Here is a 57671-nt window from a genome sequence, read left to right as displayed (position 1 = left end):
CGAATTCAAACATGAGGTGCGACAGTTTGAAAAGTCTTATGATAATCAACAAGCTGAGCAAATTTCTCTAATGGTGTAAGCCAATCTAACGCTTTTCTAGGACGAGTATTCAGTGACATGGCAACTTGATTTAAATAATGCTGATCTGCCTGATTTAAATCAATCCCTTTAGGTAAATATTGCCTAATTAAACCATTCATATTTTCGCATGTGCCTTTTTGCCAGGGTGAATGTGGGTCACAGAAATATACATCTATGCCTAAATCTTCTTCAAGTATTTTATGTTCTGCCATCTCGCGTCCACGGTCATAGGTCAACGTTTTACGCAGTTCTGCAGGTAAATATTTCAGAGCTTCAGTTAAAGCCTTGCGCACTGATTCTGCCTTTGCATCAGGTAATGTTGCCAAGATACAGAGCCGTGTATTTCGTTCAATAAGTGTTGCTATCGAACTTTTATTGTCTTTACCTTTAATTAAATCAGCTTCCCAATGACCCGGTATTTTTCTTTCTTGAACTTCGGCTGGGCGCTCATGAATAGTTTTAATATCCTGTAATATAGAATCTTTTTTAGGTTCACCGTTAGCTTTTCGCTTTTTATTTTCATGACGCAGACAGGATAATAAGTCTTTTTTCAACTCACCCTTTGGTAATGCGCGTATCGTTGAATAAATCGTTGTATGGCTTACATTCATTGTTTGATCCAAATCAGGAAATGTCTTTAAACGCTTTGCTATTTGCTGAGGAGACCATAAACAACGGATCGCTTCAACAATAAATTTCCAGAGGATTGAATCGATTTTGAGTTTTCTGTGACCACGTCTACGTCTAGCGAAGGTGTTATCAGAAGCATATCGAGCTTGATAAACGTCATTGATGCTATTTCTTTTAAGCTCACGATAGATCGTACTAGGATGTCTTTTAATGAGTTCAGCAAATTTTCTGGCTGAAAAGCCTTCTTTTCTTGACTCAAGCATTAATGCAGTACGATCTTCAAAGTTAAGATGATGGTATGACAATTTTATATACTCCATAAACCCTTTAAATTAATTAGGTGGTTTATGTCGCACTTCAAGTTTTACTCTGCCCAGTCTTAAACTTACAGAAGAACAGTATAAACAAGATAAAAATATATTTTATTTAAATTTCTTAAAAGCTAGGGCAAAAAATAATACTGAATCGCATGTTTACTTTAAAAATGCAAAAGACAAAACTATTTATTTATTCCTCTATATACGGGATATTTTAAGAAAGCAAATTCTAGAAAAAGCAACTAATCCCGAATTTAAGACAGATTATTTCTTTGTTTTTCTTTCAAGGTTAGGTGAATTACAAGTTGCTCACCATGAAAACATAGTCAAAAAAGTCAATGAGTTACTAAAAGATGTTGGTTGTGATGTGAGTTACGACACTGTACGAATGCGTAAGACAGTTAGCAATAAAGTCTATAAAATAGTATTAAACCAATTCTCTATTTATCGATCATTAATAAATCATAGTTTTGATGTATATGTTCGTCATTATGAAGAAATAAGTACAGCAGAATGTAATCAAAATCTTTCTAAAGGAACAAAATCATTAGAAATACATTTAAAAAGAGAAATTAATCTAGATATTCCTGAAATCAAGGATATTAGTCCAGAAAGCTCTGCCATCATAAATGACAATATAATCCAATTTACTCCAATAGGTAATTGCTCAGAAGTGCCATTAGATAATATTCAAAACTGTTCTGATTATCTAGCATGTATATTTTGCAAAAACTTTAGCGTAGTAAATAGTGAAGCACAAATTCATAAATTACTAGATTTTAAAAATATCTGTATATCTCAAATGATGGCAATTTCATCATCATACAATCCAGAGTCCGTAATACCTCTCGCCATTAACGAATTTAATAGCCGTATTGAATATATTCTGAACCTTTTAAAACAGAATGATCCGAAAATTTATAATTTAGCTATAATTAATTATAAGCCTAATCAATTCTTCTCATTATAGGGTTTGAAATGACTGATTTACACTTCGTTCTTGATGCTATCACTATTATTGATGGTGAAGGAAATATATCCTTTAAAAGGTATAGTGAAGGATTAATAAAAAAGATTAATTCTAAAGTTGTTTTAATCAATCCTCAGCGAAGAGACTGTCTGCATGAAATTCAATTTAAAGACCCTAGATTTGTTTTTGGTATTAGTGAAAAACCAATATCATTTGCATCTTTAAGTAAAGACTTTGAATATGAATTAAAAGCAATATGTTTAAGTATGGTATTTCTTGGAAAACAAAGAGATTTTAAAAAAATAAAGTGGTCTTCTATGAAGAGAGTTTTTTCTCATTTAAAATATCTAGCATCAATATTAATGAAAGAAAACTTAAAATCTTTTAGAGATTTAAATAAATTAAAATCACTAGAGCTACAACTAATTTTTAAAAAATTCAACCACTCTATTAAAAGTAAAAAAGAGCATTTAGCTGTGTTAATTTCAATTTTGAATAATTATAGATTAATAACTCCTCAAACTTATAGAGTATATGAAACGTATCAACCTAAAATTAGAGATAATCATAAAGAAGAGAATATAAAGACTAATAAATCTAATAGTTATCCTATAATTCCTGATCATGTTTTATTAAAAACATTTGAAGCAATTGAGAAATACAAAAAAGAATTTGAGGAAAAATATAAAATTTGGATAAGATACTTTACTGATGAACTTGAAAATATTAAAAAAGGTAATTATTTAGTCAAGAATGGTGAATATTTATCTAAAAGAGATCATGGGTCTATAAAAGGTTATAGTTTCATAAAATCCCTTAATAAATTTAGAAAAGTTGTTATCTTTAATACTCTTTTATTTACAGGCATGAGAAAAGATGAAGTTAAAGAACTGGAAAATACTTGCACCAGAGGTGGTCCCACTTGTTTGAACAACTAAAAGCGTATTTATAAGTGATATTCCGCTCTAGTTAAGCCACCTTGTTTTGTTGGGGTAGCTGATCATAGTAAAACTCATTTGGTGTCATTTTGTCTAGACTCGAATGAGGTCGTTTCAAATTATAAAACTCAAAATATGCACTTAATTGCTTTTTCGCATCTGTGACACTGCTATAAGCTTTGAGATACACCTCTTCATATTTAACGCTCCGCCATAATCGTTCAACCATCACATTATCTACCCATCGACCTTTACCATCCATACTGATTTGAATGCCATTTGATTTCAATACATCAATAAATGCATCACTGGTGAACTGACTGCCTTGGTCTGTATTCAATATTTCAGGTGATCCATATTTTTCAATCGCTTCATTTAAAACCGAAATACAAAAATCCACATCCATACTAATCGATACCCTATGCGCAAGTACCTTGCGGCTATGCCAATCAATCACAGCACATAAATAAACAAAGCCTTTTGCCATAGGAATATACGTTATATCCGTAGACCACACTTGATTACTGCGCAGAATAGCCAACCCTTTGAGCAGATATGGATATTTACGGTGAGCTTGATTAGCCTGGCTTAAATTTGGTTTGCAATATAACGCCTGAATACCCATTTTCTTCATTAAAGTACGTGTATGACGTCGTCCTATATGATGCCCTTGACGATTCAACAAATCACGCATCATACGACTGCCTGCAAAAGGATATTGCATATGTAATTCATCAATACATCGCATCAGCTTCAGATCTGATGAGCTAACAGGTTTTGGGCGATAATAATAACAACCACGGGAGACTTTCAGCAGCTTAGCTTGCTTAGATACTGAAATCTGAAGTGAGTCGTCGATTAACTTTTGTGGTTGAAGCGGCCCAGTTTCTTCAACACACCTTCTAAAAAATCAATTTCTAATGCCTGCTCACCGATTTTTGCATGTAACTTTTTAAGATCAATGGGGGGTTCTGATGGAGCTTTTGATTGATCGAAAGCTTGCGAGGAAGCTGAGATCAATTGATTTTTCCAGTCAATAATTTGGTTTTGATGAACATCAAATTCAGCACTCAATTCAGCAAGTGTTTTTTCTGCTTTAATCGCAGCAAGTGCTACCTTAGCTTTAAAATCATTTGAATGATTTCTTCTTGGTCTACGTGCCATAAAATACTCCATATATTGATGTTTATAACATCATTTGAGGAGCAGAATATCACTTATAGGAGTTGTTCAAATTTACGGATCCATCTCTCACCTTTGAAGATACAGGTACTTTCTATATAACATCTTCATTAAATAAAACTGTAGATCATAAATTAAAACTTTCATGGATAAGCTCTCAATCATGTAATGAAATGATCAATCTTTTAATTAAGCTCAATAACAAAGTCAAAGAAAGAGTACAAGCTATTCTCGATACGAAAGATTCTCGTTTTAATGAAGAATATATAACACATTTAAAAAGTAATTTAAAAGATGATAAGATATTCTGCTTTAATTATTCATTAAATACTTGTAGTTTTGATACTTTAGAATATATCAAATCAAAAGATCTAAATAGTAATTTTTCTGTTTTTAAAATTACTTTAGATAGGCATGATATTGATCAACTCGAATTCTTAGAGTGCAACTATAAATCTACCCAAGTAATGTCAAAAGAGTATATGGTTAAATATAATATTAATGATTACTTCAACTTCTCTCCTCACCAATTTCGCCATACATTTGCCTACTTTATGATTGTAAACAATCTATGCACAATTAGAGAAATTAAGCATCAATTTAAGCATTTGAGAAGTTCTATGACTTATATTTACTCTAGGAGGGCTATTTACACTGAATTAATTAATCAATCTATGACTCTTGATGAAACTATCAAAATAAAATCACTTATGGGATTTTCTGAATCTATTGCTAAACAACAAAGTATGGGAGGTGGTGTTAAATTTATTTTGAATGCTTTAAATTTGAAAGACTTTAAATATAACATTTCTATTGACCCTATTGAGTTTAAGCATATTGATCAAATCAACTCCTATCTCAATAAAAATAAAGATTTTATTAACTTTTTACCTCATGGCTTCTGTATGAATGGTTCTGATTGTTCTTTAAAATCAGTTGCTGATCCATTAAGCTGTATAAATTGTTATGGCTATATTACTACACAATCAAATCTGCCTTTTTGGAGAGGATTATTAGAAGACCTCAATACAAAGTTGGCTCAAATAAATCAACTCCCTGTTGATCTAAGAAATAAATATACTAATTTATCTTTAAATATTGAGGAAAAGCAGAGAAAAATATCTGAGATAATTGATACTCTGAATGGTAAGAAAATTGATATGACTGAAATTGAGGTAACTTAAATGAAAAAAGATTTAACTGATCTTATTGAAGGTCTACTAATTTATTTGGAACTTACTTCTATTCATGAATTAAGATCATTATCTATTAATGAAGATTTAATTAGAAAAGTAGCAAATTTCTTATCAGGAACAGATGAAAAAATTACTATAGGTAAAATTGCAGAATTATTAGATATAAATCGTGCATCTATTTATAATACTTATCCTAAAACGCTTGAGTATATAAAAGGTCTAATTATTCTTCAGAAAAATAAAAACAATAGACCTCTTGCGAAAGTCGTTATTGCAAGTTCATCCGATTTACCAGTGCAGCGATTAAGTTAATGCGTAAACCGAATCTTTTCCGTCTATTTCGATAGCGTTCACTTAATATTCTAAATGTTTTCAATTGACTATTAATATGTTCGATCACAACTCGTATTTTTCCAATCATTTTATTGTACTTTTTCTCAACATCAAATAAGGGTAAATTCTTCTTTTTCTTTATTGGCATCAATAATTTAAAGCCATCTTGCTCTAATCCGTAGTACCCTAAATCGGTCATAACATATTTACAATGTTTGAATTTTTTAACCGTTCTTCTTGCCAATTTAATGTCATGCTGACTGCCATTCGATATATCTAGCCCTATGATTTGTTTGCTGTTCGGATGATAGATCACTTGTGCTTTTAGCGTATGTTTCTTCTTTTTACCACTGTAGAACTTACTCTGATTTTTTTTTCGGACGTTCTATTGAACATTCTGTCGCATCAATAATGACCCAGTTAAACTGTTCGTCTGCTGTGGTAATGCTTCGTTTTGGCAGAGTAAACCGTCTTGATTTCATCAATGCATCTTCAACCTTTTTAATGGTTCGATTCACATTACTTTCAGCGATATGGTAATTTGCAGCCAACTCCAATTGAGTGCTGTAATTCCGTAAGTAATTGAGTGTTAATAATAATTGATCCTCTATAGCTAAAGTATGAGGACGCCCAGATTTCTTTTTAAGTGATTCTACTTCTTTTAAAACTTCGATCATTTCACTAAAAACTGGTCGAGGTACACCAACCAAGCGCTGGAATTCAGAATCTGAAAAACGATTTAATTTGTGATATCTCATGAAATTTAGATTGAGGTGGTTTTTACTTTCGCAAGAGGTCTAATCAAAGAAAAGCTATTAAAAGTAAAAACTCTGTCAAAAAACCTCTACCTAAAACTGATACGTTTAGAGAACTTAATCAAGAAAAGATAGAAAGATTTATGTCTATTATCATGAGTTTAGAGTATCAGAAACAAAGTCAGGCTAAGCAAATCAATCTACTTAAATCGACTATTGCAAGTTTAAACTCTGAGATCCTTGAGTATAAAAAAATGCTTGGTCACTATTAATTTTCCTACCCCCTCAAGCTTTTAAAGCAGATCAATCTTTGCTTTTATCTATTTTAAAAGAAAACATTTTTTTGGAACCTCAAATTAAATAATTTTTGGTATACATCATGAATAATTGCACATTATGTAATGAAACTATATATAAAACTAATCAGACAGAAGAACATATTATTCCACAAGCGATAGGAGGTCGACTTAAAATTAAAAATTTTATATGTCTTCGATGTAATAACAAATATGGACATATTTGGGATTGTATTTTAGCTGATCAACTAGCTTTCTTTTCTATCTACTTAAATATAAAAAGGGAAAAAAAATTCCATATTATTTAGTTAAAACCTTAGAAGGTAATGAGTATCTAAAAAAACCTAACGGGGATTTTCTTTTAACTCGTCCTATCGAACATGTTCATAAAAATTCTGATGGTAGTTTTAATATTAAAATTGAAGCCAAAGACTTAAAAACGGCTAAAAATATTTTAAAAAAAATATGTAAATACAATAATATAAGTAATGATTCTCAAACTCATATGCTTGAAAACCTAAAGCTTAATAGCTTACCAATGAATCAAGTTATTCAAGGTGAAATAAATTTTGGTGGTAAAGAAGCTGGTAGGTCTTTAGTAAAGACGGCATTAGCTATGGCTTTTTATATGGGGATTGATGTAAAGCAGTGTGATTTGGCTACTGGATATTTATTAGAGAATAAAGAACCTTGCTATGGATATTTTTATTCAACTAGAGCCTGTTGAACATTCATAATTTGAGCCAGATATAAGCACAAGCAAGAGCGACCGTATTTTCATAACTCTGCTTGAGCTTAACAAGTTCAGAGACCAGTTAGGTATAGAAGATCATGAATACAAGCGTATGGGTAACTTTAAACTAAGAGTATTAGACCTTGCTGTTAAAGAAATTAATGAAAAATCAGATATTAAAGTCAGTTATACGCAGGTGAAAAAAGGTAGGACAATTACAGGCTTTAAGTTTGTAGTTCATGAGAAACTGAAAACTAAAACAGAAAAAACAAGTAAGTTGCGTGATGTTGATACTGCTGATATGTTCACAGTTGAGGGTTTAAATGATAAACAGCTAGGACGTATCGTTCGCAATCCTGCTTTTATGGCAGAATACAATCATTTAGTAAGTCCGACTAGCCCAGCTGGAAAGTCGCAGCAAGGATGGGAGTTTGAGATGGTTAATCGCCTTAAAAAAGACGCTTCTCAATTTAAGAAACGTCCAATCAGGGATTATTTAGAGTATTAAGGCTAGCAGTTTATTATAAGTGGTTCTCTTATATTGGTCTGTTTTAGGTAGCCTATTAATAGGCCTAAGAGGCTTTTTAAGTGGTTCCTTTGGGGTATACCGTCTGTTAAAAAGTAATTGACTTCTCACTACCGGCTCAAAGAGTGGTATGCAACTTAATTCTATTAGATAAGGGTCTGATACTTGGGATGATTACCGTTCTAATTGAAGTCATTTGTCATAACGCCCGTTATGCGAACAATAGATATTATGAGTCTGATTGTTTAAGTAAGCATGTTAGCATTAAAGTAGAAGGAGTTAATTGATTATTGAATTGCTCCTTAAAAAAATTTACTGTAAGCAGATTTTTGAAGTTCAAATCATCAATCAAAAAATTACGCCTTCATTTAAACGCAATTGCAAGCTATCAGTAAAGGTGACTGAAAAAGGCGTCGCACCATTTAACTCAAGACTATTGAGCCTTTGTGCCATTGGGTGACTGTTCGTTGTATCAACACTTAGCTTAAGATCACCTTTAGTGGCAATTTTAGCGCCATTTAATGTACGTGTATCTGCGGTTGCCCGTATTAACGCATCATTTAACATTGAATATAAAACTAAGTCTGCCCAAGGTGCGGTAACTGATGCGCCGATCGTACCTGATAATGACAAGATTGATGTTTGAGGATTCTCTGGATGTTTGACAGAACTACTAAAATCCTTATTGTCTAAATTAAAATCAATATCGGTGACGAATTTCGGGTAGCCCCATAATTCTTTACCTGCACGACACGCAACTTCGGTGGTTACCGGTAAATCACAAACCCACATGCCGGTATTGCGTCGATCTGGTGGTAATGTCATTTCCACCAATGGATGAGTCGGTGTGTCTTGGTCTGCAGGATAGACAAGCATACTTGATGCAACTTCGTGATAAGGCTCGCCATCAGTTAATTCACGATAATCATAGAAAGCTAGACTAAATAACGCTTTATTGCCTATAAGCTTAGCAACCTTTAACTTTGGATTGTCCAATACACTGACTGCTTTGTCATAATCGACCATAAAAAAAGCAATCAGGCTTGACGCATCAAAGTACTTAATAGGCAGCTGAGCCTCACCTTGTGACATCTGTCTTGTGTGGGTGGCTTGTTGAAAAAATGGGTCAGCATGCCATTTATTATTCACGTTTTTATTCATTATCATAGGTTAAGTACCTTTGTTATGATCAGATTATTTTTAATCAGTTTTATTTGAACATGACAATAGAAAAGTATAAAGCGTTATTGTGTAAGGCAGTGCGTTCTACTCAATTAATTTAAAGTTTGGAAGTTATAACTAGAGCCTGTTGAACATTCATAATTTGAGCCAGATATAAGCACAAGCAAGAGCGACCGTATTTTCATAACTCTGCTTGAGCTTATCAAATCTGGTGGCAACCGCCCTATACTGTTTTAGCTTAGCGAAAGCATTTTCTACTAGATGCCTGGCTTTATACAAGTCCCAGTCCATATGGTCGTTAGAAGACTGAGTGTTTCGTTTTCGAGGGATGTTATTATGCGTCCCTGCTTGTTCAATATGGGCTCGTAGTGCATCAGAATCATAGCCTTTATCGGCACATAAAACCTCTGTATCGCTCAAATTAACCTTATCTATTAAATCAGGTGCGACTTTGACATCGTGGGTTGTGCCATCTGATAAAAGAAAGATAATCGGATTGCCATGAGCATCAACTGCTAAGTGAATCTTGGTCGCGCGGCCTGCCACACTTTTGCTAATGGATTGTAGGTTCTCGTTGCCTCCATTGCTGTGCTGATGCGCTTTAATATGAGTGCCATCGATAAAGACCCACTCAAGGTCTGCGTCTTTGATCAGTAACGTAAATAATGCAATCAGCTTATTACTGCGAAACCAGCGCTGGTAAGCTTTATAGATGGTATTAGGCTTGCCAAAATACTCGGGTAAGTCGCTCCAAGGACAGCCAACACGCATGCGATAAAGCACGCCTTCAACCGTTTGTCTAAGATTTCCTTTGTTATAGATATTAAGTTCTAGTAATATAGGTTTCAGTCTTGTCCAGTGTTCATCTTTGAGCATGGTGCGAGGCATAGCGAACGATATCTTTTTTGTGTGAGAACTTAAAGATTAACCGTTCGCTATTTTTTTTGCCATTAATTTATACCCAATGTTCAACACGCCCTAATAAAGATTTTATTAAGAACAGAAATAACGATATCCCTTTTTATTGTATTCACATAAAAGCAAGTTCTCAACTAAAACGTATCTTTGGATATATTGAATATTTTGGAGCATTTAGAGTTGTACTTTCTCTTGCTAGTAACTATGAAGGAGACTCAAAGGAACAAACTTATATCATTGACCCAATTAACAATCAATGCATTGATTTAGAAGTAGAAGTTGATACTAATGATGATGAAATTCAACAAATATATAATTATGAAATTTATGATTTAAAGGTATATGAAGAAGTGATAGGAAGCCTTTTAAGTAAAGTAGTAAAAAAATCTCAAGAAAATAATGTAATAAACAGAATGAATGAAGTAATCAAAAGATGGGATGAAAAGAAAACGTATGATCAAAATATGGCAGAAGCATTGACATATTTGAAACCTTTTTTTAATAACTCTTAGCCTAATTTTTCTAAAAAATGTTAAAAAATTTGTTAAATTGCACATTTTCAATATTATTCAATAAAAACAAATCATTAACATTAATACTAACAAAACGATATGACATTAAAGTCGTTTTAGGCGGCGGAGCTTTGGTGCTACCGGTACTACATGAAATCATTCCAGTGAATATGAATACCCTACGTCTGGAAGTCCGTCGTGCCGATGATCAGGCGCTGATTACCCGTGATCGCATGCGTGTCGATGTGATGGCTGAATTCTATGTGCGCGTAAAGCCAACTGCCGATTCGATTGCTACGGCAGCACAAACTCTTGGCCAAAAGACAATGTCACCAAATGAACTGAAAAATCTTGTGGAAGGTAAATTTGTCGACTCTTTACGTGCGGTTGCTGCTGAAATGGCGATGGAAGAGTTACATGAAAAGCGAGTCGACTTCGTACAAAAAGTACAGCAAGTGGTATCTGAAGATCTGCACAAAAATGGTCTGGAACTGGAAACTGTTTCTTTAACAGGCTTAGATCAAACTGGCTTTAAATACTTTAATCCGCAAAATGCTTTCGATGCTGAAGGTTTGACCAAACTCACTGAAACGATTGAAGATCGTCGCCGTAAGCGTAATCATATTGAACAGGATACAGATCTGGCCATTAAAGCCAAAAATCTGGAAGCCGAGCAAGCGCGTCTACAAATTATCCGTGAAGAAGAATATGCCAAACTGCAACAGGAACGTGAAATTTCGATTCGCCGCGCTGAACAGTTAGCTGAAATTGCAGCTCAGGAAGCTGCAAAAAAACGTGAAGCGGAAGAAGCCCGTATTGCTGCTGAACGTGAAGTAGAACTGAAACGCATTCTGGCAGCTCGTGATGTCGAAAATGAAAACATTCAGAAAGCTCAGCTTATTCAAAAAGCCCAAGTTGAACAGAAGAAAACGATTGAACTAGCTGAACAGGATCGTGCGATTGCAATTGCAGAAAAATCCCGTGCTGAATCTGAAGCCAAAGCTTTAGCTGATCAGGCACGTGCTCAAGCGGTTAAAGCGGAAGAAGAAGTCATCACTGTCCGTCAGATCCAGCAAGCTGAACGTCAAAAAGCGGTTGAACTGGTGGCAGCGAAAGAACAGGCTGAGAAAGATGCAATTGCCATTACCGTTGCAGCAGAGGCTGGCAAACAGGCAGCAGCCGACGATGCAGAAGCGGTTCGTATAGCCGCTGAAGCCGAAGCTGAAAAAGTTCGCCTAAAAGCTAAAGGTGAAGCGGATGCCAAAGTATTACTTGCTCAAGCAATGGAGAAACAGTATCAGGTCGATGCTGAAGGTACCCGTGCAGTGAATGAAGCAAATAATGTACTGTCATCTGAACAGGTGGAAATGCAAATCCGCCTAGCAATGCTGAAATACCTGCCTGAAATCATTCGTGAAAGTGTTAAGCCTATGGAAAACATTGATGACATCAAGATTTTGCAAGTCAATGGTTTACATGGCACACATGCGGGTTCTTGTCAGGCAGATGCCCATCATGAAGGCAGCAATGTTGCCCTCTCCGATCAGGTGGTGAATAGTGCTTTACGTTATCGTAGCCAGGCACCTTTAATTGATAGTCTGATGAATGAATTAGGCATTCAGGGCGGTGACATCAATGGGCTGACCCAAAGCCTGAAAGCTAAAGCTGGTGTAGATAGCTAAATACTCAATTTTCGAATTATCATTTAGTTAGACTTTAATTTTCTTTTACAGCAATTATAAAAAAGCCCTCAAGAGTGAGGGCTTTTTATCAGCTTAATAAATTAAGCTAAACCTTTTTCTTTCAAGACCTGAAGCATGGTTGAACCCAGCTCAGCAGGACTACGTGTATACGCCATTCCCGCGCGTTCAAAGGCTGCAAACTTCTCTTCAGCAGTTCCTTTACCGCCAGAAATGATGGCACCTGCGTGACCCATACGCTTACCTTTCGGCGCTGTGACACCGGCGATATAACCTACCACTGGCTTGGTCACATGTGACTGAATATACTCAGCTGCTTCTTCCTCAGCAGTACCGCCAATTTCACCAATCATGATAATGGCTTCAGTTTGTGGATCTTCCTGGAACAGTTTCAAGCAATCAATCTGGTTCATGCCTGGAATCGGATCACCACCGATCCCGATACATGTAGACTGTCCAAGACCTAATTTAGTGGTTTGTGCAACCGCTTCATAAGTCAAAGTACCTGAACGTGAGATAATGCCGATCTTACCTGGCTGGTGAATATGACCCGGCATAATCCCGATCTTACACTCGCCTGGCGTAATGATACCCGGACAGTTTGGACCAATCAGACGCGTGCCATTACCATTGGTTTCCAAATAACGTTTGGCTTTCAGCATATCCAGTGTTGGTACACCTTCAGTAATCACAACGATCAGCTCAATACCTGAGTCAACAGCTTCTACAATAGAATCAAGTACAAAAGGTGCAGGCACATAAATCACAGAAGCATCAGCTTGAGTTTCTTGCACCGCTTCACGCATAGTATTAAATACTGGCAGATCCAGATGTGATTGACCACCTTTACCCGGTGTTACTCCACCAACAACTTTAGTGCCGTAGGCAATAGCCTGTTCAGAGTGGAATGTACCGTTCTTGCCTGTAAAGCCTTGGACTAAAACTTTGGTGTCTTTATTAATTAATACGCTCATTGTGATACTCCTTAAGCTTTTACTGCAGCAACAATTTTTTCTGCAGCATCGGCCAAGCCATTTGCAGAAATCAATTTCAAACCAGATTCATCCAGTAACTTGGCACCAAGCTCTGCATTATTCCCTTCAAGACGAACAACTACAGGCACAGTGACATTTACTTCCTGAACCGCTGCAATAATTGCCTCAGCAATCATGTCACAACGTACAATTCCACCAAAAATATTAATCAAAACACCTTGTACAGAAGAATCTGCCAAGATAATTTTAAACGCTTCAATTACTCGCTCTTTGGTCGCACCACCGCCCACATCGAGGAAGTTAGCTGGTTGACCACCATAAAGCTTGATAATGTCCATGGTTGCCATCGCAAGACCGGCACCATTGACCATACAACCAATATTGCCCTCTAAAGCAACATAGTTCAGGTCAAATTCAGACGCTTTTAGCTCACGCTCATTTTCTTGTGATTTATCACGTAAAGCTGCGACTTCAGGCAGGCGGTACAGTGCATTCGAATCAATGCCGACTTTGGCATCGACACACAGAATATCTCCATTTTCACGAACAGAGAGCGGATTAATTTCAAACAGTGCAAAATCATTTTCGACAAAAGCTTGGTAAGCAGCTGTCATGACTTTGACAAATTGATTGATCTGGTTATCTTTTAACTTAAGTGCAAACGCCACTTCACGCGCCTGAAATGGCAATAATCCCACTAAAGGATCAACTTCCACTTTAATGATTTTTTCAGGCGTTTCTTCTGCCACTTTTTCAATTTCGACACCGCCTTCAGTCGATGCCATAAAGGTAATGCGGCGAGTTGAACGGTCTACCACAGCACCCAGATAAAGTTCACGCTCTACCGGATAAACATCTTCAGAGACCAGAATACTGTTGACTGGCTGACCATTGGCATCGGTTTGATAGGTCACTAAACGTGAACCAATAATCTGATTGGCATATTCAGCTGCTTCTTCAGCCGACTTTACCACTTTTACCCCACCCGCTTTGCCACGACCACCTGCGTGAACCTGCGCTTTTAATACTGCAAACTTCCCACCAAGCTGCTCAAAAGCATGTACTGTTTCTTCAGCATTAGTAGCAAGAATACCTTCTTGTACAGGCATCCCATATTTTTTTAATAACGCTTTTGCTTGATATTCATGTAAATTCATTGATTAACCTTTTACTACTTATTTGACTTTGTTATTACACGTATTCCCAATATTTCTTGGTTCACATCAATCAATATTGGTATTTTTGGATCTTAAATTTTACTTATCTTTATTTTTAGATGATTATTCATTCAAAAACAACCACCAAATGTAAAAAGAGCGGCCGAAGCCGCTCTTTGAAGAATTACTTACGCTTGCGTTGGATCGCGTGAATCGCACGACCATCAACTGCAAGAGCAGCTTCATGTACGACTTCAGAGAACGTTGGGTGACCAAACGTCATCAACTGTAGATCTTCAACTGAAGATACAAATTCAAGTGCAATCATACCTTGGTGAACGATATCAGACGCAGCAGGTCCAATCACGTGCATACCAAGTAGACGGTCAGTTTTTGCATCAGCAACAAACTTCACGAAACCAGCACCTTCACCAGCAGCCAAAGCACGACCATTTACAGCAAAACCGAATTGACCAGTTTTCACTTCATGACCTTTTTCTTTGGCTTGCTCTTCTGTTAAACCTACCCAAGCCGCTTCCGGATGAGTGTAGATGACAGAAATGATGGTGTCGTAGTTCACTTGAGCAGCATGACCGTGGATACGTTCAACAGCCATTACGCCTTCTTCCATTGCTTTATGTGCAAGCATTGGACCACGTACCAAGTCACCGATTGCGTATACGCCTTCAACAGAAGTTGCACACCAGTCGTTTACTTCAACCAGACCACGCTCAGTCAGTTTGATACCTGAATCTTCAGCCAATAGGCCTTCAGCATAAGCACGACGACCCACACAAACGATCAGCTTATCGAAAGTTTGTTCTTTGTCTTCGCCGCCTTGGCTGTATTTAACAGTCACTTCACGACCATTAACTTCAGTACCAGAAACTTTTGCACCGATACGGATATCAAGGCCTTGTTTAGTCAACAGTTTTTGGTAGTCTTTTGCTAATGCTTTGTCAGCCATTGGCAAGAATGCGTCCATTGCTTCAAATACAACAACTTCCGCACCTAGACGACGCCATACTGAACCAAGTTCAAGACCGATTACACCAGCACCGATCACACCAAGACGTTTAGGCACTTCTGGGAATTCAAGCGCACCAGTTGAGTCCACGATCAGGTCTTGATCTACAGGAGCAACAGGAATATTTACTGGTACAGAACCAGATGCAAGAATGACATATTTAGGCTCTAAAACCTGAGTTTCGCCTTCATGCGGTACGAACTCAACTTTTTTACCAGCAAGTAATTTACCAGTACCCTGTAACCATTCGATGCCATTACCTTTAAGTAACTGTGCAACGCCACCAGTCAATTGCTCAACGACTTTGTCTTTACGCGCCAGCATTTTAGACAAATCGAAAGCAACTTCACCCGTTGTAATACCGTGGTCATCTAAATGCTTAACAGTATCTTCATAACGGTGAGAAGAATCTAGAAGTGCTTTAGAAGGAATACAACCGACGTTTAAGCAAGTACCGCCTAAAGAAGGTTTACCTTTATGAATACGTTTTTCGATACATGCAACTTTAAAACCAAGCTGTGCAGCACGAATTGCAGCTTCGTAGCCACCTGGGCCACCACCAATTACAACTAAATCGAATTGTTGAGACATTATTCTCTCCAAAAATGGGCCTAGAGGATCACCCTAAACCCATGGATTTATTCTTTAGAATTAAAGATCAAGGATCAGACGAGCTGGTTCTTCTAACAATTCTTTGATTGTTACAAGGAAACCTACAGCTTCTTTACCATCAATGAGACGGTGGTCATAAGAAAGCGCTAGGTACATCATTGGCAAGATTTCAACCTGACCATTCACTGCCATAGGACGTTCCTGGATTTTATGCATACCCAAGATCGCAGTTTGTGGAGTGTTCAAGATTGGAGTTGAAAGTAATGAACCGAAAGTACCACCGTTGGTAATAGTGAAAGTACCACCAGTCATGTCTTCGATTGCAAGTTTACCTTCACGCGCTTTACCAGCGTATGCACGGATGCCGTTTTCAACTTCAGCATAGTTCATGCGGTCTGTATCACGAAGAACAGGAACCACTAGACCACGGTCAGAAGAAACCGCTACACCAATGTCATAGTAACCATGGTAAACAATGTCGTCGCCATCGATCGATGCATTCACTGCTGGATAGCGTTTCAGTGCTTCAGTCGCAGCTTTAACGAAGAATGACATGAAGCCTAGACGCGCACCATGACGTTTTTCAAACGCTTCTTTGTACTGGTTACGCATTTCCATGATTGGTTTCATGTTAACTTCGTTGAACGTAGTCAACATTGCAGTTTCTTGAGTTGCAGCAAGCAGACGTTCAGCAACACGTTTACGCAGACGAGTCATTGGAACGCGTTTTTCGATACGTTCACCAACCGCAACGCTTAACGGTGCAGCAGCAGGCGCTGCAGGTTTAGACTGATGGTTCGCAACATCTTCTTTAGTGATGCGACCGCCACGACCTGTACCAGATACGTCAGCAGCATTGATACCAGATTCGGTTAATGCTTTACGTACTGCTGGAGCTTGGTCTTGAACCTGTTGACGCTCAACGATCGGTGCATTACCCGCTTCAGTTTTTGCAGCAGCTTGCTCTACTGATGCTTCAGTTTCAGATTGAACTGCTTGAGTTTGAGTTGCGCCAGATACAGCACCTTCTTCAAACTGTGCAATCACTTCAGCAGAAAGCACTGTATCGCCTTCATTTTTAACGATTGATGCAATTGTACCGTCTGCAGGAGCAACAACTTCTAAAACAACTTTATCAGTTTCAATATCACAGATCACTTCATCACGTGATACTGCTTCACCTGGTTGTTTGTGCCAAGTTGCGATCGTACCGTCCGCAACTGACTCTGGAAATACCGGTGCTTTAATTTCGGTTGCCATTATTTAGAATCTCCTGGATTATTCAGCATCGATCGCTAGAGCGTCGTTAACGAGCTGAGCTTGTTGTTTTGCATGCAAGTATGGTGAACCACACGCCGGTGCAGCTGAAGCTTCACGGCCTGCGTAACTAATACGGATTTGTTTGCCCGCTTTCATCACATCGTCATATAAACGAGGCGCGATGAACAACCAAGCACCTTGGTTTTTCGGTTCTTCTTGTGCCCAAATCAGTTCTTTCACGTTTGGATACTGAGCAAGAACTTCTGCAAGACGTGCTTCTGGGTACGGATACAATTGTTCAATACGTACAATTGCAGTGTTGTTCAATTCTTTTTCACGACGTTTTTCAACCAGATCGTAGTAAACCTTACCACCACACAATACCAGACGGGTTACGTCTGCTTTGTTAATGTTATCTACTTCGTCGATCACAGTCTGGAATGTACCGTTAGCCAGTTCTTCCAGATTAGACACCGCTAATTTATGACGAAGCAATGATTTAGGTGACATGATGATCATTGGTTTACGGATCGGGCGGATTGCCTGACGACGTAACGCGTGGAAGATCTGTGCAGGTGTAGTTGGAGTCATCACTTGCATGTTATCTTCAGCACATAGTTGCAAGAAACGTTCCAGACGTGCAGATGAGTGCTCAGGGCCTTGGCCTTCGAAACCGTGTGGCAGAAGCATAGTCAGACCACATACACGTTCCCATTTGGTTTCACCAGATGAGATGAACTGGTCAATCACCACCTGCGCACAGTTTGCAAAGTCACCGAACTGAGCTTCCCAGATGATCAGACTCTTAGGAAGAGTCGTCGCATAACCATATTCAAATGCCAGTACTGCCATTTCAGACAATAAAGAGTCATAGATCGCAACGCGCGGTTGGTTCTCTTTGATGTGGCAAAGTGGAATATAAGTTGAGCCATCTACCTGGTTATGCAGTTTTGCATGACGGTGTGAGAATGTACCACGACCCACGTCTTCACCAGTTAAACGGACCAGATAACCATCATCTAGCAGTGATGCATAGGCTAGAGTTTCAGCAGCACCCCAGTTCAGCGGCATTTCACCAGTTTGCATTTTCAGACGGTCGTCAATCACTTTAGATACCTGACGCTGCATCACGAAGCCTTCTGGAAGCTCACGCATTTTGCGACCAAGCTCTTTAAGACGTTCTAGATCACATGTAGTATCCCACTCGTCTGTGTATTCATGGCCCAGGTAAGGTGTCCAGTCTACGAACATTTTCTTGTTCGGCTCTAGAACCAGTGCATTGGCTACATGTTTACCGGCTTCAAGATCAGAACGGTATTGTTCAACCATTTGATCTGCAGTTGCGCGATCAAGTACACCTTCTTGAACCAGTTTGTCAGCATAAAGCGTACGAGTGGTCGCTTTTTTGTTGATCACCTGGTACATCATTGGCTGAGTTGCAGCTGGTTCGTCCGCTTCATTATGACCACGACGACGGTAACAGAACATATCGATCACGACGTCTTTACGGAAAGTATGACGGAAGTCATGTGCAAGCTGAGCAACAAATAATACAGCTTCCGGATCATCACCATTTACATGGAAGATCGGTGCCTGGATCATTTTCGCGATATCAGTACAGTATTCTGTAGAACGCGCATCACGTGGATCAGATGTGGTGAAACCAACCTGGTTGTTCACTACGATATGAACTGTACCACCTACTGTGTAACCACGAGTCTGTGACATCTGGAAGGTTTCTTGGTTTACGCCTTGACCTGCAAATGCAGCATCACCGTGAACAATCACTGGTAACACGTCATCGCCGCCAATGTCTTTACGACGGACTTGACGTGCACGTACAGAACCTTCAACTACAGGTCCAACGATTTCAAGGTGAGATGGGTTAAACGCCAATGCCAAGTGAACTTCACCACCTGGAGTCATCACGTTAGAAGAGAAACCTTGGTGATACTTAACATCACCAGAACCTTTCTTGTGTAGTGATTTGCCTTCGAACTCACCGAACAGGTCAGCCGGGTTTTTACCCATGATGTTAACCAGAAGGTTCAGACGACCACGATGTGGCATACCGATTACAACTTCTTTACAGCCTACAGAACCGGCACGCTGGATCAATTCATTCACCATAGGAATGAAAGACTCACCACCTTCAACACCAAAACGTTTTGCACCCACGAATTTATTACCGAGGTATTTTTCCAGACCTTCAGCCGCAGTTAAACGTTCAAGAACATGTTTTTTCTGATCAGCACTCAGGCCATATTGACCACGTGCGCTTTCAAGACGTTGCTGGATCCAGCGTTTTTCTTTGGTATCCACGATATGCATGTATTCAGCACCGATAGAGCTACAGTAAGTCGCTTCCATCGCTTGGACCATTTCGCCCAAAGTCGCTGCTTCCTTACCAATCGCAAGGTTACCGGTATTGAATATAGTGTCCAGATCAGACTGAGTTAAACCGTGCGTAGAAAGATCAAGATCTGGCACAACTTCGCGTTTAGCCAGACCTAATGGATCCAGTTTTGCTTTTTGGTGGCCACGGTTACGGTACGCAGCAATCAGCTGTAAAACGCCAATTTGACGACGTTCATGCTCTGAACTTACTGTCGATTGGATAACAGGCTGAATACGGCTTGAATTGCGACCTAAAAGTAGGAATTGCTCACGTACATTGCTGTGTGGTTGATCACCTTTTGGGAATTTATCGAAGTACGCTCTCCAGTCAGCACCCACTGAGTCTGGAGCAGTGAGGTACTGCTCATAAAGTTCTTCAATATACGCTGCACTATCAGCGGAAAGTTCAGTGTCAAGACGCAGAGCGTCAGCAACTTCTTGCATTTGTGGACCCATTTCCTATTGCAAAAACATTTTCAGGATGCTTTTTAAGCAAAACCCAGGATTAGTAATGTCAAATTGATAATTCAACATTAGTCCCCCATAAGGCATAAGCCATGAGGCGTTATCACCACACCAAGAAAATTCTTGATATGTTTAATGAACAATAACGCCCCTCAGCGGCATCATCACTCATTGAATACCCGATCGTGACCGAGCAATTTTTTGCAAATCGACTTAGAAAAAACAAAGATTTAAACTATATTTTTTCTAAAGCGACTTTGACTTACATTTATATACCAGTCTCTACTTTTTCCGTGTTTAAAAAATGTACACCGGCCCACACATTTTTTAAATATGGTCTTGTGCTAAATGCTATCACGATCTCGACTAATCAATTGATTTTTTTGACGAGAAACGCATGTTTTTTAGTCAAATACTTCCGTCAGAAATTACTCTAACATAGGGAGCTTTAAATGAAAAACACATTCAGCGTAGACTAAAGTCCTACATCTTTTTGATAAACAAAAAGAGAGTAAATCTTCCAATCCACTCCCTTTACAACTTTGCGTTATATAATAACATTATTGAAAACCTTTTTCAGTCCAGAATTACATCTAAAAATCATAAATACCTTAGACAACATCATAATAGTGCATAAATCCGACCAAAATGCTCTGCAATGATTCATCACCCGATTTGATCATATGAGATACAGCACCAATAACAGCTGTTTTCACTACTACTGTTCATTTATGGAGCCCTATAAAGCAAAAAGCACACCAAGTGGTGTGCTTTTTGAAAAACTGTTGATTGCAGTCTAAATTAGCCAGCCATATCTAGAAGCATGTTACGGATGTGACCGATTGCTTTAGTAGGGTTCAAGCCTTTAGGACATACAGATACACAGTTCATGATGCCTTTACAACGGAACAGCGAGAATGGGTCGTCAAGACGAGCCAAACGCTCTTGAGTTGCTGTATCACGTGAGTCAATGATGAAGCGGTAAGCATTCAACAATGCTGAAGGACCCAAGAACTTATCAGGATTCCACCAGAATGACGGACATGAAGTTGAACAGCATGCACAAAGAATACATTCGTACAGACCATCAAGATGTTCACGTTCTTCAGGAGACTGTAGACGCTCTTTAGGCGGTGCAGGCTGATTATTAATCAAGAACGGATGAATTTTGTTGTACTGATCGTAGAACTGATTCATGTCTACAACAAGGTCTTTAACTACTGGAAGACCTGGCAGTGGACGGATTGTGATTGTTTCTGGTAAATCATTCAGGTTCCACAGACATGCAAGACCGTTTTTACCATTGATGTTTACACCATCAGAACCACAAATACCTTCACGACATGAGCGACGGAACGTTAAAGATTCGTCTTGTACTTTTAATGCCAGAAGTGCATCAAGCAACATACGGTGCTTATCAGTCAGTTCAAGCTTAAAAGTTTGCATATACGGTGCTTTATCCTTATCAGGATCGTAGCGGTAGATATGAAATGTACGAGTACCTCTACTCATCTTTAATCTCCTGATTAGAATGTACGTGGTTTAGGTGGAATCGCATCAACCGACAATGGACGGTAACGCACTGGCTTATACTCAAGACGGTTGTCCGCAGAGAACCATAATGTGTGCTTCATCCACTCATCATCACGACGACCGTATGGGTATGCAGGATGGTCAGGAGACTCTTCAAAGTCTACCACCGTATGCGCACCACGGCATTCTTTACGCGCTGCAGCTGAAATTAGAGTCGCTTTAGCAACTTCATACAAGTTTTCAACTTCAAGTGCTTCAATACGTGCTGTGTTGAATACTTTAGATTTGTCTTTCAAGTGAATGTTGCGCACGCGCGGTTCAATTGCAAGAATCTGTTTCACACCTTCTTCAAGAAGTGCAGATGTACGGAATACACCAGCGTGGTCTTGAACGATGTCACGAATCGCATCAGCAACTTCTTGAGCATTTTCACCTGTAGTTGATTCGTCAAGTTTACGAATACGGGCAACAGTTTGCTCAAGTACAGTTGTAGGAAGCGGTTCATATTCATCACCGTGGTGTTTAGTCACATAATCGATTATGTGCTGACCGGCAGCCTTACCAAATACAACCAAGTCAAGCAGTGAGTTTGTACCTAGACGGTTTGCACCATGTACAGATACACAAGAACATTCACCAATCGCATAGAAACCTTTCACTGGTTTAGTGAAGTTACGGCCTTCTTGGTTAGTAGAGTATGTATCAGTATTTTTATCGTAGTGAGTAACCAGTGCTTCAGTTTCTGGAGACTCTGGAACAACAACCTGACCATGAATATTCGTAGGAATACCACCCATTTGATAATGGATTGTTGGCACTACTGGAATTGGCTCTTTGGTGATATCAACGTTCGCGAATTTCTTACCAATCTCAAATACAGATGGCAGACGTTTCATGATGGTGTCAGCACCCAGGTGCGTCATATCAAGAAGGATATAATCACCTTTAGGACCACAGCCACGACCTTCTTTGATCTCTTGATCCATAGAACGTGATACGAAGTCACGAGGAGCCAAGTCTTTCAGAGTCGGTGCATAACGTTCCATAAACGGTTCGCCGTCTTTGTTACGAAGGATTGCACCTTCACCACGACAACCTTCAGTCAACAGTACGCCTGCGCCCGCAACACCTGTAGGGTGGAATTGCCAGAATTCCATATCTTGCAAGGGAATGCCTGCACGAGCTGCCATACCAAGACCGTCACCAGTGTTGATATATGCGTTAGTAGATGCACGGTAAACACGCCCAGCGCCACCTGTAGCGAACAATGTAGCTTTCGCCTGGAATACGGCAATTTTACCAGTTTCCTGGTCAATTGCTGTTACACCTAGTACATCACCAGCTTCGTTACGGATCAGGTCAAGCGCGATCCATTCAACGAAGAACTGAGTACCCATTTTCACATTGCTTTGATAAAGCGTATGAAGAAGCGCGTGACCTGTACGGTCGGCTGCAGCACATGCACGTGGAACTGCTTTTTCACCGTAGTTTGCAGAGTGACCACCAAATGGACGTTGGTAAATCGTACCGTCTGCGTTACGGTCAAATGGCATACCTAAATGTTCTAATTCGTATACCACTTGCGGTGCTTCGCGAGTCATAAACTCGATCGCGTCTTGGTCACCTAACCAGTCAGAACCTTTAACTGTGTCGTAGAAGTGGTAATGCCAGTTATCTTCTTGCATGTTACCAAGAGATGCACCGATACCACCCTGCGCTGCTACAGTGTGAGAACGTGTTGGGAATACTTTAGTCAGTACCGCAACTTTCAAACCTGCTTGAGCAAGTTGGTAAGAAGCGCGCATACCAGAACCACCACCACCAACGATAACTGCATCGAAAGTTTCGTGTGGAATATTTGTGTAATCTTCTTTAGGGGTTATAGCGCCCATGATTGTTTCCTATCAATTCGCCCAAAAAATCTGGATTGCCCAGATCGCATATGCAAATACAGCAATAATCACTGCTGAAGTCAGTACAAGGCGTAAACCTGATGCTGATGGACCCATTTGACGAGTAGTCACATAGTCAGTGAATACCTGCCACATACCGATCCATGCATGCGCAACAAGAGATAAGACTGCCAACAAAGACATGATCTTCATTGGAACTGTCATCATAAAGCCGTACCATTGCTCGTAGTTGAAGCCACCATTCAGTAGGATCCAACCAAACACCACAACGGTATAAACAGCTAGAACTACAGCACTAATGCGTTGGACAAACCAATCACGAGAACCTGAACCTGTTAAACCAGTAGCACTTTTCATTAGAGTACGATCCATACAAATGCTGCAACAATACCGATTGCAGACAAGATTAATGAAATAGTAGCTGCAGTACGACCGCTTTGCAGTTCTTCTGCAACGCCGATATCTGCAAGTAAGTGCTTAATACCAGTGAATAAATGATAAATTAAGCCGGCTACAAATACCCATACGATAAAGCGAACAAAGAAACCGTTAAAGATTTCCTGCACTTCAGCAAAACCTTCTGCTGAAGACAATGATTTATCCAACAGCCACAAAAGGACCGGTACGAGTAAAAATACGATGACACCTGAAAGACGGTGTAGAATTGATGCAATAGCCACGGGTGATTTTAAGTTTACTTCTAAAACTTGACCCATGGACAAATTGACAGGTCTGTTGCTTTTCACAGCGGGCATCCTGTAGTTAAAAACTCCATCCGGAGTTTGTTGGAATTAATTCGAAGGAAAGCTGGCATTATCAGGCAAATACATGCCTAAACATAAAACGACACTGAATTATAAAACGTGAACTATTAAAATACAAACAACTGTATTTGACTTTTTAAACAAAAAACCTTTAAATAAGAATCATTAACAACAACTTTAAGTTCTCCCTTACTTGCTTTATCTTCATATTTTCATTCTAGATATTTGTTTTTTAATAATTAACTTGATTAATTTAGTCTGCTATTCAGCCGAGCTTAGACTATGTAGATTTAGACTAAAGATGAACGGTAAAAATGTAATTTTGTCCCTAAGTCCTTATTAATCCCAAGTAAAATCATAAGGATATATTTCACAAATAAATAATGGCTATTTATATAAAGGTATCTCAATTTAGAATTTTTGTACCAAAACCCATTTATCTCTTTGTAGATCATAGTTTTTTTGATGTTTTTAGACATTTTAGATTCAAAAAAACACTTATTTATTTTTGTTTAAGTTGTATTAAACAAAGTGAAGCAAATTTGCGAACTATTTTTTAGCCGATTGAAGACAGCTAAAAAGAAAATTTATTGCTTTTATTTATAATTCAAGTTTGAAGTAAAAACTTAAGGAAATCGATGTAAGTTACGAGATTTATATAATTTTAAGTTGCAGCCTTAAAATATTTTCTCAATTTCTCCTTTATTTTTTGCTAGGAAAAAACGCTTACAAATACGGCAAAGACTATATTTTTTTCTGCACCTTCTGTTCAATTTGACTTATTATAAAGGTTTGGTACTGTGATTTTATTAAACTTTTTATACCAAGATAAATGACTAAACCACTATGAGAATGTCATTTTTCATCCATAAGTATAATTGACAAAATTTCAGTAGCCACTAATCTTATAGCAAATTTTTGATCCGTCCGTTTTGTGCATTAAAAGATTGATAGGCAACTCGGATATACATTCACCAGGACAGGAGATCTATTGAATGTCTGAAGCAACTGGCAAGAAAGCCGTTTTACAGCTTGATGGCAAAGAAATTGAATTACCAATTTACAGCGGCACATTGGGCCCAGATGTAATCGACGTTAAAGATGTATTGGCTGCAGGTCACTTTACTTTTGATCCTGGTTTTATGGCAACAGCTGCATGCGAGTCTAAAATCACTTTCATCGATGGTAATAAAGGTGTTCTTTTACACCGTGGCTACCCAATTGACCAGTTAGCAACTAAAGCTGATTACCTAGAAACTTGCTACTTACTTCTTAATGGCGAGCTTCCAACAGCTGAGCAAAAAGAAGAATTCGACGCTAAAGTTCGTAACCACACTATGGTTCACGATCAAGTAAGCCGCTTCTATAACGGTTTCCGCCGTGATGCTCACCCTATGGCAATCATGGTTGGTGTTGTTGGTGCGTTGTCTGCGTTCTATCATAACAATTTGGACATCGAAGATGTTAACCATCGTGAAATCACTGCGATTCGTTTAATCGCTAAGATTCCTACTTTGGCGGCTTGGAGCTACAAATATACTGTTGGTCAACCATTCGTTTACCCACGTAACGATTTGACTTACGCTGAAAACTTCCTGTACATGATGTTTGCTACTCCAGCAGACCGTGACTACAAAGTAGATCCAATTCTTGCGAAAGCAATGGACCGTATCTTCACACTTCACGCTGACCACGAACAAAATGCTTCTACATCTACAGTACGTTTAGCTGGTTCTACTGGCGCTAACCCATATGCATGTATCGCTGCTGGTATTTCTGCACTTTGGGGTCCTGCTCACGGTGGTGCGAACGAAGCTGTTCTTAAGATGCTTGATGAAATCGGCACTGTAGAAAACGTTGCTGGCTTCATGGAAAAAGTGAAAACTAAAGAAGTTAAACTCATGGGCTTCGGTCACCGTGTGTACAAAAACTTCGATCCACGTGCGAAAGTAATGAAAGAAACTTGTGACGAAGTTCTTGGTGCTCTTGGCATCAACGATCCACAGCTTGCTCTTGCTATGGAACTTGAACGTATTGCACTTTCTGACGAATACTTCATCAAACGTAACCTTTACCCTAACGTAGACTTCTACTCAGGTATCATCCTTAAAGCAATTGGTATCCCAACAGAAATGTTTACTGTGATCTTCGCGCTTGCTCGTACAGTTGGTTGGATCAGCCACTGGTTAGAAATGCACAGCGGTCCTTACAAGATCGGTCGTCCTCGTCAGCTTTACACTGGCGAAGTTCAACGCGACATCAACCGTTAATTCGGTTAGCGTTGAAAGACGTAAAAAACCACCCTTCTGGGTGGTTTTTTTATGACTGACAAAAACCAACACAACCAAGATGTGAAAAACTTAAAATAGTAAACCTGAAGAATTTTCAATTTCTGCAAATTTCTAGAAATTACTCTTATATCGTTAAGGATTGAGTTTTAATGCTGCTTTACCTGCTTCCCTTCATCCTGAAAATGATTCGTTTTGATCAGTTTAAAAGCCGGAACTTAACTTCAGGTGAAATCAAGCTTTGCCAACAAGTCTTTGCTGACCTGATTGACTATTCAGCAGTCCGTGTCATGAATCACCCTTTCCTACCCTGGCAATCCAAGCATGTGATTATGGCACCAAGTGGTTATATTCACGTCCGCAACCTGAATTATAGGGACGATTATTCTAAAGAAAGCCGTTCTTATCAGGCGCTTTTCATTCATGAAATGGCGCATATTTATCAATATCAGCAGAATATTAATGTGTTGTTTCAGGGTGCTTTTTTGCAAGCCGCTTATTTTTTAAGTATGGGAAAATATAATCCTTACAAATATCAATTTAATCCCAACAAATCCTTTTTAGACTATAACATTGAACAACAGGGAGATATTGCACGCGATATTTTTCTAAAAAAAATCCCTAATATTATTTTAAAAAATCAGTTAAGCAGATGATATTGAATATTTTTCACTCAAGTATTCTGTTGATTTCTATTTTTGGAAAATAAACTCATTTAAATCCAATTGAGTATTTTTTTGCATTTACCAGAATAAAAAAGCACCATAATAAGTCATTTCTGATCATAACTTTGTATATCTGTTTCAATTCTCCTGAAACAGCTCTAGCATCTGCCTCAAATTTCGATAAAATAAGCCAAGTATGATATTTTTAGCTCGCAAATCAAGATTTAATGATCATTCGGTCATGACTTTTTTAATTTTGGCCATTTGGCATTTTGTTCGTATCAAACTGCACTCAGCTGGATAATTAGAATTTTAAAAATCAGTGATTTAGTGTATTCACCTATAGGAATAGGACTTAATTGGAATGAAAAGTTTTAAAATTGCGATTGCTCAATTCTCTCCACATGTGGGCAATTTAGATGCAAATACGCAGACAATGATAGATTTGGCAAATCAGGCCAAAAAAGATAATGCTGATCTTATTATTTTCCCTGAACTTTCAACTTTAGGTTATCCGGCTGAAGATTTATTAATTCGTCCAAGTCTGGCTAAACGTACAAAACTGGCGTTTGAGAAACTGACTGAAGTAAAAGATATCGTCATGGTCTTCGGGTTTGTCAATCAAACCGAAGATGGTGAACGCTATAACTCAGCAGCCGTCATGAAAGATGGTGAAGTTTTAGGGGTTTATAATAAGCAAACTCTGCCAAACTATGGTGTATTTGATGAGAAACGCTATTTTGGTGAAGGACATCAGCATCTGGTCTTCGAATATCTGGGACACAAGTTTGGTGTTCTGATCTGTGAAGATGTCTGGTCATTATCTACCGTTCAACAGCTGGCTCAATTAAATATTGATACTGCGCTGGTTCTAAATGCTTCTCCATACGAAGTTGGCAAACCGCAACACCGTATCGATACCATGGCTGCACTGGTCAAACAGTTGAATATCAATTTGGTGTACTGTAACCAGGTAGGTGGCCAAGATGACCTCATTTTTGACGGCACCAGCTTTGTACTCAATAAATCAGGCGAAGTGGCTCTACAAGCGCCTAGCTTTGAAAAAGGCTTGTATATCGCTGAATATGATGCAGAAAAATTAGAGTTTAGCAAAGGCACGATTACTCCAGCCCTAGAAACCATGGCTGAGATTTATCAAAGTCTGGTGATGGCAACTCGTGACTATGTACAGCGTTCAGGTTTCCCAGGCGTGATTCTGGGTCTGTCTGGTGGTATTGACTCTGCCCTGACTCTTGCCATCGCAGCAGATGCGATTGGCCCTGACAAAGTCCAAGCAGTGATGATGCCTTATACCTATACTGCTCAGATTAGTGTAGAAGATGCCACTGAACAGGCGAAAACGATGGGTGTAACTTTCGGTATTGCCGAGATTAACCCGATTGTAAATGGCTTTCTGCAAACTCTATATCCGTTCTTTGGTAATGCCCCTGTAGATGCTACTGAAGAAAACCTGCAAGCGCGCGCACGCGGTACGTTATTAATGGCGCTTTCTAACAAGTTCGGCAATCTGGTTCTGGCAACCGGTAATAAATCCGAACTTGCCGTTGGTTACTGCACACTATATGGCGATATGGTCGGCGGCTTCGCGGTATTAAAAGATGTTTATAAAACCATTGTGTTTGAACTGGCAAAATACCGTAACAGCATCGCAGAAACTCCAGTAATTCCTGAGCGTGTCATTACTCGTCCACCATCAGCAGAACTTCGTCCAGATCAGGTCGATCAGGATTCATTACCGGCTTATGAAGTGCTTGATGCGATTCTTTATGCTTATATTGAAGAAGATCTGAGCCAAGATGACATCATTGCCAAAGGCTTTGAAGCTGAAGTCGTGAAAAAAGTGATTCGTCTAGTTGATATTAACGAATACAAACGTCGTCAAGGGGCAATTGGTCCACGTATCAGCTCGCGTTCTTATGGTCGTGAACGTCGCTATCCGATCGTTAATGGTTGGAAAGCAGGTATCTAAGTTTTAACAAAACTAGATTAGCCATAATGCCCAAGTAAATGCTTGGGCATTTTTTTATCTTTAAGCAATAAATAGGGTTAAGAAATTAAAAGAAGATTCAAAAATTTAAACAGACAGAAATTTAGAAGAACTTTCTCTTAATTTTTTATTAATATTTTTATGGTACAAAAAAAGAGACCAAGCTGAGAGCTTGGTCTTTAAAAATGGTGGCTATGACGGGACTTGAACCTGTGACCCCCGCATTATGAGTGCGGTGCTCTAACCAACTGAGCTACATAGCCGTAAACTGTGTGCGCATTATCGTAATTTCAGGTTGTATCGTCAAGCATTTTAAACCACAAATGTTCAGTCTTTATGCAAATTAATCATAAACTCTTAAACTTTGTACAAATCATGCTTTAATTCGAAACCTATTAGCAAATACTATGAAAATTAGTATCTTTTTTTAAAGCCAAATCTGAATCGAAGTCGTATCAAATAATATTTAATCTTAAGAATAACTTGCTGAAGAAACAAAATAAAAAGTGAATCTACTACCTTTTCCTATCGCTATAATGCTTTTCCAAATATGACCAATAGTATCTCTGGATTAAAGCAAAACTGAAGATGACGAAATTCAAAATATACCTAAGCCTGCTCCTATTGAATTTTACAAGTTTAGCCACTGCAACTGTTATTCATCCAAGCAGCAGATTTTTAGGATGTGAAGATGTAAAGGATCTGGCTCAAGAAGTCATGCTTTTTAGACTCAAAGGTGCACCTCAGAAATGGATGATTCAGCAAATAAAGCAGCACTACGGTACAGCGAATGATATCCATGCTCTGATTGGTATAAAACTTACTGAAAAAGCGTTTAAATATGAAATACCACATGATCAGTTTGAACGTTCAGCCTTAATTAAAAACTTTGCAATTGATCACTATAATGAATGTGAGAAATCCATTTCAGATCATGATAAATCTAAACAAGAAAATAACGGTATTACCCTACCCTCGGAAAGGGAAATTTTAGAACACTAAAATTATGCTGATAGAAGCTTACTATTAGAAATAGCAGGCTATCTTTATGCAGTTTGATAGATTTTTTATTATTAAAATCTCAATTTTAAACCTGTCCCTACAGTTTTATATAACAGGGATTTTTTGAATCTAAAATTACAGGTAATAATACATTATTAAAATTAGATGGCTTTCTTAACCTAGTTCATTAATATTCTAAAATCATATTATTTTTATCTTAAAATATAATTATAAATCAAAAACTTATAAAACACACCAACCATTAAAAATTATTGCTTTGTTAAACATAATACTGAGGTATTTACTTGGTTTTATTTTTATAAAATACGCGCTATGATCAAAGTATAAACAACAATTCGTACACGATTTTAACGCGTCATATTTTTATAAAACTTATTTCCGATAAGGAGAATTCTAATGTCATTTGAACATATTTTAGTACCCGTTGACGGTTCAGAAACTTCCTACGCTGCAGTCGATAAAGCCGTCGAAATTGCCAAAGCATTTAATAGTAAAGTGACAGTGGTTCAGGTGCTGGCACTTGATCCCTATATTGCTGCTGAATACATTACAGCAGCTCAAACCAATGATCTGGTTGAACGTGCCCGTACCGCGATTTTAAAAACACTTGACGAAGCAAAAGCAAAATTTGCTGCGGCAGGTATTGAGGCAGAGACTCAGTTACTTGAAGGTCAGGTGATTTATAGCGAAATTGTCAAGGCAGCTGAATCCTTGAATACTGATCTGATTGTAATTGGTTCACATGGCCGTACTGGATTTAAGAAACTGTTCCTGGGAAGTGTTGCGCAAAGCATCTTGGGACAGGCCAATGTTCCTGTAATGGTCATCCGTAAGTAATAAAAAAATCCCCACTTCAATTAAGTGGGGATTTTTCTTTTAAAACAAATCCATCCCATTGAAACTGCTTTAAGCTGACCCGATTTCCAGCACATAGAATCCCTTCTGCGCCTAATTTTTGCTGTTGAATATTATGTCCATATTCATCCAGTTTATTGAGACTGATCTTACCTTGAGCATTCAGGACACGATGCCAAGGCAAATCGGTTTCTGTATCAAGCTGACTTAAAACCCTACCTACCAGACGTGCATGTTTAGGCAAGCCAGCCAGCTTAGCGATCTGTCCATAGGTCGCTACCTTTGCATAAGGAATTTGGCTAACCACACTCAGAATCATTTGTGCCATTTCCTGGCTTGCACTTGATGTCATAGGCTTTCAATCTTGATAGAAACTTCTAACAATTAGAAATTCTCCGGATTCTCTAAACGCTTCACTTCCTGTACTTTGTCAGGATGATGCACTGTTGCTACTCCATCTGCATCTTTCTTATCAATCAGCATTTCTGGCTGGAAGATGGTGATGGTTTCATTTCCATTTGCATCCTCCCCTACAATATACTGAAAACCGCGACGGTTCATTTTGTGGCACATCCGCTGATACCAGCCTTTAAAACCTTGGGTTTCTTCATTCGGGTTGTAATAAAAGGCATTCATTACGGCTGGCAAACCTAGGCCACAAACCACCCCTGAAAGAAGCACCACAATAAAGGTATATCCAATCAGAATACTGCTATATGCTTCCAGTTGTGGAATATTGGCCACTGCCAGAATCAGGGCTAAGGAAATCCCGCCACGTACACCGCCCCAAGACAGAATGGTTAAACTGCCGTTATAACTCTTCTTGCGCATTCTAGGGAATAATGCAAAAGACAGATGGTTGGCCAGGAAGCGTGCCAAATGCAGAATTATGAAAGCGACAATCCCACCTAGAACCAGACTGGTGCTTAGATCAATAATGAACAATTCCAGACCGATCAAGGTAAACAGGAAGGAATTGATAATCCCCTCTACCGTATGCCAGAAATGGTTTACATCACCGATATCTGCATCAGCCAGAATTTCTTTCCATTTATTACCGACGATCAAGCCGCCGATTACACAGGCAATTGGTGCAGAAGCATGCGCCAGTAAAGCAACCAGATATGAACCACAAGCCAACAGTGCAGTAGTTAATATCAGTGATTCCATTTCATGCTTACCGCGCAGAATACGTAAAATCGCCAAACCAAACCCAATTCCGATCAAGACTGCCACGACAATTTCATAAAGCAATGTTTGCAGGACGGCGAGTACGGTAAAGTTTTCACCTTGCAGTACATTTAATAAGGTCATAAATAATGCAATACACATGGCATCATTAAACAGCGACTCACCTTCCAGCTTCACGATCAAATGATGGGGTGCGCGTACCGAACTGAGTACACCTTTAATCCCAATGGGATCCGTTGCTCCGAGCGCAGCACCGAGTAATAGTAGAACCAATATATCGACGTGGTTACCAATCAGAAACTGATAACAGTACAGCGCAATACCAAAGAAAACTGCACAGAAAACCAATGCCAGACTGGCCAGAATACCAATCGGCCGCCAGTGATTGCGTAAATCTGAAACCTTAAACTTCAATGCGGATGAAGTCAGAATAAAACAAATCACACCATTAATCAGGAAGTCATAAAAATCGACATGGCGAACTGCTTTCTCAATATTATCAATATTGATGCTAAAAAATGGATTACCCTGTAACAGGCTGGCACACCATTGCAGGATAAATACAAAAATAGCGGAAACAATCGGCACACCAATGGCTTGAGGAAAACTTAGAACACGTTTGTTGAACATGGTAGTGGCAATTGACAGAGCAAAGACCACCGTCAACAGTTGTAAAAAAAAGAAACTTCCCATTAGGTTTCCTAAGATTTGGCAATTTGCAGCCGTGAGCTGAAAGATTTACTTAAAATATAAGTTTAAAAAAACAGTATATTTTAGCGGATCAAGTTTAGTCCCATTTTTTTCGAATTAAGTTAAGTTTCTTTTCTATATTCACAACTGATGATTTAACATACAGTCTTAAAGCACTTTATTGCTCATCCCTCTTCTTTCTATTTAGAAATTTTCTCCTATGCATCAAACTGTCAAAACCATATTCCGTCTATGTCTCGCTGCTGTCATTTTTTCAATCACACTTTCCTTGATGTTCACCTGTGTTGCCAAAATTCAGGAAATCCTGAAAGCAGATCAATATTATCAGCAAGCTGTGAGCATTCCTTTAAAAAGCAATACCAAAGCGCAATATGTACTGGTGTCCAATAATCAACGTCCAGACAATGCGCTGTTTATCCTGATTGCGGGAAATGGTTATGTAGCAAAAATCAGCTGTGAGCATTATGCTGCCCTATGTACTGATGACTACAATCAGTCACATACCCGGCAGATTCAGAATATTAATTTAGTAAAAGTGAGAAATTATTTTTATATTGAAAATATTCAGTTCCAAGATAGTCGAACTGGTCAGATCACTAAACTTAGCTATTCCAAAAATGAATTGAAGCAATTTTATAATGATGACATCAGCAATTTAAAATATATTCTCTTTGCGATTTCGCTATTTGCCTTGGCTGCCTTATTTGTCAGTATCAAGATTTTGAAAAACTTCCGTCGTTTTCTGGAAAAATAACTATTCAATCATTAGGGGAGCATTTGCTCCCCTTTTTTGATCTTTAATTTTAGATATTTTGATTAAAAGTATCGCAAGCAGACATCTGACCTGATTTCAGGCCGGTATTAAACCATTTTACCCGCTGTGCACTGGTACCATGCGTAAAGCTGTCCGGTACGACACGGCCTTGTGCCTTTTTCTGCAGATAGTCATCACCGATCTTGTGTGCCGCATCCATTGCTTCCTGCACATCACCCTGCTCCAGGAACTGCGTACGCTCATGGTTATGATAAGCCCATACCCCAGCCAGACAATCGGCCTGTAGTTCTTGTCGTACAGAAAGCTGATTGCCCTGTGCTTGAGTAGCTTGTTGACGTGCCTGCTGTACCTGTGAAGAAATACCTAAAATGGTCTGGATATGATGACCTACCTCATGCGCTACCACATAGGCTTGAGCAAAATCACCTGCCTGATCATTGCGAGATAACTCGGTTGAGTTCTGTTCCCCGCTGATTCCCATCTGAGTACGCATATCTTTAAAGAATGCTGTATCAATATAAACTTTCTGGTCTGCCGGACAATAGAAAGGTCCCATGGCCGATTGCGCTGTACCACAACCAGAATTTACCACACCACTAAATAAAACCAATTTGGGTGCAGTATATTGCTGGTTCAGCTGCTGCTGAAATATTTGAGACCAGGTATCTTCTGTATCGGCAAGCACAGTTCCTACAAAATCGATTGCTTCTTGCTGCTCTGGCGTTGGATTTTCCAGACCCCGTGTTTCTGCACTAGAAACACCTTGCGTGACCTGCTTGGTGGTTTGATAGGCTTGCTGTGGATCAACGCCAAAAAACTTCCAGGCCACGAAAGCAATAATCAACCCGAGAATACTGATTCCACCGGCTTTGGCACCACCGCCACGACGGTCTTCTACATTGCTACTAACACGACGTCCTTTCCAGCGCATAGTGAGATTCCTTATAGTTTAAAGTCAGCTTATTTTAACGGGCCTAATTTATGCCTGCTTTGGTTTCGATCTGATTTTTTGAATAAAGCCAATCAATATAAATACGATTAACCCTGCCACAAAACCAATCACCAGATTAATTAATGTAGGCGTAACAGCCCCTACGATACTTCCTAGGTTAGGAATATGCTCTACATACTCAACTGAATCTTCAGTGAAATGATGAAACCATGGAATGGTATGGGCGATAATCCCGCCACCGACCAAGAACATCGCAATCGTACCTACAATCGTCAGGGTTTTCATCAACTTAGGGGCAAAAGCCAGTAATCCACGGCCTATACTTTGCTTGAAGCTAGATACTTGTTTAGTCAGGTACAAACCTAAATCATCAATTTTAACAATCATGGCAACGAAGCCGTACACCCCGACTGTCATTAATATGGCGATCCCTGCCAGTACGATGACCTTGGTGGTAAAAGCTGCGGCTGCCACGGTGCCCAAAGAAATCACTACAATTTCCGCAGACAAAATAAAGTCAGTTCGGATCGCACCCTTAATTTTCTCTTTTTCAAGTGTGGCCAAATCGGTTTCGATCGTAGTGAATTCAGCCTCAGCATCTTCTTCAGTCTTGGCTTTTTTATGCTTTAAGCTATGCAGAACTTTTTCTACGCCTTCATAACAGAGAAACAAACCGCCAATCATCAGTAAAGGATTAATTAACCAGGGCGCAACCACACTAATAAGTAAAGCCAAAGGAACAAGAATCAGTTTATTAATAAAAGAACCTTTCGCTACTCCCCACACTACAGGAAGTTCACGTTCTGCCCGTACACCACTGACTTGCTGGGCATTTAATGCCAAGTCATCTCCTAAGACACCTGCTGTCTTTTTTGCAGCCATCTTGCTCATCACTGCAACATCGTCTAAAACAGTCGCAATATCATCCAATAATATTAATAAGCTGCTCGCCATTCTTGTTATCCTTATCATCTTTAGACATATTTTAATGAAAATATTTAAAAAATATTGTATTCACTTGTTTAATTAATAAGATTTTTTTACTACGACTTTTTTTCTGGCTGACATTCAAAAACAGAATGCCGTACAATGTGGCCATTCGTTAAAATATAGATGTAGTACAGACTACTTTTGGAATAGATAATGAGTAATCAAGATAATCGTCCAGTAATTTTGACTGGCGACCGTCCTACCGGACAGCTTCACCTTGGCCATTTTGTCGGTTCATTACGCTCTCGCGTAGGTTTACAAGATTCTCACCATCAACATTTGTTACTCGCTGATGCTCAAGCCCTGACAGATAATGCAGATAACTTTGAAAAAGTACGTCGCAATATTATTGAAGTGGCGACAGATTATCTGGCTGTCGGCATTGATCCAACCAAAACTACAATCTGTGTTCAGTCTTGCCTGCCAGCCTTAAACGAATTGACTATGCTCTATCTGAACTTTGTGACAGTTTCACGTCTAGAGCGCAACCCGACCATTAAATCTGAAATTCAGATGCGTGGTTTCGAGCGTGATATTCCGGCAGGTTTCTTATGCTATCCAGTGGCTCAAGCAGCAGATATCACAGCCTTTAAAGCCACTGTAGTTCCGGTGGGCGAAGACCAGATTCCAATGATCGAACAGACCAATGAGATTGTACGTCGCCTTAACCGTCAGATTGGCCGTGAATTACTGCCTGAATGTAAGGCGCTGCTTTCTAATGTGGGACGCTTACCAGGTTTTGACGGCAAAGCGAAAATGTCTAAATCATTAGGTAATACCATTGTTCTAGATGCTTCTGATAAAGATATCAAAAAAGCTGTCAATGCGATGTATACCGATCCGAATCACCTGCGTATTGAAGATCCAGGCCAGGTTGAAGGCAATGTGGTATTTACTTACCTGGATGCTTTCGACACCAATAAAGAAGAACTGGAAGAATTGAAAGCACATTATCGCCGTGGTGGTTTAGGTGATGGTACAGTAAAAAAACGTCTGGAAGGTATTCTAAAAGAGCTGATCGGTCCGATTCGTGAACGTCGTATGGAACTGGCTAAAGACCCGGATTACATCATGGATATTTTGAAAACGGGCACAGATAAATGCCGTGATATTACACAGACCACTTTAGATGAAGTAAAAACAGGCTTAGGTGTTTTCCATTTCTAAAATAGACAATATTTAAAAAAAAGCCCTTCATATGAAGGGCTTTTTTTATTTAAGTCCAAAATGCGCAAAAATAAGGCAAGTTTCCACACAGATTCTTCATAGTTTTAACCTTACTTAACATCTATTAACATGAATACTGATGAGTCACATGAGAATGAGTCCTAATATACTTACATACAGTAAGCAATCAAATTTAACTCTCTCCACAGTTAATCTTGATTTAGTTTTGAAAGAAACTTCCTTTTTCTACGCAATGACAACCCCAATCATTGCGTTTTTTTTGTCTGTAATTTTTGAAAATATAAAAAAATCCTGCCAGATGAGCAGGATTTTGTTGTTGGCTCTTGAATATTAATATTTGAACAAGCCTTTTTCTAATGGAATTTCAATTCCAATAGAAGCACCGCCATCTTGACCATTTACATCTGAGTCACTTATCCAAGCATTAATTTTAAGTGGCATTTCTGGACGAATATAATGCGACCAGGTGACATCTAATGCTTTAATTTCATCATCAAAAGCAAAAGCAGCATTATTTGCACTTGCACGTGCAGACTGATTGACTTCAGCAAACAATACCCGGCCTGATAAGCGGTTCATCGGATCAACACGGATATCACCACCTACTGAAACCATCTGCGCATCACCACCTAAAGCATGTGCCAGCGGATAACCATGCTGATAAAAGCCATCAGTATAATTGGTATGGTTATAAGAAATACCGCGCACCTTGCCGTTAGTCCGTGTATCTGCCCATTCTGTATAAAGTTGATATGGCATATTTCTTACAGTTGCAGAATAGTCTATCCCAGCCAGATACATTTTCTTCGCAGGGAGACCACCTGCTTCATCTTCACCAACATATTGCCCATAGAAGCCCATAGGCACCTGTGTCAAAGGAAACAGATTCAGACGTGCATCAAAACCAGCGATCTGGTTCGATGGGTCAGGTTCATCCGTACCACCATTATCTTTATTCCCGACAAAAGCATCCCATAGTGAACTTAAGCTTTCAGGACGTCCTTCCCCACCCCACTGAATCGCACGAGAAGCACCTAGCTCCAAGTAAGATAAAGGTTGGGCAGTTACACGAAGCCCAATAAGTTTGGCATCTGGAACAGCAGTATAATCATCCAATTGGCCCGCAAAAGCCTGATATTGCCACGGCCCAATCCAGGACAGCCATTTAGTTTCAAAAGCGGTTTGTTCTGCACGTTGTGCCATAAATCCATATACTGGGCGGCTAGCATCGCCACGAATCAAGCTGCCATCATGTCCCGGACCCCAATAGGTCGGAATTTGGCCAGCAATCAGCCATTGATTCCAGAGTTTCCCTGCAAGATAAGATCCTTCCAGATTCACATCCTGATCATTCTCAATTTGTCTATCTTTTTCGGCATTAACTCGGAGCTTGGCATCCCAGTTTTCGCCACCTGCATTAAACTCTAAAGCTGCCTGAAATTGTGCCTTTTGCTGATCGCCAAAGGCTTGAGGAATATCTTTTGGATCACTTTCCGCAAATAAGCCTACTTTGAGCTGCTGATTGTCTGCTGTTAATTTTGCCAGAACTGAATCAATAACACGTTGTTGTACTTTGTTACTCACTTGTGCATTGGATAGAGCACGTTGAATTTCATCCCCACTGAGCGGCCAGGTCGAGGTACTGATCTGGATCACCCCTTGCTGGTTTAACCAGTTCAAGTCAGTACGAAGATTTGCATCATTCAGAACCAGCCCTTGAGCAAAAACAGGAAGCGAAAGCGTCGTAAGAAGTGCACTTAATAATGGTTTTTTTAGAAACATGGGATCAATATTCTCAAGTTTATTTTTGCCTAACCATAGATATTTCAAAAACAATATTCAATGGCGAAACTGTATCAGTATAATATGAAACCCTAGATTTAATTGACTTTTAAAATAAAAAATCGCTTCAAGAAATGAGATAGAAATACAAAAATGAAATCACAAATGTAAAAAATAGAATGAAATAATGCTGGTTTTTAATTTTATTTAAAATAAATACTGAACACATAAAAAAGGCAGTTTTAAAAACTGCCTTTTTTCGAATAAGTCATTAGTGTTTATGACGCATATGCGGGAATAAGATTACATCACGGATACTTGGAGCATTCGCAAAGATCATCACCAGACGGTCAATACCGATTCCTTCACCTGCTGTAGGAGGCAGACCATATTCCAAGGCTTCAATGAAGTCAGCATCATAGTGCATTGCTTCATCATCACCCGCATCTTTCTCAGCGACCTGCGCCTGGAAGCGTTCAGCCTGATCAATCGGGTCATTTAATTCCGAGAAACCATTTGCCAGTTCACGACCACCGATAAAGAATTCAAAACGGTCTGTAATATGCGGGTTTTGATCATTACGGCGTGCTAATGGTGAAGTTTCTGCTGGATATTCAGTCACGAATGTAGGCTGACGTAGTTGAGTTTCTACCGTTTCTTCAAACACAATTGTTTGCAGTTTACCCAGACCAAAACCTGGTTTTACCTGTTCTTTCAGTTCGTCCTGAATAAATTTTGCCAGGAACTCACTGTCATTGACATTTTCTGGAGTGAACTGTGGATTGTGCTCAAGAATGGCATCAAACATTGAAATTTTCTTGAATGGCCCTTTGAAGCTAAAGACTTCATCGCCATAAGGCACATCAGTGGTACCTAGAATATCAATTGCCAGTTTTTCCAGCATTTGTTCAGTCAATTCCATCAGGTCTTTGTAATCTGCATAAGCCTGATAGAATTCAATCATAGTGAATTCAGGGTTATGACGAGTAGAAACACCTTCGTTACGGAAGTTACGGTTAATTTCGAATACGCGCTCGAAACCACCCACAACCAGACGTTTCAAATAAAGCTCAGGTGCAATACGCAGGAACAATGGCATATCCAGCGCATTATGATGCGTTTCAAATGGACGCGCAGATGCTCCACCTGGAATCACGTGCATCATCGGGGTTTCAACTTCCATAAAACGTTTGTCATTCAGAAAACTACGAATACCGGCAACAACTTTGGCACGAACTTCAAAAGTTTTACGGGTTTCTTCATTCACGATCAGATCAAGATAACGTTTACGATACTTCACTTCAGTATCAGTCAAACCGTGGAACTTGTCTGGAAGTGGACGTAATGATTTTGTCAGTAATTCAAAATGTTCGATATGAACATACAGGTCACCTTTACCAGAACGACCGATATAACCTTCAACTGCAATGATATCGCCAAGATCCAGGCCTTTGATCGTTGCAAGTACTTCTGGCTCAAGCTCTTTGCGTGGAACATAAAGCTGAATACGACCGGTCATATCCTGAATCACGATGAATGAACCGCGGTTCAACATCACACGACCTGCTACTTTTACATGAACGTGTTCGCCAGCTTCAATTTCTTCTTTAGATTTATCAGCAAACTGGTCTTGTAAGTCTTGCGCATAATGTTCACGTTTAAATGTGTTTGGCCATGGGCTAACACCAGTTTCTTTTGCGTGGTCTTGAATCTGCTTTAACTTGGCATGACGCTGTGCAATTAAATCGTTTTCGGAAATGATTTGTTCAGAAGTCGATTGAGCGTTATTTTGCGTCATCTCTGCCTCGGATAAGATTAGTTAAAAAATAGAAGTTGCATAGAATAGCAGAAATCTGCATCAAATCGTAGCGTAAAGACTTCCCACACGCGGCTTTTCTTGAGAAAAATTTCTGGATATATGAAATTCTTAAAGGCAAATGATTTGCATTATTTTCAGTTTCGAATTTTATGATTGGTTTTTTAAAAATATTGCCAAACTTTTATTAGATGAAAGTCCAAGATCCCAAACCTTCTGCACAAATTATGCCTTTATATCCAGTATCAGCTTAGACCAATAGCTAACTGCTTCCTCAAAATAGACGTTTTACAATAATGACCATATTAGAAGGTGGTGTTTTAACACCCTGACCACGACTTTGCCATGTCCGATAAAAATGAGTAAAAATATGTCTAAAATATTGTTTTTTCATGGCTTGGATTCGTCAAAACAGTCCACGAAATTTCATGCAATTGATTCAATGCATAAATATTGTATAGATGTGGATTATCGCAATCTGAGTTACCAGTCGGTAGCCGATTTCTACCACGAAATGGTTGAAACCATTAAACCGGATATTCTGGTCGGACACAGTCTGGGCGGTTATTGGGCGCTAAAAATGTCACAAGCTCATCAGATCCCTTGTGTGATCGCGAATCCTAGCTTGCAACCGAATTTCCGCGATGATTATCCTGCGATTTGTGACAGTGATTTGCAGCATGATATTCCGCAAATGGGCTATCTGGAATTAGGTGATGAAATTCTGGATATGCATGCAGCACAGGCACAGCTTGAAGATTATATGCAAATTCATGCCATTGAAGGTGGTCATCATCGTCTGGAATATCCCGAACAGATTAACGACCTGATTCAGGAAATTGAATATCATTTTATCCGGCAATAAAAAAGCCCCAATAGTTGGGGCTTTTTTGATCATCCAGACTTAAGCAACTGCAGCTTCAGGCTGAGATTTATCATCAAGTACTGACCAGATGTCCAAGCCTAATTCACCATGTAAATCTGGCAGATCAAGGAAGATGCTCGCACCTAGAACCTGATGCTGACATTTTTCAACCAACTCATGTACTGCTTTTAATGTACCGCCAGTTGCCAGAACATCATCTACAATAATCACTTTTTGTCCCTGAACTTCTGCAGACATTTCCAGACGGTCCAGACCATATTCAAGGCTATAACCTACACCTACCACTGGAGGCGGCAATTTACCTGCTTTACGAACCAGTAATAAGCCTTTGCCCGTACGCTGCGCCAACAGGCTTGCCAGCACAAAACCACGTGCTTCTACTGCCACAAAGCTATCTACTTCAGCTAGCTTTTCTTCAGGAATGCTGGCAATCAAAGCATCAGTTAATGGACCCAGATTATTCATGAATAATGGAGTCAAATCGAAGAAACAAATGCCTGTTTTTGGGAAATTCTGGACAGTACGAATGTGAGACCACAGAGTAGTAGACAAATTGCTCATGGGAGATCTTTAAACAAGGAAGGGAATAGGTGAATTTTAAACTAAATTAACAATGTGTAACAACAACGACTGTGCAATAATAAAGCAGAAAATAATAATAAGAAATTGATTTACATAACTAAATTTATTTTAAAAAATATTTAATAAAGACTTTGCTGAGTCTAAGTTATCTGATTTTAATCATATTTTCTGCCCGACTTTGGTCTACAACTTAAAATCTAAGCCAGAAGCGTGTTTTATAAAACTAAAAATACAACTCTTTGCCTAACCTTAAATATATTTCTAGTAATGAAATACCTAGGGACTGCCCTTTATGCTGTTAATTTCACTGATTAAACTTTTATTCGCTTTACTTTATGAATAGAACTGCGTAAAAATTTAGCCAAATATGTTTACTATTAAAAGTCATATTCTTTAGGGTCTTGCCATTTGTGGATTTTAAGCTGACAGCTACAGTTGGTCAGTTTTGGAGAGTTATATGAAAAAATATCAATGCATCGTTTGTGGATGGATTTATGACGAGGCAGAAGGTTGGCCTCAGGACGGAATCGTTCCTGGAACCAAATGGGAAGATATTCCTGATGACTGGACTTGTCCGGATTGTGGTGTTTCTAAAGTCGATTTTGAAATGATTGAAATCTAATCATGTTCTTTTAAAGGCCATATTGAATGGTCTTTTTTATGTCCTTTATACCTGAAAAAAACTAATTTAAAAAAGCATGGAGAATCGTATGCATCCTATCGTCATCATTGGTTCGGGCATGGCGGGTTATGCTGTTGCCCGTGAGTTTCGCAAACTCAACCCAGACCATGAACTTGTCATGATTTGTGCTGATGATGCGACTAATTATGCAAAACCTACGCTTTCTAATGCTTTAGCAGGAAACAAAGCACCAGAACATATCCCTTTGGGTGATGCAGAAAAAATGTCAGCGCAGCTGAAAATGCGCATCGAAAAAAACACTTGGGTCAAAGTGATTCATCCTGAACAACATCAGCTAACTTTAGAAAAAGACGGTCAGGAAAGCACACAGGATTATTCTAAATTGGTGCTGGCTGTGGGTGCCAATCCAGTACGCCTGGCCATTGCTGGTGATGCGAGCGACGATATTCATATGGTGAATAACCTGACTGACTATAAAGCTTTCCGTCATAATCTGGCAGCCCGTGAAGATAAACGTGTGGTGATTCTAGGCGCAGGCCTGATCGGTTGTGAATTTGCCAATGACTTGCAGCATACTAATCATCAGGTCACCGTGATTGATCTGGCACCCCAGCCTTTAGGTCGCTTATTACCAGCTCATGTCGCAGATGCTTTCCAGCAAAATCTTGAAGAGACGGGCATTCATTTTGTACTGGGTACAACAGTCGAAAAAGTCTCTAAAGTTGAAAATGGTGATTATCTGGTCACACTTGCCAATGGCCAGTCGGTAGTTGCTGATGTGGTGCTGTCTGCTGTGGGCTTACAGCCGAATATTTCTGTCGCAAAAGAAGCCGATATTCATACCAGTCGCGGGATTCTGACAAATACAAAACTAGAAACCAATCAACCGGACATTTATGCAGTAGGCGACTGTGCGGAAGTAAACGGAATGCTTTTACCATATGTCATGCCAATCATGCAGCAGGCCCGTGCCCTGTCTAAAACATTGAATGGCGAACATACTGCAGTTCATTATCCAGCGATGCCAGTTGCGGTCAAAACACCAGCTGCGCCATTGACTGTCCTTCCCGCTCCGGTTGATGTCGAAGTAACTTGGGAAAATGAAGAGTTTGATGACGGTATGCTGGCCAAAGCCTTTGATGCCAGCGGTACTTTACGTGGTTTTGTCCTGCTTGGTGCCACTGCTGCCAAACAACGCCTGGCATTGACCAAGCAGGTTCCTGACTTGATTCCAGCTACAGTTTAGATGTTTAATACAAAGGACATTTTTTAAGCGAAATGTCCTTTAATCAGGAAATATATCATGCATAGTGCCCTGCAGTTCAATCATTCTCCGTATACCGCTTTCATGCGTGAAACCAAGGTCGATCTTGGCAATGGCATCGAATTGCACGTAGAAGTCGGAGGAAATCCTGAACACCCGACCATTCTGCTGATTATGGGACTTGGGGCACAGATGCTGTACTGGCCCGATTTCTTCTGTAAATCCCTCATTGATCAGGGCTATCATCTGGTTCGTTTTGACAACCGGGATATTGGTTTATCTTCCAAGATTCACCATAAAGGACCTCGCTTAAACACCTTAAAAATGATGAGCCGTTTTGTACTGGGTTTAGGCAATCAGGGCGCGCCTTATACGCTGTATGATATGGCAGATGATGTAAATCTTCTGATTGAAAAAATGGGGCTGGGTCAGGTCTATGTGCTCGGTGCCTCTATGGGCGGCATGATTGCCCAGATTCTGGCCGCACGTTATCCTGATAAAGTTAAAAAAATGGGCTTACTGTTTACCAGTAATAACCAGCCACTGTTACCCCCGCCTTTTCCAAAGCAACTTTTTAGTTTAATTGACAAACCCGCTTCCACAGATGAAGATGGCATTGTTGATCATAGCTTGAAACTGTTTAACATTATTGGCTCGCCGGGTTATGTGAATCATCTTGAAGCGATTCAGACCGCCCGTAAGCTATATAAACGAAGTTACCATCCAGCGGGTGTACTTCAACAGTTTTTAGCAATATTATGTACGGGTTCATTGCTGCAACTGGACAAGCAAATCCAACAAGAGACCCTGGTGGTTCATGGTGCTCGTGACAGATTGCTGCCTCCTAGTCATGGTAAGGCTGTTGCAAAAGCAATTTCAGGGGCTAAATTTGAATTAATTGATGGAATGGGGCATGATATCCCTCCACATTTTATTCCATATCTTAGCGAATTATTTGCTGATCATTTTAAATCATAAACATTAGGACACTATGGCTGCATTACCATCCCTAAGACAGCTGTCATACCTCGTAACACTGTCTGAGACGCTGCATTTTACAGAAGCTGCTCGCCGCTCATTTGTTACCCAGTCAACTTTGTCTGGCGGTATTATGGAGCTGGAGCGTTTACTCGGTGGCGTTCTTGTTGAACGCGATCGCCAGAATGTACGTTTAACGCCGCTTGGTGAACAAGTGGTTGCACGTGCCCGTGTTCTACTGGCTGATGCTCAGGACTTAATGCGTTTAAGTCGTGAAATGAGTGAACCATTAACCGGTGATCTGCATCTTGGCGTTATTCCAACCATTGCACCTTTCATCCTGTCGCAATTTCTGGATGAAGTGCATCAGCAGCTACCGAAAATCCAGCTACATTTACATGAAGCTCAAAGTGAGAAAATTGTAGAGAAACTGGAGCATGGTAATCTGGATATGGTAGTGCTAGCGCTGCCTTTCGATACCCGTAGCCTGAAAGTTGCTGAAATTGCCAAAGAGAATCTGTATCTGGTACATCACAAATCTGACCAGAATGCGGCTCAAGCCAAATCTCTGGAAGATCTGGACCTGTCTCGCCTGATGCTTCTGGAAGAAGGCCACTGCTTGCGTGATCATGCATTGAGTGCCTGTCCAATTGGTGAGCGCAAAAATGATCATCGCCTGAAAGCAAGTTCATTACCAACGTTGATTGAAATGGTGTCTGCTGATCTTGGTTTTACCCTGTTGCCAGAAATTGCACTGCATACCAATATGATCAAAGCCAATCCGGATCTGCGTATTAATCCAATCAATGCTGCACCAAGCCGTACTCTGGCGTTGGTCACTCGTAAGAGCACACCGCTACAAAGCGAATTCGATGTGTTATTACAAATTTTGCAAAAAATCACTGCCCACGATGCAGCTTAATTAAGTCCTAATAAAAAAGGAGCACTTAGATTGCTCCTTTTTTCTTGCCTGCGTCTTCTGATACAGTAAATTTTTATACATTTAGTCAATTAAAATGATCCAAAAACTAATTTTTAAACTTTAACTATTTATAATATATAAAAATTAAATTCCTATTTCTTGGGATTGGCAGTTAGAATAATTTAAGCCAAAATACATCTGTATATTAATTACTCTCAGGATAAGATTTCTTTGACCTCATTTTTGCCCGCACCCGTATTATTGGTGCAACCTTATCCACCACCGCTCTCTTCCAATCTTGATCTTGCATTGCTACAGCTCGGTTATCAACCGGATATGCTGTCCTATACCGATCATCTGTCTACTCAATCCCATATTGAACAGTATCTCCCCAATCTAGTGCTATATGAAATTCATGAGCAAGCCCAACTCAATCATCTGTATACGGTTCAAACCCGGATCCAGATTCCTCATCTGATTGCAGTTTTAGCTGATGATTCACTTGAAATGATCAATTTATTCTTGTCATCTGGCGTGGATCGATATCTGATTGCATCGCATCCTGTTTCAAAAATAGTAGCGAGCCTGAAAATTATCCTACGAGGTGGTTCCGATTTACATCCTGAATTAGCCCGTTATTTAGTGAGTCAGGAAACAAAAATACATTTTTTAAATCAGACTGAATTACAGATTTTAAAGTATTTCAGCCAAGACCTGACTTTGGCCGAAATTCAAAACAGATTAAGTCTGCATGATTACCAGATTTATGCTGCTATTCGTAAAATCTATCAAAAACTCGCGAATCCATTTATCCATTCTCAAAATTAACAAAATATAAAAAAGGCTGAATTATCAGCCTTTTTAGTTTGCATAGAGTTATTTAAAGGTTTCCAGCAAGGTACGCTGTGCATTATGCGGTTGTTCACCTTCTGCAACTTGGGCACGCACCCAGGTTCCATCTCCTTGTAACAACCAGGCCTGCTGATTGTCTTTCAGGTAATTTAATAAACCTTGCTGGTAAATGCGTTTCTTCAATGTTTCATCTTCAATTGGGAAACAGGCTTCTACGCGATTAAACAGGTTGCGATCCATCCAATCTGCGCTTGAACAATAAATGCGGGAATTGCCATTATTGCTAAAATAAAACACGCGTGTATGTTCAAGGAAACGGCCGACGATTGAACGTACCCGGATATTCTCTGAAAGTCCCGGCAAGCCTGGACGCAGACAACAGATCGAGCGGATAATTAGGTCAATCTGTACGCCCGCTTGTGAAGCCTCATAAAGTTTATTGATTAGTTGCAGCTCAGTTAAAGCATTCACCTTCACGATAATCTGAGCTTTCTTGCCCGCTTTGGCATTGGCAATTTCATTATCAATATAGTTGATGAGCTGGGCATGCAAGGTAAATGGAGCATGGAGCAGCTTTTTCAGCTTGGCCATTTTCCCCATTCCCGTCAATTCCTGGAAGATACGATGCACATCTTCACACAGATCCTTGTCTGTGGTTAACAAGCCATAATCGGTATAAATCCGTGCATTGCCCGCATGATAATTTCCGGTTCCTAAATGCACATAACGCACCAGCTTGTTATTTTCTCGGCGTACCACCAGAATCATTTTAGCATGGGTTTTATAGCCAACAATGCCATAGACCACGACAGCCCCCGCCTCTTGCAGTACGTTGGCAACTGCAATATTGGATTCTTCATCAAAACGTGCACGTAGCTCGATGACTGCAGTCACTTCCTTACCGTTACGGGCCGCTTCTGCTAGCACCTGCACGATCTCGGAATCTGGACCACTGCGGTACAGTGTCTGCTTGATCGCCAGTACCTGAGGGTCTCGTGCCGCTTCACGTAACAGCGTAATCACTGGAGCAAAAGATTCAAATGGATGATGTAGCAAAATATCCTGCTTCTGCATTGCACTGAAAACATTTTCAGATTTTTTTAGTACTTTAGGCAGAATTGGCGTATGTGAATCATAACGTAAATGTGGACGTTTGAAGTTAGACAGTAATCGCGCCAGATTAACCGGTCCTGCCACTTTATAGAGCTGGTCTTCATCCAGATCAAATTCTTCCAGCAAATATTCATAAATATGCTGCGGACAATTTTCAGTCACTTCCAGACGGACTGCACGACCAAAACGGCGCGAACTTAGCTCGCCTTTTAAGGCTTTGGCCAGGTCTTCAACATCTTCATTTAAGGCCAGATCGGCATTCCGGGTAACACGGAATTGGTAACATCCCGTCGCGGTCATGCCCGGGAACAGGTCAGACACATGTTCATGAATGATGGCGGATAACATCACATGATGTTCTTTACCATCAGTCAGTTCATCCGGTAAACGCACCACACGCGGCAATGAACGTGGCGCAGGAACAACCGCAAGATCAATCTGACGGCCAAAGGCATCTTTCCCTTCTAGCGTCACAATAAAGTTTAAAGATTTGTTGACCAATCGTGGGAATGGATGTGCCGGATCAAGGCTAATGGGCGTTAAAACTGGCGCAACCTGCTCCTGAAAATATTTTTTCACCCAGGTCGATTGTGCCGGTGTTAGCTCTCCACGACGCAGAAAACAGATATCTTCCTCACGCAGTTTCGGCAAAATCTCTTCATTTAAAATACGGTACTGACGTTCAATGGCGGCATGCGCAGTTTCGGCAATCTGTTCTAATACTTGTTTTGGCGTCAAACCATCCGGACTGCGACTTTCATTGCCCAAATCCAGTTGTTCCATGACGCCAGCCACACGAATTTCAAAAAACTCATCCAGATTACGTGAAAAAATCAAAAGAAAGTTCATGCGTTCCAGCAAAGGATGCAGAGGATCGACCGCCTGTTCCAGCACTCGCAAATGGAAATCCAGAATAGACAGTTCACGATTAATGTAACGATCATTATAAGTATATTCGGTTGGTGCCGAAGTCGTACTGGCTGCCGTATTCATATCAAACCTACGCTATTTTCAAGTCTTACTTATTGCTTTTAGTATGCTTCAAATTAATGACATTTTCATAAAAAAAGCCCAAATATTTGGGCTTTATCTTGATATTTTTATTTAAGGGATTTCAGCATAGCGCATATAACGCTGAATCATACGTTTACGTGCTTTTAGGGCTGATGCATTACGATGATCTTCAAAATATTTTGGATTGGTGAGAATCGCTGCCAGGAAGATGGCCTGATCACGCGTCAGGCTCTCTGCAGTCTTACCGAAATAATGTTTGGCTGCAGCTTCTGCCCCGTAGATATTGTCTCCAAACTCAATCGAGTTAAGATACACTTCCAGAATACGCTCTTTAGACCACATGCGTTCCATCATCCAGGTCGCAACAGCTTCCTGACCTTTACGCAGGAATGAACGCTTGTTGACGAGGAACAGATTTTTAGCCAGCTGCTGGGAAATGGTTGACCCACCGGCTACGACACGGCCTTCATTCTTGTTACGGCTGAGCGCAGTCTGAATACCATCCCAGTCAAAGCCATGATGGTGCATGAATTTTCCATCTTCTGCTGTCACTACCGCCCGTTTCAGATTGGTACTGATTTCATCATAAGGGCGCCACTGATGTTGAATGGGCTTGGAGGGCTCAGTCCAATAATCAATCCGCATCATCATGGTGGTATTCACCGGATTGGTTCGCCACCAGGCTAAACTTGCAAAAATCCACAGTTGAACAAGTAGAATCACACTGACAATCACGAGAAAGGTGCGGGTCAGAAAGGCTTTCATGTCAGCGCGTTACTCCTGAAAATTCAATTTTTCGTGTTAAGCTTATTCGAAATATACAATCACAGCAAAAAAATAGCATGCCTGAAAATTCTCCCCCAACAACACATCGCAAACTTGAAATGCAGCTCTGGTGGATGACCGCACTCTTGATCTGCATCAATGTCGGCCTGTTTGGCTGGCAGGTTCTGAATGGTATGGATATCACACAGCCCAGTTCTCCAGATGCCATTCGCTGGGGAGCAGATTATGCACCTTTAACGTATTTAGCGGAACCCATACGCCTGTTTAGTAGCATGTTTTTTCATTTTGGCTTAATTCACCTGATGTTAAATATGTGGGCACTGTATATTTTTGGTAGTGTCGCTGAACAAATTTTTGGCCGGGTCTATTTTACAGGTCTTTATATTTGTGCCGGCCTGATGGGCAGTTTACTCAGTGGTTATATGAGCATCCAGGACAGCTATGCCTTAATCGAAGGCGGTGTAGCCAATCCTGGCTTATTGCCGGGTGTTAGTGCGGGTGCTTCGGGTGCAGTCATGGGTCTCGGTGCCTCACTGACTGTTCTGTCTTTACTGCCGATGTTGCCCCGTCAGCCTTTTATTCTGGATAAAAAGACACTGGTAATGATCATAGGCCTTAACTTGGTGATGGGCTTTATGATTAGCGGAATTAACAATGCCGCACATATTGGCGGCATGATCATGGGGGCCGGACTAACAGCGCTCTGGTATCTCGGTCAGAAAATGCAGCGTGGCCGTTTGGTCAGTCTGGTTGCCTTACTGCTCGGCGTCGCTGCCTTTGTCGTGCTGTATCAATATAATCTGGCCCTGCTTGAACCGATCCGCCCACTCTGGCAGGAAATTTTACAAATGCTACAACAGCAGTTGGCGGATCAGCCCGCAAGATAAATCTTATTGATTCATCTCACGCAGGCTTTGCAAGGGCGGAATCTCGGAAAGATAACTCAGACGATAACGCCCGATCAGGGTACACAAAACTGTCATAAACACAGGCAGGATAATCCAGATTTCCCAATGGGGCTCGATGATCAGATCCATCTTATAGCTGGCAATGGCGCTGATCACTTCTGCAAACAGACATGAAACAATACCTGCGAATAGTCCGATAAAACCGATTTCCAGACTCATCATGGTTTTCAGCTTCTGTTTGGAACTACCAAAAGACCGGAGCAAAGCCACTTCACGTTTACGTTCATCCATGAGCAGGTTTAGACAGGCCATCAGTACTAGAAAACCGGATACGCTGACCAGCACAGCCAGAATGGTAATGATCTGCACCAGTACATTCACAATCCGTTTGATTTCTTCCAGAATCAGGCTGACATCAATAAATACCGTATTGGAAAACCGCTGAACCAGATTCACCAGTTTATCTTTATCTGTTTCCGGTACATAGAAGCTGCCCAGATAACTGCCAGCATTAGCATCCATGGTATTTGGTGCAAAGATAAAGAAGAAGTTTGGACTAAAACTTTCCCACTCTACCGTTCTGAGATTCACCACTTTGGCTTCGAGTATGCCTTCAGGCAAGCTAAAACTGAGCTTATCCCCCAGTTTGATGCCCAGCTCTTGTGCAGTATTGGCTTCGACCGAAACTTCACCCGGCTGTTTCAATCCTGCCTCCCCCTGCACAATGACATTATCCTGAGGATAGCGGTCCGATTGAGTCAGATTCAGTTCACGTCTTAAGGTATTACTCTGCTTGACCAGTTCAGCAGCAAAAGGATGATCATTTTTCGCCACCAGACGCCCGCGAATATTGGGATACAAGGGTGTACTTTTCCAGCCATTCTGTTCTAACTGAGCTTTTAAGTCAGGCATGTCAAAAGGCGGCAGACCATAGACAAACTGGTTGGGTGTCCCTTCCGGCAACTGTTGCTGCCAGCGATCAAGCAGGTCGGTACGTAGCACAGCCAGCACACTGATCAAGCTGAGTCCAAGGGCTAAAGCAGTAATTTGTAAAGCGGTCTGATACGGTGTCCGCACATACGCAGACAGGTTGGATTTCAGATTACGCAGCAGTTTTAAGATACTCCAGACCGTGAAATACAGTACGGCACAGAGCAGGATAATGGCCCCGATCACCCAAGCTGTCAGCAGAATATTTTCCGTTAAAATCACACTGAAAATAATCAGACTTAAGGTTCCGGTCAGTAACATCCACAACATCGAATGGACGGATTTTTCCTGCTGACGAATGACCCGAATCGGAGGGGTATTCAAGAGCTGAAACAGACTTGGCATGACAAAGCCCAATAACACCACAGCACTGGTCAGCATGGCAATTGGCAATGGTCCCAGCAGCATCGCCGTAGCAGAAAACTCAAGCTGCAAGTTTGGAATCAGCTGTAGCATAAGTTGCAATAAGCCATAACCCAATGCTACACCTATTACGCTACCAATCAGCATGGCGATTAAAAGCACTAAACCTAGCAAAGCCAGATAAGCGGCCAGAATCTGATTTTTGGTCGCGCCAATACAGCGCATCAGGGCAATATGATCCTGATTCTGCTGCACATAACGCTGCGCAGTTAAAGCAATGGCAATCCCGCATAACAAAATGGTAAGAATATTGGCCAGTTGCAGAAAAGTATCCAGATTGGCAATCGGCTTCATTAAACGGGTATTGCCTTCGCTGGCATTACGTAAGCGTAGGCTGCCCTGCTGTTCCAGTTCTTGCCCCTCAACCCCAGCATCTGCTTCATCTGAAGTTCCATTTTCAGATTTTATCTTCTGCTTGAACCAGGCTTCATATTGCCGGGTATCGGCTGGATTACCCGCCATTAATAAACGGTAATCAATCCGGCTACCGACCTGAATCGCATTGGTGCGCGCCACTTCTGACTGAGCAATAATTACAGTCGGCGAAAAGCCAGAAAAGCCGAGCTCCTGATTCGAATCCCGCTCGATTTTTGCAGTAACCTTAAATTTGGCATCGGCAATATTCAGTTCATCACCCAGTTTGACCTTGAGTAGATCCATGGCCCGTGAACTCAGCCAGATTTCCCCCGCTTGGATTTTGTCTGCTGCAGGTTGAACCTGTAGCCCTCCTCGTAAAGGAAAAGTCTGATCAATAGCCTTAACATTGACCATGACAAACTGATCATTGGTATAAGCCATCGTACTGAAAAATGTGACTTCAGACTGCTGTAAATCGAGCTGCCTGGCCTGATCACGCCATTCCTGAGCTAGCGGCTCATTATCAGAAAGTACCAAATCTCCCGCCAGCATTTCAGCTGCCTGTAAAGCAACGGCGTTCTGAATCTGTTCATTACTGAACTTTAGTGCCGTTGTGGCACTAATCGCTAAGGTCAGCGCGATGATTAGCAGATAAATTCCTGTCGTATTAAAACTTTGTCTGAGTAAAGGACGAAACAGATGCTGCATATCAGCCTCCACTCGCATGTTCAATCAGCTGACCATTGACCAGTTCAAAATGACGCTGGCATTGTCGGGCCAGATCAGGATCATGAGTAACCAGAACCAGCGTGGTGCCTAATTCACGATTTAACTGAAAGAGCAGCTGTTCGATTTCTTGAGCAGTTTCCCCGTCCAGATTACCTGTCGGTTCATCAGCAAAAATGATTTTGGGCTCACTGACCAGTGCGCGGGCAATGGCCACCCGTTGCTGTTCTCCACCCGAGAGCACTTTCGGTGTTTGCTGAGCTTGACGGTCTAATCCGACTTTTTGTAGCAATGCTAGCGCCTTCTGCTCAGCTTCACCATATTTAAAATATGGCTGTAAACGTAAAGGCAGCATGACATTTTCAAGTGCCGTAAGATGAGGCAAAAGTTGGAAAGACTGAAACACAAAGCCAATATTTTTTAGCCGGACTAAAGCGCGCTGTTCTTCATTCAAGTCTGATACCAGCTCCCCACAGACCGTTAACTGCCCGGCACTGGCCTGATCCAAAGTGGCCAAAATGCCCAGTAAAGTCGACTTTCCTGAACCGGAACGTCCGGTAATGGCGACCTGTTCTCCAGTCAAAATTTCCAGCGAAAGATCTTCAAAAATAGTCAGTTGTTTTTGTGAAAGTTGTATCTTTTGTGTCAATTTCTGGGCAGAAATAATCGCTTGTGGCATGATGGTCGAATCGTTGCTGCTTTGAATCATACGTGTCCTATATGAAAGATCTAAATCAGAAAAATCGTGTATTGCCTTGCCTGGTATTCTTTGGACTGTGCCTGATTCCTTTTAGTCTGTCGGCAAAGACCATTATGATTGTGGGTGACAGTATAAGTGCTGGTTATGGCATGCAACCACAGCAAGGTTGGGTACATTTATTACAAAAACGTTTGGACCAACACTATCCGAAACAGCATAAAGTGGTCAATGCAAGTGTGAGCGGTGAAACCACCAGTGGTGCCCTGGCGAGATTACCAAAACTATTGCAGACTCACCGTCCAGATGTTGTGGTGATTGAGCTTGGCGGGAATGATGGCCTGCGTGGGCAGCCACCCCAAATGATTCAAAAAAATTTAGCAGCTCTGGTACAGCAGAGCCAGAAAGCCAAGGCGAATGTCATTGTTTTTGGAATGAAAATGCCACCAAATTATGGTCAGGCATATAGCAAGGCTTTTGAAAATAACTATAAGGTGGTCAGTCAGCAGTATAAGGTCAAATTACTACCCTTCTTTATGCAAGGTGTCGCTGGCAATAAAGGCCTAATGCAACAGGATCAGATTCATCCCAATGCCAAAGCCCAAACTATTTTATTAAATAATGCTTATCCTTATATTAAAGGCGCCCTCTAAGGCGCCTTTAACTGGATCAAATCTTAAAATTTTCTTAGAAGTCAAAGAAAGTTACTTCACCGGTTTCAAGTGAATATTCTGCACCAACCACCTGTAACTTACCTTTAGCAATCAGGCTTTCCAGAACTGCAGAACCATGACGTAATTGATTTACTGAAGCAAATACATTGGAACGGACTGCATGTTTAGACAGTTTATTCAGGTCATCTTTCAGTTCAGTCTGCATTAGAATTTCAACTGATGGACGTACACGGTTCACAATCGACATCAGATTTGCAGATGGCGGCGTTGCTGGATTGGTTAATGCTTCAATTGTTGAATGAATAGCGCCACAATGTGTATGACCCAAGACAATTACAATCGGACAGCCAAAACTTTCTGCTGCGAATTCGACACTGCCGACTTGAGACGGTGCAACAATATTACCTGCTACCCGAATGACAAACAGATCACCTAACCCTTGGTCAAAGACCATTTCTGCGGGTACACGTGAATCTGAACATCCTAAAACAATAGCAAATGGTTCCTGACTTTCTGCCATTTCAGCACGTTGCTGATGCGATAATAATTTTAAATGCTGCGTTTCACCATTGACAAAGCGCTGGTTACCCTTTTTAAGACGATCTATAGCTTCCTGAGCTGTGAGCATTCTTTTTTACCATCGATGTTTTTAGTGGGAATATCTTACTGCTAGATTTTTTGAATGTCACTTGCAAAAAAAATTAGCTGTAAAATTTTTAGCGCTTTGATTATTTCTTGTTCTGGGAATTTTTCTGTGAAGTTCATCACGTTTTTTGGACAGTTTTTCTGCTTCAGCTAATAATTAACAGATGTACAATATTAAGGAATGCTTTAAAATAAGTGAAAGATTACGATTTGATTCATCTATAAATTGCAAATCGATAACACGGAAGTATTTTGAGCGTTTTTGCTCAGTTTTTTTCAGGGGACAGTGCTAATGAAGAAAATAATAAAATTGCGCTCAAAAATTATCTATTCCACTTTAGTCGCTCTAGGTCTTAGCCTATCTAGCCTGAGCCATAGCCAATATCTGCTTACGCCGCCGAAAGCCAAGTCTGCCGAAGTTTTACAGCTTTATCTGAGCCAGCAACGCATTCAGGCGGGTCTACAATCCAAAACCTTGAAAGTCGGTGATGTGACCTGGAGTTATAGCGAAGGTGGTGCAAAAAACAAACCCTCGATTATCCTGATTCATGGTCTGGCAGGCACACGCGACAACTGGAACCGCGTCGCCCAGTTTTTGACACCCTATTATCATGTCATCATTCCAGATTTGCCGAGCAATGGCGATACCCGGGTTCCAGCAGATTTTGATTTGTCTGTACCCAATGTCACTTCGCAATTACGTACCTTTGTCGAAACCCTGAAGATTGAAAAAAATCTGCATGTCGCCGGTCATTCTCTAGGCGGCTCAATTGCGACAGTCTATGCGTCACAATACCCTTTCGATACCCAAAGCCTGTTTCTAGTGAATAGTGCCGGCATCTATAAAATGGGAAATACGCCTTATACCAAAGACCCGCATGCACTCAAAGACCTGATTGTCAGTAAACCTGGTGATCTGGAAGATGTCTCCAAACAGCTAATGCAGAATCCGCCAGCGATGCCTTACCAGTTAAGACATGCGCAGGAAAAACTGTTGATTGCCCGTTCCGAACAAACCAGCAAATCGATTGATCAGGTGGTAATGCTTAACCGGTTGTATACGCCTGATACCTTTGCCCGTCTGACCCGTACAGTGGAAGCGCCTACCTTGATTCTATGGGGAAAACAGGACCGGATTATTAATGTCGAAGTGGTGAAAGAGTTATATTCTTTATTAAAACGTGCTGAAACTCCGGTGATTTTAAATAATGTTGGTCATATGCCGATTCTGGAAGCAGAAAAACAGGTCGCCCAACATTATTTGCCTTTCCTGGCCAAGACACAGACCCTAAAAAATCCACTAGCTGATAAACTCATTCCTTTTAATTAAGTTTCAGAGAAGTTATGCAGAAACATCCGATGATTGAGCAGTTGATTGATGCTCAACTTGATTTTCTTGATCAGGTATTTTCTCAATCTGAAACCATTCAAAGCGAGTTTCACGAGTTTTATATCTGGTTGCGCAAGCAGACGCTTAAAGATCTGTGGAGCTGTGAACTGATCAATCAGCTACTACAAAAGCAGATTCTTGATACTGCTGCCAGTTCTTTTCTGATTGAGCAGATTGCCGAACATATCCGGTTCGCACTGGTTCATCCAGCCAATGATACGACCAAAATTGCAGATGTCATTCCGGTACTGACCATTGATAAAATTGCACAATATGTGGCCAGTAAAAGTGGTCATCGTCAGCGCCTGATCAAAGCGGTGGTGAATAATCCTGCTTTTTCAGCCATGATTACGCAACTGATCCAGCATTCGATTCAGGATTATCTGGATAATTCTGTGATTGCCAAGAGTGTTCCGGGCGTTTCCCGCTTCATGAAAATGGGAAAATCTGTTCTGGAAAATGTTACAGATTCCAGTCTGGACAATACAGTTGCCCGTTATTTGCAAAAAAATATTTTAAAACTTAGCCAAATGAGTGAGCATGTGCTGAACCAGCACTTTGATGATGACAAGCTTTATCATTTTCAGGCCAATCTTTGGCATAAGATCAAAGACATGCCGCTGTCCGTGCTCAAGAACTATATTGAAACCCAGGATCTGAACCAGACGGTAAGTTTGGGGCACGAAATCTGGGATCATATGCGCCAGACGGAATATATACAGCAGGAACTGCATGACGGGATTTATACCTGGTATGTACGCAATCAGGAACATACATTTGATCAGTTATTACGAGATCTGAATATTGATGAATCGTTGATTCAATATGAGCTGAATGAATTGCTAACACCGATAATTCAGCAGATGATTCATCAGGGCTATTTGCGTGAACGTGCCCGTGCCTATCTAGAAAAATTCTATTATGCTGAAAATACCTTAAAAATTTTAAAGATTGAAGACTAAAAAAAGCCGCTCGAGAGCGGCTTTTTCATATCTATGAATTAGAATTTGATATTCATACCCACGGTGTATCTACGACCATCAAGTACAATGTCATAATCGCCATTGGTAATTTCTTTATTGGCAATGTTATAAATACCAGCAGTCAAACTTAAGTTATCTGTCGCTTTAAAGACTGCACCGGCATCAAAAGTACCATATCCCGGTGTCCCATTATCCATAGAAG

At 40.3% G+C, this 57671-nt stretch carries 54 protein-coding genes and 1 tRNA gene (2 of these 55 only partly in view); 27 read left to right on the top strand and 28 right to left on the bottom strand.

What is annotated here, in order from left to right; translation table 11 throughout:
• On the top strand, window positions 1-71 hold the final stretch of the coding sequence (locus FOC32_RS09150) for a hypothetical protein (RefSeq protein ID WP_175967096.1). 1501 nt of this gene lie to the left of the window's left edge; the window shows 71 of its 1572 coding nt (coding positions 1502-1572); its start codon lies beyond the left edge, outside the window; the stop codon is at window positions 69-71.
• Here the strand turns inward: FOC32_RS09150 and FOC32_RS09145 are convergent.
• A complete protein-coding gene (locus FOC32_RS09145; RefSeq protein ID WP_014538385.1) occupies window positions 6-974 on the bottom strand; it encodes an IS30 family transposase in 969 nt (322 codons plus the stop codon). The two genes, FOC32_RS09150 and FOC32_RS09145, sit on opposite strands and share 66 nt — an antisense overlap.
• Window positions 975-1416: 442 nt before the next feature.
• Between FOC32_RS09145 and FOC32_RS09140 the strand changes: the two genes are divergently transcribed.
• Together FOC32_RS09140 and FOC32_RS09135 are read left to right on the top strand one after the other, a co-directional pair.
• On the top strand, window positions 1417-1998 hold the full coding sequence (locus tag FOC32_RS09140; protein WP_175967094.1) for a hypothetical protein: 582 nt from the start codon (window positions 1417-1419) through the stop codon (window positions 1996-1998).
• Between the two features lie 8 nt (window positions 1999-2006).
• Window positions 2007-2936 (top strand): hypothetical protein, encoded by a 930-nt coding sequence (locus FOC32_RS09135; RefSeq protein ID WP_175967092.1) that lies wholly within the window; start codon window positions 2007-2009, stop codon window positions 2934-2936.
• 31 nt (window positions 2937-2967) lie between these two features.
• Here FOC32_RS09135 and FOC32_RS09130 read toward each other — a convergent pair.
• A protein-coding gene (locus tag FOC32_RS09130) for an IS3 family transposase (protein WP_122959110.1) occupies window positions 2968-4112 on the bottom strand; the annotation gives its coding sequence in 2 pieces (ribosomal slippage) (window positions 2968-3848 and window positions 3848-4112; 1146 coding nt in all).
• Window positions 4113-4291: 179 nt separating this feature from the next.
• Here FOC32_RS09130 and FOC32_RS09125 point away from each other — a divergent pair.
• Together FOC32_RS09125 and FOC32_RS09120 are read left to right on the top strand one after the other, a co-directional pair.
• Window positions 4292-5302 (top strand): hypothetical protein, encoded by a 1011-nt coding sequence (locus tag FOC32_RS09125; protein WP_217706273.1) that lies wholly within the window; start codon window positions 4292-4294, stop codon window positions 5300-5302.
• On the top strand, window positions 5303-5626 hold the full coding sequence (locus FOC32_RS09120) for a hypothetical protein (protein ID WP_175967088.1): 324 nt from the start codon (window positions 5303-5305) through the stop codon (window positions 5624-5626). It begins immediately after the preceding gene.
• Here FOC32_RS09120 and FOC32_RS09115 read toward each other — a convergent pair.
• A protein-coding gene (locus tag FOC32_RS09115) for an IS5-like element ISAba27 family transposase (protein WP_104426124.1) occupies window positions 5583-6405 on the bottom strand; the annotation gives its coding sequence in 2 pieces (ribosomal slippage) (window positions 5583-6023 and window positions 6025-6405; 822 coding nt in all). The genes FOC32_RS09120 and FOC32_RS09115 overlap by 44 nt on opposite strands.
• 376 nt (window positions 6406-6781) lie before the next feature.
• Between FOC32_RS09115 and FOC32_RS17255 the strand changes: the two genes are divergently transcribed.
• From FOC32_RS17255 to FOC32_RS09100, 3 genes are all read left to right on the top strand, one after another.
• Window positions 6782-7006 carry an HNH endonuclease gene (locus FOC32_RS17255; protein ID WP_175967086.1) on the top strand — a complete coding sequence of 75 codons (225 nt, stop codon included), beginning with the start codon at window positions 6782-6784 and terminating at the stop codon, window positions 7004-7006.
• A gap of 197 nt (window positions 7007-7203) precedes the next feature.
• A complete protein-coding gene (locus tag FOC32_RS09105) occupies window positions 7204-7425 on the top strand; it encodes a hypothetical protein (RefSeq protein ID WP_217706272.1) in 222 nt (73 codons plus the stop codon).
• 118 nt (window positions 7426-7543) lie between these two features.
• Window positions 7544-7939 (top strand): RepB family plasmid replication initiator protein, encoded by a 396-nt coding sequence (locus FOC32_RS09100; RefSeq protein WP_005234341.1) that lies wholly within the window; start codon window positions 7544-7546, stop codon window positions 7937-7939.
• A 366-nt stretch (window positions 7940-8305) separates the two neighbouring features.
• Here FOC32_RS09100 and FOC32_RS09095 read toward each other — a convergent pair whose 3' ends face one another.
• Window positions 8306-9106: an acetoacetate decarboxylase family protein gene (locus FOC32_RS09095; protein WP_224213984.1), complete on the bottom strand. Its 801-nt coding sequence runs from the start codon at window positions 9104-9106 to the stop codon at window positions 8306-8308.
• Between the two features lie 168 nt (window positions 9107-9274).
• Window positions 9275-10027: an IS5 family transposase gene (locus FOC32_RS09090; RefSeq protein ID WP_175967082.1), complete on the bottom strand. Its 753-nt coding sequence runs from the start codon at window positions 10025-10027 to the stop codon at window positions 9275-9277.
• A gap of 56 nt (window positions 10028-10083) precedes the next feature.
• Here FOC32_RS09090 and FOC32_RS09085 point away from each other — a divergent pair, with 56 nt between their 5' ends.
• Both FOC32_RS09085 and FOC32_RS09080 read left to right on the top strand, forming a co-directional pair.
• On the top strand, window positions 10084-10569 hold the full coding sequence (locus FOC32_RS09085) for a hypothetical protein (RefSeq protein WP_175967080.1): 486 nt from the start codon (window positions 10084-10086) through the stop codon (window positions 10567-10569).
• Window positions 10570-10619: 50 nt separating this feature from the next.
• Complete coding sequence (locus FOC32_RS09080) at window positions 10620-12251, top strand: flotillin family protein (RefSeq protein WP_228761301.1); 1632 nt, start codon at window positions 10620-10622, stop codon at window positions 12249-12251.
• Window positions 12252-12352: 101 nt separating this feature from the next.
• Here the strand turns inward: FOC32_RS09080 and sucD are convergent, their stop codons facing one another.
• From sucD to sdhC, 9 genes are all read right to left on the bottom strand, one after another.
• Window positions 12353-13243, bottom strand: coding sequence for a succinate--CoA ligase subunit alpha (sucD, locus tag FOC32_RS09075; protein WP_005234623.1), 891 nt, complete (start codon window positions 13241-13243; stop codon window positions 12353-12355).
• A gap of 11 nt (window positions 13244-13254) precedes the next feature.
• Complete coding sequence (sucC, locus tag FOC32_RS09070) at window positions 13255-14421, bottom strand: ADP-forming succinate--CoA ligase subunit beta (RefSeq protein WP_175967079.1); 1167 nt, start codon at window positions 14419-14421, stop codon at window positions 13255-13257.
• A 184-nt stretch (window positions 14422-14605) separates the two neighbouring features.
• Window positions 14606-16039, bottom strand: a complete 1434-nt coding sequence (gene lpdA / locus FOC32_RS09065) for a dihydrolipoyl dehydrogenase (protein WP_004782973.1) — start codon at window positions 16037-16039, stop codon at window positions 14606-14608.
• A 60-nt stretch (window positions 16040-16099) separates the two neighbouring features.
• The gene (gene odhB / locus FOC32_RS09060; RefSeq protein ID WP_005234619.1) at window positions 16100-17320 is read right to left on the bottom strand and encodes a 2-oxoglutarate dehydrogenase complex dihydrolipoyllysine-residue succinyltransferase; all 1221 of its coding nucleotides are present in this window, start codon (window positions 17318-17320) and stop codon (window positions 16100-16102) included.
• Window positions 17321-17338: 18 nt separating this feature from the next.
• Window positions 17339-20161, bottom strand: coding sequence for a 2-oxoglutarate dehydrogenase E1 component (locus tag FOC32_RS09055; RefSeq protein ID WP_175968185.1), 2823 nt, complete (start codon window positions 20159-20161; stop codon window positions 17339-17341).
• 822 nt (window positions 20162-20983) lie between these two features.
• Entirely contained in the window at window positions 20984-21694 is a 711-nt protein-coding gene (locus FOC32_RS09050) for a succinate dehydrogenase iron-sulfur subunit (RefSeq protein ID WP_175967077.1), read from the bottom strand.
• A 14-nt stretch (window positions 21695-21708) separates the two neighbouring features.
• Window positions 21709-23607 carry an FAD-binding protein gene (locus FOC32_RS09045; RefSeq protein WP_175967075.1) on the bottom strand — a complete coding sequence of 633 codons (1899 nt, stop codon included), beginning with the start codon at window positions 23605-23607 and terminating at the stop codon, window positions 21709-21711.
• A 12-nt stretch (window positions 23608-23619) separates the two neighbouring features.
• The gene (sdhD, locus tag FOC32_RS09040; RefSeq protein ID WP_004782980.1) at window positions 23620-23985 is read right to left on the bottom strand and encodes a succinate dehydrogenase, hydrophobic membrane anchor protein; all 366 of its coding nucleotides are present in this window, start codon (window positions 23983-23985) and stop codon (window positions 23620-23622) included.
• The gene (gene sdhC / locus FOC32_RS09035) at window positions 23985-24383 is read right to left on the bottom strand and encodes a succinate dehydrogenase, cytochrome b556 subunit (RefSeq protein ID WP_034705238.1); all 399 of its coding nucleotides are present in this window, start codon (window positions 24381-24383) and stop codon (window positions 23985-23987) included. The genes sdhD and sdhC overlap by 1 nt, the downstream gene beginning before the upstream one ends.
• 1004 nt (window positions 24384-25387) lie before the next feature.
• Between sdhC and gltA the strand changes: the two genes are divergently transcribed.
• The 3 genes from gltA to FOC32_RS09020 all read left to right on the top strand — a co-directional run bounded on the left by gltA (window position 25388) and on the right by FOC32_RS09020 (window position 29335).
• Entirely contained in the window at window positions 25388-26662 is a 1275-nt protein-coding gene (gltA, locus tag FOC32_RS09030; protein ID WP_004782984.1) for a citrate synthase, read from the top strand.
• A 170-nt stretch (window positions 26663-26832) separates the two neighbouring features.
• Window positions 26833-27336, top strand: coding sequence for a hypothetical protein (locus tag FOC32_RS09025; protein ID WP_175967073.1), 504 nt, complete (start codon window positions 26833-26835; stop codon window positions 27334-27336).
• 373 nt (window positions 27337-27709) lie between these two features.
• Window positions 27710-29335, top strand: coding sequence for an NAD+ synthase (locus tag FOC32_RS09020; RefSeq protein WP_175967071.1), 1626 nt, complete (start codon window positions 27710-27712; stop codon window positions 29333-29335).
• Window positions 29336-29539: 204 nt separating this feature from the next.
• Here the strand turns inward: FOC32_RS09020 and FOC32_RS09015 are convergent.
• A tRNA-Met gene (locus FOC32_RS09015) sits at window positions 29540-29616 on the bottom strand.
• A 325-nt stretch (window positions 29617-29941) separates the two neighbouring features.
• Here FOC32_RS09015 and FOC32_RS09010 point away from each other — a divergent pair.
• Entirely contained in the window at window positions 29942-30355 is a 414-nt protein-coding gene (locus tag FOC32_RS09010; RefSeq protein WP_175967069.1) for a hypothetical protein, read from the top strand.
• Between the two features lie 417 nt (window positions 30356-30772).
• Window positions 30773-31213 (top strand): universal stress protein, encoded by a 441-nt coding sequence (locus tag FOC32_RS09005; protein ID WP_005234607.1) that lies wholly within the window; start codon window positions 30773-30775, stop codon window positions 31211-31213.
• 16 nt (window positions 31214-31229) lie between these two features.
• On the opposite strand, the gene FOC32_RS09000 is transcribed toward FOC32_RS09005, so the two are convergent.
• On the bottom strand, window positions 31230-31550 hold the full coding sequence (locus FOC32_RS09000) for an MGMT family protein (RefSeq protein ID WP_175968183.1): 321 nt from the start codon (window positions 31548-31550) through the stop codon (window positions 31230-31232).
• Window positions 31551-31615: 65 nt separating this feature from the next.
• Window positions 31616-33115, bottom strand: a complete 1500-nt coding sequence (locus FOC32_RS08995) for a cation:proton antiporter (RefSeq protein WP_034170445.1) — start codon at window positions 33113-33115, stop codon at window positions 31616-31618.
• A 217-nt stretch (window positions 33116-33332) separates the two neighbouring features.
• Here FOC32_RS08995 and FOC32_RS08990 point away from each other — a divergent pair, with 217 nt between their 5' ends.
• Entirely contained in the window at window positions 33333-33887 is a 555-nt protein-coding gene (locus FOC32_RS08990; protein WP_175967067.1) for a hypothetical protein, read from the top strand.
• Window positions 33888-33936: 49 nt separating this feature from the next.
• Here the strand turns inward: FOC32_RS08990 and FOC32_RS08985 are convergent, their stop codons facing one another.
• Together FOC32_RS08985 and FOC32_RS08980 are read right to left on the bottom strand one after the other, a co-directional pair.
• A complete protein-coding gene (locus tag FOC32_RS08985) occupies window positions 33937-34839 on the bottom strand; it encodes a neutral zinc metallopeptidase (RefSeq protein WP_175967065.1) in 903 nt (300 codons plus the stop codon).
• A 48-nt stretch (window positions 34840-34887) separates the two neighbouring features.
• Window positions 34888-35814: a DUF808 domain-containing protein gene (locus FOC32_RS08980; protein WP_175967063.1), complete on the bottom strand. Its 927-nt coding sequence runs from the start codon at window positions 35812-35814 to the stop codon at window positions 34888-34890.
• Window positions 35815-36003: 189 nt separating this feature from the next.
• Between FOC32_RS08980 and trpS the strand changes: the two genes are divergently transcribed.
• Window positions 36004-37017, top strand: a complete 1014-nt coding sequence (gene trpS, locus FOC32_RS08975) for a tryptophan--tRNA ligase (RefSeq protein WP_104426456.1) — start codon at window positions 36004-36006, stop codon at window positions 37015-37017.
• Window positions 37018-37368: 351 nt separating this feature from the next.
• Here the strand turns inward: trpS and FOC32_RS08970 are convergent, their stop codons facing one another.
• Window positions 37369-38820 carry a capsule assembly Wzi family protein gene (locus FOC32_RS08970; RefSeq protein ID WP_175967061.1) on the bottom strand — a complete coding sequence of 484 codons (1452 nt, stop codon included), beginning with the start codon at window positions 38818-38820 and terminating at the stop codon, window positions 37369-37371.
• Between the two features lie 271 nt (window positions 38821-39091).
• Window positions 39092-40618 (bottom strand): lysine--tRNA ligase, encoded by a 1527-nt coding sequence (lysS, locus tag FOC32_RS08965; RefSeq protein WP_175967059.1) that lies wholly within the window; start codon window positions 40616-40618, stop codon window positions 39092-39094.
• A gap of 388 nt (window positions 40619-41006) precedes the next feature.
• On the opposite strand from lysS, the gene FOC32_RS08960 reads away from it, so the two are divergent.
• Window positions 41007-41501, top strand: a complete 495-nt coding sequence (locus tag FOC32_RS08960) for a YqiA/YcfP family alpha/beta fold hydrolase (protein ID WP_175967057.1) — start codon at window positions 41007-41009, stop codon at window positions 41499-41501.
• 39 nt (window positions 41502-41540) lie between these two features.
• Here the strand turns inward: FOC32_RS08960 and FOC32_RS08955 are convergent, their stop codons facing one another.
• Window positions 41541-42083 (bottom strand): adenine phosphoribosyltransferase, encoded by a 543-nt coding sequence (locus tag FOC32_RS08955; protein ID WP_005234592.1) that lies wholly within the window; start codon window positions 42081-42083, stop codon window positions 41541-41543.
• Window positions 42084-42561: 478 nt separating this feature from the next.
• Between FOC32_RS08955 and rubA the strand changes: the two genes are divergently transcribed.
• From rubA to FOC32_RS08930, 5 genes are all read left to right on the top strand, one after another.
• The gene (gene rubA / locus FOC32_RS08950; protein WP_004783011.1) at window positions 42562-42726 is read left to right on the top strand and encodes a rubredoxin RubA; all 165 of its coding nucleotides are present in this window, start codon (window positions 42562-42564) and stop codon (window positions 42724-42726) included.
• Window positions 42727-42814: 88 nt separating this feature from the next.
• On the top strand, window positions 42815-43993 hold the full coding sequence (rubB, locus tag FOC32_RS08945) for a rubredoxin reductase RubB (RefSeq protein WP_175967056.1): 1179 nt from the start codon (window positions 42815-42817) through the stop codon (window positions 43991-43993).
• 57 nt (window positions 43994-44050) lie between these two features.
• Complete coding sequence (estB, locus tag FOC32_RS08940) at window positions 44051-44989, top strand: esterase EstB (RefSeq protein ID WP_004783015.1); 939 nt, start codon at window positions 44051-44053, stop codon at window positions 44987-44989.
• 13 nt (window positions 44990-45002) lie between these two features.
• Window positions 45003-45911 carry a LysR family transcriptional regulator OxyR gene (oxyR, locus tag FOC32_RS08935; RefSeq protein WP_005234587.1) on the top strand — a complete coding sequence of 303 codons (909 nt, stop codon included), beginning with the start codon at window positions 45003-45005 and terminating at the stop codon, window positions 45909-45911.
• 231 nt (window positions 45912-46142) lie between these two features.
• Complete coding sequence (locus FOC32_RS08930; protein ID WP_104426461.1) at window positions 46143-46739, top strand: response regulator transcription factor; 597 nt, start codon at window positions 46143-46145, stop codon at window positions 46737-46739.
• Between the two features lie 48 nt (window positions 46740-46787).
• Here FOC32_RS08930 and ppk1 read toward each other — a convergent pair whose 3' ends face one another.
• Together ppk1 and mtgA are read right to left on the bottom strand one after the other, a co-directional pair.
• Window positions 46788-48869: a polyphosphate kinase 1 gene (gene ppk1 / locus FOC32_RS08925; protein ID WP_104426462.1), complete on the bottom strand. Its 2082-nt coding sequence runs from the start codon at window positions 48867-48869 to the stop codon at window positions 46788-46790.
• A 111-nt stretch (window positions 48870-48980) separates the two neighbouring features.
• A complete protein-coding gene (mtgA, locus tag FOC32_RS08920) occupies window positions 48981-49655 on the bottom strand; it encodes a monofunctional biosynthetic peptidoglycan transglycosylase (RefSeq protein WP_175967054.1) in 675 nt (224 codons plus the stop codon).
• A gap of 77 nt (window positions 49656-49732) precedes the next feature.
• Between mtgA and FOC32_RS08915 the strand changes: the two genes are divergently transcribed.
• Window positions 49733-50563, top strand: a complete 831-nt coding sequence (locus tag FOC32_RS08915) for a rhomboid family intramembrane serine protease (protein WP_175967052.1) — start codon at window positions 49733-49735, stop codon at window positions 50561-50563.
• Between the two features lie 3 nt (window positions 50564-50566).
• Here FOC32_RS08915 and FOC32_RS08910 read toward each other — a convergent pair whose 3' ends face one another.
• On the bottom strand, window positions 50567-53062 hold the full coding sequence (locus FOC32_RS08910) for an ABC transporter permease (protein WP_175967050.1): 2496 nt from the start codon (window positions 53060-53062) through the stop codon (window positions 50567-50569).
• 1 nt (window position 53063) lies between these two features.
• Window positions 53064-53789, bottom strand: coding sequence for an ABC transporter ATP-binding protein (locus FOC32_RS08905; RefSeq protein ID WP_175967048.1), 726 nt, complete (start codon window positions 53787-53789; stop codon window positions 53064-53066).
• 11 nt (window positions 53790-53800) lie between these two features.
• Here FOC32_RS08905 and FOC32_RS08900 point away from each other — a divergent pair, with 11 nt between their 5' ends.
• Window positions 53801-54430: an arylesterase gene (locus tag FOC32_RS08900; RefSeq protein WP_175967046.1), complete on the top strand. Its 630-nt coding sequence runs from the start codon at window positions 53801-53803 to the stop codon at window positions 54428-54430.
• 34 nt (window positions 54431-54464) lie between these two features.
• Here FOC32_RS08900 and FOC32_RS08895 read toward each other — a convergent pair whose 3' ends face one another.
• The gene (locus FOC32_RS08895; protein ID WP_175967045.1) at window positions 54465-55079 is read right to left on the bottom strand and encodes a carbonic anhydrase; all 615 of its coding nucleotides are present in this window, start codon (window positions 55077-55079) and stop codon (window positions 54465-54467) included.
• Window positions 55080-55388: 309 nt separating this feature from the next.
• Between FOC32_RS08895 and FOC32_RS08890 the strand changes: the two genes are divergently transcribed.
• Window positions 55389-56426: an alpha/beta fold hydrolase gene (locus tag FOC32_RS08890; RefSeq protein ID WP_175967043.1), complete on the top strand. Its 1038-nt coding sequence runs from the start codon at window positions 55389-55391 to the stop codon at window positions 56424-56426.
• Window positions 56427-56440: 14 nt separating this feature from the next.
• Complete coding sequence (locus tag FOC32_RS08885) at window positions 56441-57448, top strand: hypothetical protein (RefSeq protein ID WP_175967041.1); 1008 nt, start codon at window positions 56441-56443, stop codon at window positions 57446-57448.
• A gap of 38 nt (window positions 57449-57486) precedes the next feature.
• Here the strand turns inward: FOC32_RS08885 and FOC32_RS08880 are convergent, their stop codons facing one another.
• Window positions 57487-57671, bottom strand: partial view of a TonB-dependent receptor domain-containing protein gene (locus FOC32_RS08880; RefSeq protein WP_175967039.1) — the final stretch only. Its footprint extends 1885 nt past the window's final position; the window shows 185 of its 2070 coding nt (coding positions 1886-2070); its start codon lies off the right edge, out of view; the stop codon is at window positions 57487-57489.

The organism is Acinetobacter sp. FDAARGOS_724 (assembly GCF_013364475.1).
Classification (GTDB): domain Bacteria; phylum Pseudomonadota; class Gammaproteobacteria; order Pseudomonadales; family Moraxellaceae; genus Acinetobacter; species Acinetobacter variabilis.
This window is presented reverse-complemented; position numbering and strand designations above follow the sequence as displayed.

What these genes read in the sequence shown, in the direction of transcription:
- FOC32_RS08915 (WP_175967052.1), top strand. Translation starts at nt 49,733, where the DNA reads ATGCCTGAAAATTCTCCCCCAACAACACATCGCAAACTTGAAATGCAG.
- lysS (WP_175967059.1), bottom strand. Translation starts at nt 40,618, where the DNA reads ATGACGCAAAATAACGCTCAATCGACTTCTGAACAAATCATTTCCGAA.
- FOC32_RS08995 (WP_034170445.1), bottom strand. Translation starts at nt 33,115, where the DNA reads ATGGGAAGTTTCTTTTTTTTACAACTGTTGACGGTGGTCTTTGCTCTG.
- FOC32_RS08890 (WP_175967043.1), top strand. Translation starts at nt 55,389, where the DNA reads ATGAAGAAAATAATAAAATTGCGCTCAAAAATTATCTATTCCACTTTA.
- FOC32_RS09125 (WP_217706273.1), top strand. Translation starts at nt 4,292, where the DNA reads ATGATCAATCTTTTAATTAAGCTCAATAACAAAGTCAAAGAAAGAGTA.
- FOC32_RS09140 (WP_175967094.1), top strand. Translation starts at nt 1,417, where the DNA reads ATGCGTAAGACAGTTAGCAATAAAGTCTATAAAATAGTATTAAACCAA.
- trpS (WP_104426456.1), top strand. Translation starts at nt 36,004, where the DNA reads ATGAGTAATCAAGATAATCGTCCAGTAATTTTGACTGGCGACCGTCCT.
- FOC32_RS09120 (WP_175967088.1), top strand. Translation starts at nt 5,303, where the DNA reads ATGAAAAAAGATTTAACTGATCTTATTGAAGGTCTACTAATTTATTTG.
- FOC32_RS17255 (WP_175967086.1), top strand. Translation starts at nt 6,782, where the DNA reads ATGAATAATTGCACATTATGTAATGAAACTATATATAAAACTAATCAG.
- FOC32_RS09010 (WP_175967069.1), top strand. Translation starts at nt 29,942, where the DNA reads ATGACGAAATTCAAAATATACCTAAGCCTGCTCCTATTGAATTTTACA.
- sdhC (WP_034705238.1), bottom strand. Translation starts at nt 24,383, where the DNA reads ATGCCCGCTGTGAAAAGCAACAGACCTGTCAATTTGTCCATGGGTCAA.
- FOC32_RS09145 (WP_014538385.1), bottom strand. Translation starts at nt 974, where the DNA reads ATGCTTGAGTCAAGAAAAGAAGGCTTTTCAGCCAGAAAATTTGCTGAA.
- FOC32_RS09135 (WP_175967092.1), top strand. Translation starts at nt 2,007, where the DNA reads ATGACTGATTTACACTTCGTTCTTGATGCTATCACTATTATTGATGGT.
- FOC32_RS08905 (WP_175967048.1), bottom strand. Translation starts at nt 53,789, where the DNA reads ATGATTCAAAGCAGCAACGATTCGACCATCATGCCACAAGCGATTATT.
- FOC32_RS09025 (WP_175967073.1), top strand. Translation starts at nt 26,833, where the DNA reads ATGCTGCTTTACCTGCTTCCCTTCATCCTGAAAATGATTCGTTTTGAT.
- FOC32_RS09000 (WP_175968183.1), bottom strand. Translation starts at nt 31,550, where the DNA reads ATGATTCTGAGTGTGGTTAGCCAAATTCCTTATGCAAAGGTAGCGACC.
- FOC32_RS08960 (WP_175967057.1), top strand. Translation starts at nt 41,007, where the DNA reads ATGTCTAAAATATTGTTTTTTCATGGCTTGGATTCGTCAAAACAGTCC.
- gltA (WP_004782984.1), top strand. Translation starts at nt 25,388, where the DNA reads ATGTCTGAAGCAACTGGCAAGAAAGCCGTTTTACAGCTTGATGGCAAA.
- FOC32_RS08985 (WP_175967065.1), bottom strand. Translation starts at nt 34,839, where the DNA reads ATGCGCTGGAAAGGACGTCGTGTTAGTAGCAATGTAGAAGACCGTCGT.
- FOC32_RS09020 (WP_175967071.1), top strand. Translation starts at nt 27,710, where the DNA reads ATGAAAAGTTTTAAAATTGCGATTGCTCAATTCTCTCCACATGTGGGC.
- FOC32_RS09005 (WP_005234607.1), top strand. Translation starts at nt 30,773, where the DNA reads ATGTCATTTGAACATATTTTAGTACCCGTTGACGGTTCAGAAACTTCC.
- sucD (WP_005234623.1), bottom strand. Translation starts at nt 13,243, where the DNA reads ATGAGCGTATTAATTAATAAAGACACCAAAGTTTTAGTCCAAGGCTTT.
- oxyR (WP_005234587.1), top strand. Translation starts at nt 45,003, where the DNA reads ATGGCTGCATTACCATCCCTAAGACAGCTGTCATACCTCGTAACACTG.
- FOC32_RS09050 (WP_175967077.1), bottom strand. Translation starts at nt 21,694, where the DNA reads ATGAGTAGAGGTACTCGTACATTTCATATCTACCGCTACGATCCTGAT.
- FOC32_RS09105 (WP_217706272.1), top strand. Translation starts at nt 7,204, where the DNA reads ATGCTTGAAAACCTAAAGCTTAATAGCTTACCAATGAATCAAGTTATT.
- FOC32_RS08910 (WP_175967050.1), bottom strand. Translation starts at nt 53,062, where the DNA reads ATGCAGCATCTGTTTCGTCCTTTACTCAGACAAAGTTTTAATACGACA.
- mtgA (WP_175967054.1), bottom strand. Translation starts at nt 49,655, where the DNA reads ATGAAAGCCTTTCTGACCCGCACCTTTCTCGTGATTGTCAGTGTGATT.
- FOC32_RS08980 (WP_175967063.1), bottom strand. Translation starts at nt 35,814, where the DNA reads ATGGCGAGCAGCTTATTAATATTATTGGATGATATTGCGACTGTTTTA.
- sdhD (WP_004782980.1), bottom strand. Translation starts at nt 23,985, where the DNA reads ATGAAAAGTGCTACTGGTTTAACAGGTTCAGGTTCTCGTGATTGGTTT.
- FOC32_RS08900 (WP_175967046.1), top strand. Translation starts at nt 53,801, where the DNA reads ATGAAAGATCTAAATCAGAAAAATCGTGTATTGCCTTGCCTGGTATTC.
- FOC32_RS09090 (WP_175967082.1), bottom strand. Translation starts at nt 10,027, where the DNA reads ATGCCTCGCACCATGCTCAAAGATGAACACTGGACAAGACTGAAACCT.
- estB (WP_004783015.1), top strand. Translation starts at nt 44,051, where the DNA reads ATGCATAGTGCCCTGCAGTTCAATCATTCTCCGTATACCGCTTTCATG.
- FOC32_RS08990 (WP_175967067.1), top strand. Translation starts at nt 33,333, where the DNA reads ATGCATCAAACTGTCAAAACCATATTCCGTCTATGTCTCGCTGCTGTC.
- rubA (WP_004783011.1), top strand. Translation starts at nt 42,562, where the DNA reads ATGAAAAAATATCAATGCATCGTTTGTGGATGGATTTATGACGAGGCA.
- FOC32_RS08970 (WP_175967061.1), bottom strand. Translation starts at nt 38,820, where the DNA reads ATGTTTCTAAAAAAACCATTATTAAGTGCACTTCTTACGACGCTTTCG.
- lpdA (WP_004782973.1), bottom strand. Translation starts at nt 16,039, where the DNA reads ATGTCTCAACAATTCGATTTAGTTGTAATTGGTGGTGGCCCAGGTGGC.
- FOC32_RS09045 (WP_175967075.1), bottom strand. Translation starts at nt 23,607, where the DNA reads ATGGGCGCTATAACCCCTAAAGAAGATTACACAAATATTCCACACGAA.
- FOC32_RS08885 (WP_175967041.1), top strand. Translation starts at nt 56,441, where the DNA reads ATGCAGAAACATCCGATGATTGAGCAGTTGATTGATGCTCAACTTGAT.
- ppk1 (WP_104426462.1), bottom strand. Translation starts at nt 48,869, where the DNA reads ATGAATACGGCAGCCAGTACGACTTCGGCACCAACCGAATATACTTAT.
- FOC32_RS08895 (WP_175967045.1), bottom strand. Translation starts at nt 55,079, where the DNA reads ATGCTCACAGCTCAGGAAGCTATAGATCGTCTTAAAAAGGGTAACCAG.
- sucC (WP_175967079.1), bottom strand. Translation starts at nt 14,421, where the DNA reads ATGAATTTACATGAATATCAAGCAAAAGCGTTATTAAAAAAATATGGG.
- rubB (WP_175967056.1), top strand. Translation starts at nt 42,815, where the DNA reads ATGCATCCTATCGTCATCATTGGTTCGGGCATGGCGGGTTATGCTGTT.
- FOC32_RS08955 (WP_005234592.1), bottom strand. Translation starts at nt 42,083, where the DNA reads ATGAGCAATTTGTCTACTACTCTGTGGTCTCACATTCGTACTGTCCAG.
- odhB (WP_005234619.1), bottom strand. Translation starts at nt 17,320, where the DNA reads ATGGCAACCGAAATTAAAGCACCGGTATTTCCAGAGTCAGTTGCGGAC.
- FOC32_RS09100 (WP_005234341.1), top strand. Translation starts at nt 7,544, where the DNA reads ATGGGTAACTTTAAACTAAGAGTATTAGACCTTGCTGTTAAAGAAATT.
- FOC32_RS09055 (WP_175968185.1), bottom strand. Translation starts at nt 20,161, where the DNA reads ATGCAAGAAGTTGCTGACGCTCTGCGTCTTGACACTGAACTTTCCGCT.